This is a genomic window from Marinovum sp. J2-8 (assembly GCF_055808435.1).
Genome location: NZ_JBVVRZ010000001.1, coordinates 943376 through 1000770, shown reverse-complemented (window position 1 = coordinate 1000770; position 57395 = coordinate 943376). Strand labels below are relative to the sequence as shown.

The following is a 57395-nucleotide window of genomic DNA, read 5'->3' as shown; positions in this document are numbered from 1 at the left end:
ACGGTCACCGGTTTCATGGCACCACCGCTGAAGGCCGAATCCAGCTTCTTTGTCCTGACCAAATTGCCGATGGCGGTCTGCCCCTTCTGCGAGACCGAGGCCGAATGGCCAAACGATATTCTGGCGGTTTACACCAAACGGACCGTCAAGGTGATCCCGTTCAACGTCAAAATCGACACCGCCGGCACGCTGTCTCTGGGTGGTTTCAAAGACCCGGACACCGGATTTGTCAGCCGCGTGCGTCTGCTTGATGCGACCTATGGCTGATCCTCGCCGCCTGCCTCTTCGGGTCACCAACCTGCGCATCGCCAATCCGCGTGGCCGGGTTCTGGTGGATGTGCCGGATATTGCGGTTGCCCCGGGCGAGGCATTGGGCATTCGTGGCCCATCCGGCGCCGGGAAATCGACCCTTTTGTTTGCGCTTGCCGGGTTGATTAAATCCGCAAGCGGCCAGGTTGTCTGGGGCGATCAGGATCTTCTGAACCTGTCGGCCGAGGCCCGCACTGCCTTTCGCGCCGAAAACATGGGCCTGATCTTTCAGGACTTTTTGCTGTTCGAAGAATTGGGCGCCGCGGCCAATGCCGGGGTTGGATCGTTCTTTCGCCGCAAATCCACGCGCCCCGACCTGCGCCAGCGCGCCGACAGGATGCTGACCCATCTTGGCATTCGCGACGAGGCCCGCAACGTCACCAGCTTTTCCGGCGGTGAACGTCAACGCGTCGCCGTCGCCCGCGCCCTGGCGCATGACCCGGCCCTGCTGTTGGCGGATGAGCCTACGGCCAGCCTGGACCGCGCAGCTGCAGACAGGTTGGTCGGTGACCTGATCGATCTCACGCGCGCCGAGGGCAAGACGCTGATCACCGTCAGCCATGACATCGCCCTGCTGGACCGCATGGATCGGGTGATCCTGATCCAGGATGGCAAACTGGTGGAGACCGAAAATGTCTAGTCTCTGGGCTTCGCTGTCCGCCACATGGCAGGATAGTCTGATCGCGCTGGCGCTGGTCCTTCCGGGGCTGATCATCGGCGCCCTGACCATTCGCGGCTTTGCCCCCTGGGCGCTTGTGCGGGCGCTCCTGTGGCGCTTTCGCTGGCCGAACGTGATGTTCGTGCTGCTGATCGCCGCCTCGGTCGGCATGGGCATCGGATTGATCGCCCAGGAACGTGGCCTGCGCAAAGGCACCGCCGCCGCCGCCGATAAATTCGACATGATTGTCGCCGCCCCCGGCAGTGAAATGACCCTGATGCTGGCCTCTGTCTATCTCCAGCCGTCTGATGTGCCGCTGCTGAAGGGCCAGATCTACAACGAGATCGCCAACCATGACCGCGTGACAATTGCCGCGCCGCTGGCCTTCGGCGACAGCTTCGGCGGCGCGCCGATCATCGGCACGATTGCTGATTTCGCCCGGTATCTGAGCGACGACCAGATCGAAGGCCGCATGTGGCAAGACACCTTCGAGGCAATTGCCGGCGCCTATGTGCCATTGGACATCGGCGACAGCTTTGTCCCGTCACATGGCTTTGGTGACACCGCCGAGGACGATGCCCATGGCGACCAGATCACTGTCGTCGGCCGCATGGCCCCAACCGGTTCGCCCTGGGACCGCGCGATCATGGTGCCTGTCGAATCGGTCTGGGCCGTGCATGGTCTGGCCAATGGGCATGCGCCGGATGCCCCGGTTCAGCTCGGCCCCCCTTATGATGCGGCCTATTTCCCCGGCACACCGGCCATCGTGGTCAAGGCGGACGAGCTTTGGGCGACCTATTCCCTGCGCTCGGAATTCACCCGCGACGCAGAAACCATGGCCTTCTTTCCCGGTACCGTTCTTGCCGAACTTTATGCCGTGATGGGCGACGTGCGCCAGGCGATGTCGCTGATGACACTGGTGACCCAGGTGCTGGTGGCGACATCGGTTCTGGTGGGCATGTTCATCCTGACCCGGCTGTTCCGGCGACAAATGTCGCTGCTGCGCGCTCTGGGCGCACCGGGTCGTTTTGTGTTGTCGGTGGTCTGGTCCTATGCCGCGATGTTGCTGGTCAGCGGCGCGGTCCTCGGGCTTGGGGTCGGCTTGGGCGCGGCCCATGCCCTGTCGCGCATTGTCACCGCCCGCACCGATATTCTGGTAGTGCCGCAAATCGGCTGGACCGAGGTGCATTTGCTGCTCGGCTTCCTCTCCGTCACCCTCCTGTTGTCCCTGCTGCCTGCCCTTGCGGTCCTGCGCCGCCCGATTGTCGACGGGCTGCGCGCCTGACCTTCGAACTGATCCCTGAAAGGAACACACCCATGCGTTTGATCCCTGCTCTGCTGCTCTCCCTCGGGCTGGCGACCACTGCCATTGCCGACGACACCCATGACGACCACGATCACGACGAACAAGACACTCACCTCGCGGTGATGGACGGGGTCGAGGTACTGCACCCCTGGACCAACGCCGGCACCGGCCCAATGACCCTGATCTTTGCCGAAGTGGAAAACACCGGCGACACCGCCCTCACCCTGCTTGGCGCAGAAAGCGATGACGCGACCAGCGCCGAACTGGTCGGCTTCATGTTGAAGGATGGCAGCGAAAACTATCAGGTGATCCCGATGCTGGAAATCGCCCCGGGGCGGGAATTGGATCTCGCCCCTCGTGGCGTGGCCATTCGTTTGAATGGCCTGTCCACCCCGCGCACCGAAGGCGACGAAATTGAAATCCACCTTCTGACCGACCGCGGCGAACTGGCCTTGCGTGTCGCGGTCGAAGCCGAAGACGCGATGAAGCACAGCCATGCCGGACATGCCCATTAACCGCCGCAGTTAAATGCGACCGGCCTTCTTCTGTTCAAAAATATCCCGGGGGTCCGGGGGCTGGCCCCCGGTCCGTCGGCGCGCATCAGCGCGACGAACCCACAACAGACCACACCCCGGCGGGCAAAGCTACTGGATCAGCCGGGCATAAAGGATCAATTCAGGCCGGTACTCAAAATGCATCCCGTCATAGTGATGCCATTTGCCGCCCCAGATAAACCCGTACCGCTCCAGACTGCGCACCACGGTTTCCGGGATGCCATTGCGATACTCACCGGCCTGCCCCTCTGGCACACCACCCCACCGCCAATAGCCGCCATATTTGGTGTTCAGATCCAGCGCGATACCAAAGCTATGCGCACTCAGCCGCGTTGTGCCGGCAATAACCCGCCAATTGAAACTGCCCCCCACATTGCGCAGGCTGGCATGATCGGCCGCATCGCTTTGGCTGATCTCGGCCATCGCTGCGGCCAATTGACAGCCCACGCCATGCCGGTCCGTCATCAGATAGGTCGCCCGGCCCGGCCCCGGATAGCGCACTTTTTGCAGGCTGTCGCGCGCCGCACTTTCCTCAGAAAAATAGAGTGCGCGAAAGAAACCATCGTTGCGCACCCGCCCCGGATCGTTCCACGGCGCGGCCCTTGGGCCCAGATCAAAATCCAGCGGATAGCGATAGTGGAATTGCTCCACCACCGATCCATCGGTCAGCATCCCCTTCGGATCACCGCCCCGCACCCGCCCCAAGGGCAGCGTTTCGCCAGAGGCAAACACCACCTGTTGCGCCGCCAGATCCACCGTCAAACCGGGATAGGCCATCTCCAGCGCCACCTTCAAGGGCGAACCACCATCCGGAAGCGCCATCGCCAGAAAGTCACGCGCCCCACAATCCGCCGCAAGCGCGGGCTGGGCCAGAAACCCAAGCACCAACAACCCTTGCCGCAGACGTGTCAGCATCCCATGCGGCTTTCCATGGATTTCAGCTCATTCACCCGGTTCTTTTCCGAGGCGGTCAGCGTCGGATTCGACGTGTAGCAATTGGAATTGTCGAAGGTGTTTTTGCCCCGCGCGGTCTTGAAGCAATATCCCTTGCGATCAAAGATTGAATTGCGCTCATACCACAGCTCATCACAGCTGGGCCCGCTGCTGCGCACCGCGCCACTCAACCCGCCACTTTCGGGGCGTTGTCCGGCGCCGTTCTGCAAATACCGGCCATAGGCCCAGCCAGACACATTCTGCCATTGCACCGCGCACCACCGATATTTGTAGCCGGATTTGACCTCACAGTCAGAGACATAGACCCCCGTCGCATTATAGGGGATCTCGGCCACAACGCCGTATTCGTCGCCATATTTCGACTTGCCCGGTCCGGTCCGCAGGTTCAGCGTGTCGTTCGAGGCCACATCCACCAGCGAATAATACCCCAGATACTCGGTGCTGCGATGGCCGCCGCGTGATTGTTTCAGATACTTGCGGCCAAAGGCATAGCCCTGAATGCAGCCATAGGTCACGTTACACCACCCGTTAGAACCACAGGACTGCACCCGCACCCCATCCGCATTGTACGGCAATTCGCCAATGGCCTTGTTCTTGCTGCCGGGCCCAGACCGGACAAACAACGTGTCATCCACCGGGATATTGGTCACCGACCAACGCCCATCCAGTGCCGGACAGGAATACTGCGCGCTTGCAGGCGGCGGATTATGGACAGGCGGATTGTATACCGGCGGATCCGGCTCGACCTCGACCGCCGCGGCTTTTCATAGGCGGCCAGTTTTGCCTTGGCTTCATCCGCATAACGCCCTGCGGGAAAGACGATCAAATAGGTGCGATAGGCATCTTCGGTATCGGTCGCTTCTGCCTGTTCCCAATAGTCCCTGTCGGCCATGTCCAACAGCAATTTGCGGGCATCTGCGGCTTTGGGGTGATCGGGATAGCGGGCCAGAAAATCCTCCAGATCTTCTTTGCGACCACCGGAGACCGCGTTGATATAGGCCACCAATGGATCTTCGACCGCATGCGGGCGTGCCGGGGGATCGTCGCGCTCATCGCGGGGCGCATGGCCCGGGGTGTCGTCGCCATCCGGCAGGCCGACAAGATAGATTTCCTCATCCGGCAATTGCATCCGTTCAATTGGCACCTGCCTGCCGTCGGTCTGTTCCCGCACCTTGGCGCGCACCTTGCGGAACATCCGCCCCACCTCCAGTCCCGGCTCGTCCAGAACCTCAAGCAGGGCTTCGGTATAGGGGCTGTGCGTTCCCGCCCCGTCATCCGCGGTACTTCCGGCCTCGGCGGCGAAGCTGACCACCAGACCGCTTTCACCTTCCAGCGACACCGGGGCCAATCCGCGTTTCAGCGACCGTGTGCCATTGGTACGCTCCATCGACGAGGCAAAGGGATTGTCGCGGCAGGCATCCAGCAACACCATGCCCAGCTTGCCCGCCTGACGCACCGTGGTCAGCATCGCGGTCAATGGCAGGGCCTCAAAGGTGGCTGTCGCCTCGGATCGCATACGTGCATCAACCGGGATAAGGTAATTCGCACCGCTCATTTCGATCCCGTGACCGGCATAAAACACCACCGCCAGATCGGCCCGCAGCGCTTTTTCGGTAAACTCGCCCAGCGCGATACGGAAGTTCTGGCCGGTCAAATTCTCACGCAGCATGACGTCAAAGCCAATATTGCTCAACTTCTCTGCGACGGCGCGGGCATCGTTTTGAGGGTTGGCCAAGGGCGTTGTCTGTTCATAAGCGGAATTGCCAATCACCAGCGCAACGCGGCTTTCGGCCAATGCCGCACCGGTCAACACGGTCCAGAACAACAAGACAAAATTCATCAGACGCATGGTAATTCCCCTATCTGGCCAAAAGGCCAATTCGATCGGCCGTAAAGGATGCCACACACCAGGCAACATCACTGTGGCGGCCGCATCGTGCTTCGCGCTGGCCAATCCAGCTGCCCTGACTGGCAGCAGCAGACGTGCCCCGGTTTCGGGCCGATTTATACACCTGCAACAACAATTGGTCCTGACGGCCCAGGACATCACTGGAACAGATCGCCCGTTCAACCCGGGTCGAGGCCCGGGCGCAATTGAACCCCGGCCCAATGTTGCCCGACAACCGCCCACTGCGCAGCGCATTGATCCGGTCACCGGACACGGTCTGGACACATCCGGCAACGGCCCAGGCCACCCCAGTGCAAACCGCATCGCGTTGTTTCAACCAGCCGCGTTGGTTGCCGACATCGACCCAGCCGTTGCTGCGGGCGTTCTGAAAGGCAGACAAAAGGTCATTGTCCTGACGCGCCAGATCCGAATTGGAACAAATCGCATGCTCCACAGCCGTCGAGGCCCGGCGGCAATCAAAGCTAGGGCTGGCGCTGTTGCTGGGTGGCGGTGTCACCACGGGCGGTGGTGCGGCGACAGGGGGGATCACCGGCTCTGCCTCGGTCAGGGCGGCAATACGCGCCATCGCCTCGTCCACATATTGGCCATCGGAAAACACGATCAGATAGCGGCGGTAGGCCTGCACGCTGTCTTCGGCCCGGGCCTGCGCCCAGAACGCATCATCCTGCATCAGGGCAATCAGCTTGCGGGCGTCTTTGGCGCGGGGATGATCGGGATAGCGTGACACAAATTCATTCAGCGGCTCGATTTCACCGGTGGCAACCGCATCCAGATAGACCACCATCGGGTCACGTGTGACCGGCCCACGCGGAAGATCGGTGCGCGGCGGCGGTGTGGTGTCGGGTGGCGGGCTGGCGCCTTCGGGCACAAAGTAGATCGCCTTGTCCGGCAGTTGCATCCGTTCGACCGGCACCTGTTGGCCATTGGTCGCCTCGCGCACCTTGGCACGGATCTTGCGGAACATGCGACCGACCTCCAGCCCCGGTTCGTCGATCACCTCAAGCAGGGCGGTGGTATAGGGGCTGTTGCCGCCGTCGCCATCCTCAGCGGTGCGCCCTTCCTGGGCGGCAAAGCTGACGATCATCCCCTGCTCACCCTCGACATTCACCGGCGCCAGCCCGCGTTTCAACGACCGGGTGCCATTGTTGCGCTGGATGGTGGCGGCAAAGGGATTGTCGCGACAGGCATCCAGCATCACGATGCCCAGCACCCCCGCATGGGTCACCACCGACAGGATGTCATCCAGCGCCAGCGCCTCGAATTGCGCGGTCGCCTCGGACCGCATCATCGCATCCACCGGGATCAGGAAATTTCGCCCGCCCAGCTCGATCCCGTGACCGGCATAAAACACTAACGCCAGATCCGCCTGCAAGGCCGCCTCGGTAAACTGCCCCAGGGCCAGGCGCATGTCCTGCCCGCCAAGGTTTTCATGCGCCATGACATCAAAGCCCAGCGTTTCAAGTTTGGCGGTCAGCGCACGGGCATCATTGACCGGGTTTTCCAGCCGCGCGGCATTGGTGTAATCGGAATTGCCAATCACCAGCGCCACACGTGTTTCCGCCCAAAGCGGCATGGCGGCAAAAACCACCAGCGCCAGCGCCAGCTGAAACATATGGGTCAGATCACGCCGCATAAGCACGTTCCAATGCTGCCAGCGACCCACGGCCCAACACGCCATCCACCGCACCGGTGTAATAGCCCCGCGCCTTCAAGGCCTGCTGCAACTCGCGCGCCAGGGCCCGGTCAAAGGATTTGTAATTTTCGATCACAAACCGCGACCCATATTCCAGCGACAGCACCAGATAAGTGCCCCGGTCCTCTGCATCTGTGCCCAGATCCGCATAGGGGCCCCAGGCAAGCCGACCACAGGAATAGGCATGGCGCAACGTGCAGGCTTTTTTGCGCAAGGCGAGGCCCCGAACCGGATCGGCAGGCACGTCTTCCAATTCAAGCATCCCGGCGGCATGGCCGCAATAAAACCCGGTATCCCCCTCACAGGATTGCAGGGCCAGTTCAAAAGACCGCGGGAAATCCTGTGTCACGCCTTCGCCCCGGTAATACAGCCCGGCCAGCCGACCACAGCCCCAGGCATTGCCATCATCACAGCCCTTCTGAAAGAATTCCGCCGCAAGTTCATGATTTTCGGCCGTTCCCGCCCCTTCGGCGTGGAACCATCCGGCGCGGGCGCAGCTCCAGCCGTTTTCCAACGCGCAGCCACGGGTGAAATAGGTCAAAGCGCCCTCGAAATCCTCTTCCCCAAGGGTGCCGTATTCCAGCATTTCCCCAAGCCAGCCACAGGAGCGGCCATCGCTCAGGCCACAGCCCTTTTCGTACCATTCCGCAGCGGTTTCGAAATCCGGCGTGCCCAGAGACCCATCCTGATACAGATTTCCGACGTTGCTACAGGTCCAGGCCTCCTCTGGCCCGCAGGTCGCACTAAGCCGCGCCAGCGCCAGTTGCATGTCGGGTTCCGGGGCGCGCCCGGCCTTGTGCATCCAGCCCTCCATGCCACAGCCATTTTCATCGCCACCGGCACAGGCTCTGGCAAACAGGCGCAGCGCCTCGGCGTCGCTGGCACCGTCAATCCGCTTGTTCTTGTGGATATATCCCAGCGACCGACACGCCCAGGTTTCGTCCAGCTCGCAGGCCCGGCTGAGTTTGGCCACGGCGACCTGAAGGTCCGGGTTTTCCACCCGCCCGCGCGAATGCATCCAGCCGACATTGCCACAGGCATTGGTGTCCCCCAGATCACAGCCTTTGGTGAACAGGCGCAGCGCCTCGGCGTCTGATGCGCCGTCGATCCGTTTGTTGATATGGACATGTGCCAGCGACCGACAGGCAAACCCCTCGTCCGCGTCACAGGCCATGGTCAGATAGTCAATTGCCGTCGCAAGATCCGACTCTGGCGCGCGGTCGTTGGAATGCATCCAGCCAAGATTGCCACAGGACGTCATATAGCCGTTGTCGCAGCCCATGGTGAAATAGCGCAAGGCCTCGGCATCGCTGCTGTCGGGCAATTTGCCATCAAGATGCAATTTCCCCAAAGCGTTCGGCGCACTGCGCAGCCCCATCGCCAGCGCCTGATCATAATAGTCCATCGCCAGATCGTAGTTCGGCGGCGTGGCATCGACGTAAAGAGACGCCAGACTGAGGATCGCGCTCTGATACCCGGCCTCCATCGACTTTTGATAGAATTCTGCCGCCTCTGACACGCTGGCCTCCATGCCGCCGTAACCATGTTCGGCGATCACCCCCAGCCGTTCATAGGCAAAGGCCGGATCGGCACGGCCGCCAAGCTCCATGTATCGGCGAATGCGCGGATCATCGTCATCACCAACCCAGATCGCACGCCCGGCCAGAAAGTAGAAAAACCATTCTTCGGGGTAGTCCAGTATCGCCTGCTGACAGGCCGCCAGCGCGCGTTCGGGTTCAATGGCATCATAGGCAATAGAGCCCCCCGGCACGCGCGGGTGCCAGGCGTATCCGGCCAGACGGTCGCATTCCGTCAGCTCCTCGACCGAGGTGCGGAAAGAGGATTTAAGAATTCGTTGTCCGAAGTCCCTGCATTTTCGCCCTCGACCTCTGCGGTGGCGGGGCCGGTCGCATCCGATGTCTCTGCCTCGGCATCCTTTGCAATGGGCGGCACCAGATGGATTTCGCGCCCCGGCAAGTCGCTTTCGAAAATCGGGGTCTGCTCGCCATCGGTGCGGGCGCGCACGGAATCGCGCAGGCGGCGGAAAAAGAAACTGATTTCCACCCCTGGTTCATCCAGAAGCTCCAACAGCGATTCCGCATAGGGGCTGTGGTCGCCTTCGCCGTCCGCCGCCGTTTGGCCCGGCGCGGTGGCAAAACTGACAACCTGACCACGTCCGGGATCCGGCAAAGGCGCCAAACCGCGACTGAGCGACCGGGTCTTGTCCAGCCGTTCGATCGAAGACACCCAAGGATTGTCGCGACAGGCGTCCACCATGATGATCGACAATTGCCGCGCCAATGCAGCCTTTTCCACCAGCGTCTGCAACGAAATCGATTCAATGTCGGCCTCGGCCTCATGTTCCAACAGGGCATCGGTCGGGATCAGATAGTTTTCGCCCGACAATTCGATCCCATGCCCGGCAAAATAGACCAGTGAAATATCGGAATTGCTGGCCTCGCGGGCGAATTTGCCGATCAGGCGGCGAAACCCGCGATAATCCAGATCAATGCCCAACGTGACCTCGAACCCCACCTGTTTCAGCCGGTCGGCAATGGCGGTGGCGTCACGTTCGGGATTGTCCAGCCTGGGTGCGTTTTCGTAAGCGGAATTGCCGATCACCAGGGCAACCCGTGTTTCGGCCGCCGCAGTCAGCGCCAAAACCGACATCACCAATGTGATCAGAAAACGCAGCACCATGCCCTATCCATCCTCTGTATAAAGGCCAATGACCCCGGTTTGACAGCTGCCGCGCGCCAGAACCGACGGCAGCGTGTCATCATCGGGCACTGTCTTGGCATTGAAATTGTCCAGCATCCGGCGCAGATCCAGCGGCGGGCGGCTACAGAAAATTGCCACCAACTGATCCTCGCCGGTGGGTTCGGTCACCCGAAACCGCACCGGAAAGCCGCGCGGTCCGACCTGATCATCGCCCGAAGGTTTCAGCGGATGAAGATATTGCAATGCGCCATTGCTGGCCACGTTGAACAACGTCAGATACCGCAGCTCGCGACTGGGCGGAGTAAATGTGAAATTCACAAACGCCCCAACCGGATTAAGGCTGTGGTCCTGCCCGGCTTTGACCCCAACCGCCGCGCGCGACGCTTTTTTCGAGGCAAGTATATGGCGCAGCGCCTTTGTGCGGGCGACCATGCGGCTGGCATCACCGGTGATTGTGGTGATGCGGTCGCCGGTGTGGTTGAACACATCCCACCGCCCGCCGCCCAAATCCCGGAACGACAGTTCGGGGGATGCATTGACCACATAATAGCTGCCGTCTTTCAATCCCGGCGGAGGGGGGCCATCAAAGCTGACAGCCACCGCATCGCGTGGCGGATCCCCGGCCTTGGGCTGTTCCGACTTAGGCGCCTTTGCGGCGGGTTCTGCAAAGGACAGCAGCGCATGCGCATCCCCCCGTGGCAGAATGCGGGGCTGCTGGCTCTGTTTCATATGCGCAAACACCCGATCATCCAGATAATCGGCCATCTCGGCGCGGGTCATTGTGCCGTCGTTGTTGGTGTCCGCCGCGCCGGTGATCGCCTCGGCAAAGAACCACGACAGCGCGCCATGCTGTTTGCCGTCGATCCGGGTTTCCGTCACCAATCTTTCTTCGCTGGCGGTCGCAAGGATCTGGGTGACATGGGCCAGTTCATCACTGCCATCGTCGCCCTCTTCGGCGATGATTTCATCCTCCAGCGGATCAATACCGGTGTCCCACACCCCACCATTGCGCGTCAGCCCTATCGCCCCGGTGTCGACCTTGCGGGTCAGACCGGCGGAATGGCAACTGTCCATCACCCAAATCACGTTATAGGCGGCGGCCTCGGCCAGGATCTGGCGCAGCTGATCATCATTCAATCGCCCGACCCGCGGATTTTTCGGGTCGAATTCATAAAACATGATGGTTTCGTCTTTGTGGTCCGTCACCTCGTCAAAAGGTTCGGAATTTTCCACCTCTTGCCCGCCATGGCCGGAAAAGGTCACAATCAGCGTATCCCCCGGCGTCGCTTCGGCGATCATCGACCGCCAGCCCGCGAGAAAGGCCTCGACCGTGGCACGTTCGTCGATCAAAAGCCGCTCGTCCGGCAGGTTGATCCGCACCCGGCGCATCGCGCTGGCAATGCGTTGGGCATCGTTCACCGCCCCTTGCAGATCCGAAAGCTCGCCTGCGGGCGCGGGATGGGGGCTGAAAGCACGGTAATCATCCACCCCCACCACCATGGCATATTGCGCCGCGTGGACCGCCGGGGCGGCCCCCAGGGACAATGAAATGACACAGGCCGCAGCCCGCAATTTATTTGTGCAGGACAAGCTCCACTCGCCGGGCAATCGCCTGACGCTCCTCAATCGAATACAGGTAAGGGTCCGACAGTTTGGGCGGAACGCGTTCGCCTTTGCCGTCGATATGAATATAGGTATAGGCGTCATAGGTCGCGAGGTAATGGGTGAGGTAGTCGCGCACGGCCTGGGCCCGGCGATAAGACAGATCAAGGTTGTAGCTGTCCGACCCGCGCTCGTCCGTGTGACCGATCAGGGTGATTTCGCTGATCTTGTTGGCCTTCAAAAAGGCACCGACATAATCGGCCTCATAGGCGGCCTTGTCGTCCAGATGATCGGAGTTTGACCCGAATTTGATTGGCAGGAACACAGTTGTCACCGCCTTGGCCGCGCCGTCGGCCACGGCGTAATCCTCTTTCTTGCCACTGGCATAAGGATCTTCGTGCACCACCTTTTCTTTTACTGGTTCTTTTGCGGGTTCTTTCACTGGCGGCTTATCTTTGATCTCCGGCACGTCGACGTGATCTTCCTTGATCACCTCGGCATGATCTTCAAAGCCTTTTTCCTCTTTCGGGGGCGCTTCGTGCACCTCCTCGTGGTCGGTTGCGCCACCGCCGCCGACCTCATCGCCATAGGATTCGATGGCGATGCCGCGCACCGCGCTTTTCAGGACGCCGCTGGGCGATCCACCGCGGGTGATCGTGCTGTCCAGCGTGCCAGCCAGCATCATGTTTTCCTGTGCCAGCCGCGCCAAACGTTCGGCCACCGGCACCAGACGTTCATCCGGTGGCGTCAGCGCCGGATCGGTGATCGTATCCAGCGCCGCATTATAAAGCTGCGCGGCTTCGTCCCGGTTGCCTCTGGCTGCGGCAATGTCGGCACGCACCGCCTGCACCGACCAATGCAGCCCCGGCACACGTTCCAGAACCGCCTCGGCCGCAGCCAGATCGCCCTGCGCCACAAAGCGCCCCGCGCGGCTGGCCAGAACGCCTGACGCCTGTGCCGTTGCGCGGGTCACTGTTCGTTGGTTGCATATACCACCCGTCCGCAGGGTTGAAACCGCCGCCAGAATGTCATCGACACTGCCCGCCGCATAGGTATCACGCAGCGCTTTCAAACCGTCAGAACAGGTTGCGGCAAAGGCCGCCCCCGGCAGAACCGTCGTGGCCAGGAGAGCTGCAAAAAGTGTGGTGCGTAACATCGTTGACCCCTCCTTCACTCGAAGACTTCGAATGTGACGTGATTGGTGGCACTTTGACCGCCATCTTCCTGAACGCGTTCGGCCGCTTCGATGGCAATGCCACGGGTCAGCGGTTGGAAACGTGACTTGGCATAGTCCAACGCGCCCTCGGCGGTCATTTTCTGGTCGCCCAATCCGCCCATCCGGCAATAGGCCAACATGGTTTCGCCTTTGCCCGGTTCGTCAAAGCGAATGCGCAGACCCGACCCTTCGTAGGGGATTTTGCGCTTTTCACCGGCCTCAAGGAATTGTGGCCCCAAAAGCGCGCCGGGCAGTTCCTCGATGTTCTTGCTTTCTTCGACATAGAACATCTGCAACTCGCATTTGTGGCTGGCTTCGATGGTGAATTCCAGAAGGTCGTCGATGTAGTAATCGTTCTGGTCCACATGGATCGCCAGCGTCAGCTTGTCCTTCTTGGCCTCTTCGGCGGGCGGGGCATATTTCACCGGTTCGGTCACGGCCGGTTTGTAAACAACGTCTTCTTTTTCGACGACTTCCTCGACCGCTTTTTCGACCTCTTTTTCCAGATCGCCTTCGGCATATTCCTCTGGTTCGTGTTTGACCTCTGCATAGCTTTCCGCCGGGCGATAGGGGCGCAGGTCGGTCATCCGTTCCAGAATATCGGCATAATATTTCTCGACTTCCGAGCGCTGGATCTTGCCACCCGCATCAAGCCGCGACAACCAGTCCCCGACCACAACCGTCAAGGTCGGATCGCCCATCTGGCGGGCCCGGACGCGGAAAGTGTCTTCGTCAAGATAGAAGTCGCGGGCCAATTGCCGAACGTCGAGCGCATGGAAATGCATGTCGGCCAAATAAGTGACAATCTCGCCTCCACCGACCGAATTCGGCGCCCGCAGGCTGGCCATCTGACCGCCGGCGGTCATGCTGGTGGCGTTCAGCTCTGCCAATGCCGACAGGAACGAAGCCCGGTCCTGGGCATAATATTCGTCCAGCTCGTCATTTTCGACATAGAGCTCCAGCAGCACCTCCAGTTCATCACGCGAGAAACGCTGTGACGACATCAGGGCATCGCGGACCTCGTCCTTTTTGTTGATCATGCCATTGTCATGGCAATCAAAACAGGACCGCGCATTGACCACCTCGACACCTTTGCCGATTGGTTTGGTGCGGAACGACACGATAGAGGCCGGGCCGACTAAGAGCCGCTCACCAAGGTTGGTGGACAGGTAATAGCCCTGCAATCCATTTGGCAGGGAAAAGATCATTTCGCCGCCGTCATGTTCGAATGGTGCCGTGCCAGAGGGCGTGCGCGCCAGTTCTTTTGGGCCGTCGGGGTGAAGCTCCAGCGATTGCTCCCCGTGGCTGCCGGCAAAGTCATAGGACTTCCAGTAATAGCCATCCCGCGGCAGATCGAACCGCTCCAGCATCCGGTTGTGATCCGACACGCCGGACGATCCCGGCAACATGCCGCGCGAATGACCTGCAATTCATCAATCTCGCGGTCGGCATCAACGCCAATGCGGTCTTCGATGTCGCGAATATCGGCGGTCAGATCCAGCAGGATGTCGTAATAGGGCGATTGCGACGCAAACCGCGCCACCCAATCCGCCCGCATGATCGGCACAAAGGCCCCGGTGGCATCCGCCACGGTTTTCAGCAGCGGATCATAGGCGGGATCAACGCCATAGGGATAGACGCTGGCCAGATCTTCCCAGGCCTCTTCGTCAAAATCGGCGTTTTCGACCTCTTCCGTAAAGACACCGGTCGACAGCGACAGCCAGTCATCAAAGGTCCATTCATAGTCGCGCAGGTCAATGCGGACCACCGCACCTTCGGTGTTGGGCACCGGATGCACCGGCACCACACTGCGGCCGTTAGACATTGAATTGATCAGCTTATTGAAACCGGCGTGCATGTAATGCATCGGGTTTTTCAGTGCGCCCACCGCGCCGCAATCGACCTCGGCCAGCGGCATTTCCGCAAAGGTGAAATACCGCATATACTGCCGGTCGCGTTTTTCCACATCATTGATGTCGCGGGCGATGGCCAGCATGCGTTCCTCACGCGAGAAGCCGGCAAACAGCGGCGGCGGCAATTCTTCGTGCGGCACGGCGGCCACCGGCGGCACCGGTGCACTGTCCGCCCCGGGCGCTTCGGCAACGGGCGCCGGTGCGGGGGCTGCCGCTGGCATCTCTGGTTCGCCAAGCGCCACGATCCACTTGTGCAGCACCTCCAGCTCGTCCTTGCTCATCTTCTTGCCGGTGGGCATCCGTCCGGCGGCCACCGATTCGTAAATCGGCGACTTTTCGGGGTTGCCGGGGATCAGGATCCGGTCGTCAAACTTCATGTCGGCAATGTCGCCGGTCGGGAACACCCCGTTATAGGTCTTGCCCGGCGCATGGCAGGCGCGGCAATAATCTTCGATGATCTGATCAGCCGCCGCCACCAATTGCGGATCGACGCCTTTTTTCGCGACCGCAGCGGGCGGCGCGGTTTTCGGGGCGGCCGGGGCCTCGGCCGTTTCGGCGGGCGGCGGCATCACCGGCTCAAGCGGCTCGGTCGATTCACAATAGGCCTCGACGCGTTTCATCAGCCGTTCGGCACCGGTGTGATCCTCGATCACATCTTCGCCGCTCTCCTCTGCGACCTCTTCGACCACGGGATGATCGGGGATCGGGTCGACCTCGGCCACGCGCACCGGCGTATCCGTACCGCCAGAGGGCGTGTCGGTTGCATCGGCGGGGGTGTTGATCACGATGGGCGGCGTCACCTTGTTTCCACCCGGCAAGGTTTCCACATCCACATTGGTGCCAGACAGATAGGCATAGATCGCCGCGCGATCCGCGCTGGCCAGTTGCGCGGTCTGGCGCGCAATCCGGCGCATCGACGGCGATGTCATTGGATTGCCGTTCAGCTTCTTGGCCTCGGTCAGCGCGCCAATCACGAAATTTTCCATCGGAAATTTGGCAAGCCGGTCGGCGGTGATATCCGGCGCATATTCCCCAAGCAGGCCAAATTCGCCCTCATAGGCGCGGGTGTTGTCCAATTCGTATTTGAAGCCCAACCCGGTATCGCGCGGCGTGTGGCATTCGGCGCAATGGCCGACCGCTTCGACCAGATATTGCCCACGCGCCATTTGCGGATCGGACACAGCGGTCAGTGGCCCGCGTGACGACGAAAACTTGTCGAGGACAAATTCGCTCATGTAGGAAATATTATGCTCGCGGCTTTTGGCATCTGCGGTGGGCAGCTCTGCCATAAAGGCCTTCATGTCGAGCGCATCTTCCGGCTTCATTCGGCCATAAGACGGATAGGGAAACACCGCGCCGAAATATTTGTCGCCATCGGGTGACGTGCCGCGCAGGACCGCATTCAAAAAGGTGGCATTGCTCCAGTCACCAATTCCCGCAGCCTTGTGGTGGGTGATGTTCGGGGCATAAAGCTCGCCAAATCGGGTCGACATTTCCTGGCCACCCGCCAGAATTGTGTCATCACCGTCCACCGCGTGACAGGTGGCACAGCCTGCCGCGTAATACATCGTCCTGCCGTTTTCCAGATCCGGTTGGTAATCCGCATAGGCGCCCGCCTCGAACAACGCGCCTGTTTGCGCCCAGGATGCAGTGGCAAATACGCCAAGGACGAGGCCGAGTGTCATATGATGTCTCATGTCGATGTCCTTTTACCGAAATTCGAATTCTTCAAAATGAACCGAACGTGGGGATTTCCCCAACGTCTTCAGTCCCGAAACAAGCGCGCTGCGCATAGGCGCAGGGCCACAAAACCAAAACCCGGCCTGTGTCAGATCGAATGCGACCTTGTCCGCCAGAACCTGGGCGGTCAAACGTCCGTCGGATTTGCTGATATGCAGATCCAGCGTAAATCCGGGGCAGCGTTTTTCAGCGGCGCGGAATCGGTCGAGACCGACGACCTCTTCCGGTTTGTTGACACAATACACCAATTTGATGGTTCGGGTCTCGTCTGCTGTCAAACTGTCGGCAAAGGCAAGAAAGGGCGTGATGCCAATCCCCCCCGCAACCCAGAGCTGTTCCTTCTCGCCCTTGGCATAGTTGAAGCGGCCATAGCCACCTTCCACCGTCATCTTGTCGCCCACCTTCACCAGATCACGCAGACGGCGGGTATAATCCCCCAGCCCCCGGATCGAAAACTGCACCTCGCCCTTGGGGCCGGTGCCGGAAATGGTAAAGGGATGTGGTTCGCGCAGGCCCATACGTTTGATCGAAATCACCGCAAAGGCCCCGGGGCGCGGCCGCACGCCCCGCCCGCGCGGCTTGGCCTCGATGATCGTGGCGGCGGGATGATGTTCGACCTTGGTGATGTCATAGGGGCGGCGGCGATACGGCGCCAGAAGCTGGGTCCACAAGAAGCTGAGAATACCCAGAACCGCCATGAAGTTCAGGTATTGCGCCGCCATTGCATTCATGTCGAACGGCACTTTGACAAAGAACTGATGCCCGGTCAGCACGATGAACAACAGCCCCAGAATACGGTGCGTCCAGCGCCACAGGCCATAGGGGATCAGATCGCGGTTAAGGAACCGCACCCGCCGGGTGATCGCCGCCGGCAGCCGTTTGAAGAAACTGACCAGGATCAGGGCCAGCAGAATGGGAAAGACGATTTCGGCCACATCCACGGCGGTTTTCGTCAGGCCGGTGGCTACGATCTGGCCCTCCAGATCCATGCCGACACCTTCGTGAAACAGGATGAAAGCCACAATCGAAATGCCGGTCCATTTGTGCAGTTTGTAAATCCGGTCCAGCCCGCCAATCATCGGCTCCAGAAACCTGGGCCGTGTTGCCAAAAACAGGTTGATCGCCATCAAGGAATAGCCGCTGGCCCCGGCGCAAAGCGCGGCAACACTTTGCGCGCTGGCATTTCCCGCAGCAAAAACAACCAATCCGCTGGGAAAGAAAACGCCAAACAGAAAGACGAGGACATAAAACATATTGCGGGACAATCTCCGTGGCAGCCTGAAAATAACTTAGGCCAAGATCACGGAATGCCTGCCGTAAAGTCAATCTTTATGACGGCAAAAGTCGGGAATTGTCAGGAATACCATACCTTTGAAATCGGCTTTTGCTCTCCGGGGTCAGGAATCCCTGCCCCGTACAAGCGCCAGTCCGGCACTGGCGGCAAACAGCAACGCCGCACAACAGACGATGGTTGGCCCGGTCGGAGAATCGAGCGTCAGCGCCAATTGCATCCCGCCGATCACCGCACCGGCCCCGACCAAAGCGGCAATTGCCGCCATCCGTTCCGGTGTGTGCGACAATGGCCGCGCCGCCGCTGCAGGAATGATCAACATCGCGGCAATCAACAAAACCCCGACGACCTTGATTGCCACTGCAACCACCAGTGCCAGCGCCAGGGTCAGCACCATTTGTTCCCGTTTCGGATTGAACCCGGCGGCCCAGGCCAATTCATCGCTCAGCGTCGCGGTCAAAAGCGCCTGCCAGCGCCAGACCATCAACCCGATGACCGCCGCAGCCCCGCCCCAGATCACCAGAAGATCGTCACGCCCGACCGCCAGAATATCACCGAACAGATAGGACATCAGGTCAATGCGCACCCCGTCCAGCAGTGAAACCGCCACCAGACCAAAGGCCAGCGAGGAATGCGCCAGAACGCCCAGCATCGTGTCGACGGCAAATCCGCGCCCGGACAGCGCGGTGACGCAGCTGGCCATCACCAGCGCCACCACCAGCGCGCCAATCAACGGCGAGACAGAAAACGCCAGCGCCAGCGCCACCCCAAGGATCGAGGCATGTGCCGTTGCATCGCCGAAATAGGCCATGCGCCGCCAGACCACAAAACAGCCCAAAGGTGCAGCCGCAAGGGCAACGCCTATGCCGGCCAACACGGCCCGGACCAGAAAATCATCCAACAGGCTCATTCCGCGACCCCGTGTTTATGGTTGTGGTCCTGACCAATGCCATGGTCATGGATGCAATCGCTGCCATGTTGGTGGTCGTGATGGTGATCACTGTCATGGGCATGATCATGTTCATGACGATAAAGCGCCAAGGCGCCGCCGGTGCCGCTGCCAAACAGCGCGCGGTATTCCGGGGCCGAGGCCACGACCTCCGGGCGGCCTTCACAGCACACATGGCCGTTCAGACAAATCACCCGGTCAGATGCGCTCATCACCACATGCAATTCATGGCTGACCATCACCACAGCACAGCCAAGATCGCGCCGCACCTCTTCGATGCGGCGATAGAATTCGGCAGAGCCGCGTTGATCCAGGCCCTGCGTCGCTTCGTCCAGCAAGAGCAATTGCGGCTCGTGCAGGATGGCCCGCGCCAGCAGAACCCGTTGCAGCTGGCCACCGGACAGGCCGGACATCTGGCGCATCGCCAGGTCGGGAACGCCCGCGCGCAACAACGCCGCATCACGTTTTGCCCGAGACGCAGGGTTGGGCAAAGACAGGAACCGGTCGACGTTCAACGGCAACGTCGGATCAATATGCAGCTTTTGCGGCACATAGCCGATGCGCAGCCCCTTTTGCCGGTCAATCCGGCCGGAAGACGGGCGCACCGCGCCAATCATCGTCTTCAGCATGGTGGATTTGCCAGACCCATTGGGGCCAACAATTGTGACGATCTCGCCGGTCTCGATCGAAAAATTCACGTCACTCAGGGCAGGGTCCTGACCGTGGCGGACGCTCATACCCTGCATTTGCAGCAATGTCATTTCGGATCTTTTCCCCGGCTTTCAGGGCCCGGATTGGCGGGCTCCTGACAATTGGGACACAGGCCTTCGGCCTCGATCACCGCGCGTTCCACCCGGAACCCGGCCTCGCCCGCCAGATCCCCCAGCAGCGCCATGGCCGGGCGCGCCCGGGTTTCGGCAACAGCGTCACACTGGCGACAGATCAAGAAGGCCGGCGCATGGTCTGCGCCCGGATGCACACAGCCGACAAAGGCATTCAGCCGCTCGATCTTGTGGGCGAAACCGTGACGCACCAGAAACTCCAGCGCACGGTAAACCACCGGTGGCTGCGATCCGAACCCTTCGCGGCCCAGAACCTCAAGCAGATCATAGGCCCCCATCGCACGATGTTCATGCAGCAGGATTTCCAATGTCCGCCGCCGCACCGGGGTAAACTGCAACCCGCGCGTTTCACAATAATCCACAGCCGACGTGATCCCGCCGGATTTGCAGGTTTCGTGGTCATGCTGATGGAAACCAACTGGCTTCATTGCGTGGGCCTTTCCAAGAATTGGCGCTTGATAGGTTATACTATGACATGTATCAAGTCGCGAACGTTATAAGGTAACATGCTAATGAAAAAAACCGTCCTGCCAATCCTGACTTTCTTTGCCATGCCCGCAATGGCCGACGTGCCAAAGGTTGTGACCGACATTGCCCCGGTGCATGGGCTTGCCGCCCGCGTGATGCAGGGTGTGGGAACGCCGGATCTGATTGTGCCGCCCGGTGCCTCGCCGCATGATTTTGCGCTGCGCCCGTCGCAGGCCCGTGGGCTGGAACAGGCGGATCTGGTGCTTTGGATGGGCCCCGATCTTGCGCCTTGGATGGATCGCGTTCTGGATGTGCTGGCGGATGCAGAAGCGCTGGATCTGAACGCCCTGCCGGGGACGCAAATTCTGGAATTCCGCGACGACGAGGAATTCGGCGATCATGATCACGACCATGGTGAAGATCATGCAGAAGACGAGCATGACGAGCACGAACATGATGAAGACGAACACGAAGAACACGAAGAACACGAAGAAAATACCGGCCATGATGGCCATGATCACGGGCCAAATGACCCGCACAGCTGGCTTTCTCCGGCCAATGCCAAATACTGGGTCACCGTCATTGCGGAAAACCTTGTGGCGCGCGATCCCGAAAACGCCGACATCTATTCCGCCAATGCAACGGCAGCCGCAGCCGAGATTGACGCGGCCGTAGAATATGCCGAGGCCAAGCTCACCCCCCATCACGACGCACCTTTCCTGGTGTTTCATGATGCCTATCACTACTTTGAGGCCACGTTTGGCCTGCACACGGTTGGGACCGTGGCCGAAGGTGACGCCGCTGCACCGGGGCCGGGCCGCATTCGGGACCTGCAAAACCGGATCGCCACCGAAGGCGTGCTTTGCCTGTTTTCCGAACCACAGTTTAAAACCGGCCTGATCGAAACACTGGCCGAATCCACGGATGCAGAGATCGGCGTTCTGGACCCGCTGGGCAGCAAGCTGGATCTGGGCCCGGATTTCTATCCCACCCTGATCACCTCCATGGCGGACGTCATTTCCGAGTGTTTGGCCAAATAGACAAGGGTCCGATACCCGGCGCGAAAGACGCCTAAAAAACAAAATGCCTCTGCCCGGTATCCGAGCAGAGGCATTTTTGTTTCAGCACGCAGGAACCGATTGGGTTCAGCCGCGCAGCGCCTTGGCAAATTGATTGAAAATCAGATCATTGGCGCAGATCAAATTGCGATCCGCCAGCGGGTCACCGCCCGGTTGGACCGTGTCGACAAGCGCCCCGGCCTCGCGCGCGATCAACATACCCGCCGCCACGTCCCAGAGGTGGAACTCACGCTCCCAATAGCCATCATAGCGGCCCGCAGCGACATAAGCGAGGTCAAGCGCCGCCGCACCCCAGCGCCGCACACCGGCACAGACGGGCATCAGACGACCCAGATCCCGCAGGGTTTCCGGCAGGCCCCGACGGGTCCCAAACGGCACACCCGTGGCAAACAGCGCCTCGTTCATGCGCTTGCGGTCCGACACGCGGATGCGGGTGTCGTTCATCCAGGCACCCGAGCCTTTTTCTGCAAAAAACATCTCGTCCTTGGCGGCATCAAACACCACCGCCGCCACGATCTGGCCCTTGTGTTCCAACGCGATGGACACTGCCCAATGCGGCAGACCATGCAGAAAGTTCGACGTGCCATCCAACGGATCGACAATCCAGCGCCGGGTCGGGTCCTGCCCTGCTGTTTCGCCGCCTTCTTCGCCCAGAAACCCATAGGTCGGGCGCGCGGACATCAATTCTTCCTTGATGATCTGTTCCGCCGCAAGGTCGGCCTTGGTGACAAAATCACCCGCCGCTTTGGACGAAGATTGCAGGTTCTCGACCTCGCGGAAATCCTTGGTCAGCGACCGGCCCGCCTTGCGCGCGGTTTTCAGCATGATGTTGAGATTGGCGCTGCCTTGCATTATCGGGCTCCTTGGGCGGTCGTGGTCCGACGGAACGGACACGGAAATAACACGCCCCTGATACCTGGGCGTAAAAACACATCAGGCCGCGCATATACGCGGCCCGACGGGCATTGCCAAGGCCGTATCGGCCTACTTGTAGTACACACCTTTTTCACCAACCGGCGCATAGGCGCGTGGCGCATAGGTCTTTTTGATGTGCCGCTTCTTCTTGTGCGACGGCGCATTGTAATAGCTGGCATTGGTATTTGGCTTGCCACAGCAGATCTCGCCATTGGCCAGAACGGGCTGAAGCCCGGCAGGACAGTAATTGGCCACACCCGGATAAGGATAAACCAGGTTCTGGCCGGCGCGCGTGGTGCCATCGCCCATATACATGTCGCCCCAGGCCAGCGCCGGAGACGCGCCAAGACCGATAAAACCCGCGATCAGCAGTGCCGATTTGAAATTCATGATGTCCCCCGTATTTGATTGCAATCGTTATTTGATATTCTAGCCAAAGGCTACGCAGTTCGCGCGCCAAGTCAACGGAAGCCTGCACAAACGCCTGATTTTTCCGGGTTTTGCGGCTTTGGCGCTAGTGCGGCTTCGCCGGGGGAATATCCACGGGACTTTGGGAATCGCTGAATTCGTCTTCTTCCTGCATCGGCACGGCATAAGATCCATTCAACCACTTCGCCAAATCCAGATCCGCACAGCGCTTCGAACAAAACGGCCGATATTTCGGGTCCGCCGGGTTCTGACACATCGGGCAATTCATCTGATTTCCGCCAGCGGATTGCGCACACGGGCCCGTTGCAATTCGTAATGGCCAAGATTGGTCCACCCCACCAGCGTGGTTTCCACACTGTCGGTTTTCAATCCGCGTCGCAGTTCGGTTTCCACGACCCGCCGGTCCTTTTTCGCCATCGGCGCCATATCAATCACGATCTGGCCGCCCAAACCCCGCAGGCGCAATTGCCGCGGCAAATCGCGCATCGCCGCCAGATTGGCCTTGAGCCCTGCCGCAGGCGAGGTGTCGCCACCGGTATTCACATCCACCGCAACCAATGCACGGGTTGTTTCGACATACATATGTCCCGCCCCGCGCAGGGCCACCGAATCCCGGCCAGCGCGTCAATCTGGTCCAGCACGCCCAGCCGTTCGAATCCACCGGGCTCGGTCTCGACATCTGCCGGTTCGACCCATTCCCGCCAGGCCAAAACATGCGGCCCGTCCCCCTCGGTCAGCTTTTCCGGCTCTCCCGTGGCATCGGCCAACACGCTGCGCGCCAGATCCAGCACCGCCAGAATGTCCTCGGCAATATCCTCTGCATCCGCCTCGGCACAGGACGACCGCAGGATCAGCCCCATGTCCCGGTCCGGCATCGCCTCATGCGCCAGCTCCAGCAGGGCATCCCGGGTGTCCTCGTCGCGGATCTGACGCGAGATATTGAGCCCCGGCGCCCCCGGCGTGGCAATCGCATAGCGACTTTTGAACAAAAGTTTCTGCGTGACCGGCACCGCCTTGCCCGATTCGGCATGGCCGGTGACCTGCACCAAAAGCGGCTCGCCCGGCTTCAACCCCTTGACCTGACGCAGGAATACCGCGCCATCCGGGGTGGACAGAAACATGCCGCCCTGCCCTTTCATCGGGCGATCTGCCTTGGCACGATAGATCGCGCCGGGGCGCACCGCCGTGCCATCAATCAAAAGATCCTCAAGCCGCCCATCGACAATCAATGCCGCCGCTTCACGACCCTCATAGGAGTCCAGAACAATCATCCGGCCTTTCATGCCGCCACCTCACGATAAAGCGGATAGCCCGCAGCCAGCAAAAGTCCGGCGGTTTCCGCCAGAGGCAACCCCATAATGGCGGGATAAGATCCTGAAATCCATGGAATAAACGCACCGGCCATGCCCTGGATGCCGTAACCGCCCGCCTTGCCCTGCCAATCACCTGACTGCAAATACGCGTTCAGTTCCAGATCCGAGAGCCGTTTCATCCGCACCGCGCTGACCACGTCCTTTTGCCAGAACCCGGTCGCGGTACGCACCGCCACAGAGGTGATCACCTGATGGCGTCGCCCTGACAATTTGGTCAGAAACTCTGCGGCTTCGGCCATATCTGCCGGTTTGCCCATGATGCGGCGCCCAAGGGCCACGGTGGTGTCGGCACACAGCACAACTTCATCCACCGCCACATCCATGGCCTCTGCCTTCTCCCGTGCAATACGGGCGCAATAGGGCCGCGGCAGTTCGGCCTTCAACGGCGTTTCGTCAATATCCGGCGCGCGGATAACGTCCGGCGTCACACCCAAAAGCCCCAGAAGCTCGCGCCGTCTGGGGCTTCCCGATCCCAGGATGAATCTCACTGGGAAACCGATTATTTGAAACGATAATTGATCCGACCCTTGGTCAGATCATAAGGTGTCATTTCAACCTGCACCTTGTCGCCAGCCAGAACACGGATGCGGTTCTTGCGCATCTTGCCTGCCGTATGTGCGATGATCTCATGGCCGTTTTCCAGCTCGACCCGAAACGTCGCATTAGGCAGAAGTTCTTTCACGACACCGGGAAATTCGAGCATCTCTTCCTTGGCCATGGTCTCTCCTTGATTGTTAGCCCCGGTGCTAGGACCGGGCGCGCCCTAAATGGGCGCTTGCGGCCCGTTTTTCAAGGGGTATCTACGCGAAGATCGCGCAAAGTGGCGATGGGAACACTTGTTTCGGCATCGCAGCCTTGCTCAATCCAATGTGCACGATTGGCGACGACGCCAGTCTCGCGCACCTGAGCGACTGCATTAACCGCCACATCGGCATATGTCCAGCCGACTTCGTTCAACCTCCCCGCCGCCAGGACCCCGGTCGCCGGAAAACCGGTGTCCGGCGGACCGAATACGCCGCCCGCGCCGACATTGGTGTCCACAGCCTCGCTCCAGGGGAAGTCCCCCACCGTGCTGGCCATGGCCACAATGAATTGATTCTCCAACGCCCGCGCCATGGCCCCGATCCTGACCCGCCAATATCCGGCAAGCGCCTCGGTACAGGACGGCACCAACAAAACATCCGCCGCCATCAATCCCCGCCCCAAAAGCGGAAATTCACTGTCGTAACAGATCAAGATGCCGATCCGCCCCAAATCAGTGTCAAACAGCGACACAGGCGCGCCGCCAACCACACCCCAGGGGTCGCGCTCAAACCGGGTCATGATCTGTTTGTCCTGAAACCCGCTTTTGCCGGACGGGGCAAACAAACGCGCGCGGTTCACCGGTCGCACACCGCCTGCAATCGCCGGGTCAAACACCGGTGCCGACGCTGCACAGATATGAACCCCATGTTCCACTGCCAGCCGCGCGTGTACCACATCCGCATCTGCCACCCGCTCGGCAACCGCATGCAACGACCGCTCCAGATCGGCCGCGGCTTCTGTCCCGGCCAATGTGGCCAATTCCATCGCGCCATATTCGGGAAACAGCAAAAGATCCGCCCCCTGCCCTGCGGCCTCGGACACCCAGGCGGCAATCTTGTCCTCATATTGCGCCCAGGACTGCAAAAACGTCATCTGATAGGCTGCGCTGGCAATTTTCACGCGGGTCCGTCCTTCTTCTGTTCAAAAATATCCCGGGGGGTCCCCTTGGGGACGGGGGCAGCGCCCCCTCTTACATCTCGATATCCATCGTCACCGGATAATGATCCGACGCGGCCACCAACGCCGCGCAGAGCTCCGGCGTGCGCCAACAGGTTGGATCATTGAACGGATGCCAGATGCGCCAGTTCGGGCGTTTGGCAAAAAGATCCGGTGACACAAAAATATAGTCCAGCAACGCCTGAAGATACCGGTCTTCGTTGCTGATATAGAACCGCGCGGTTGTCGGCACTGCGCCAATCCGGCGTTGCAGCGCGATATTGGCATTGGGATCAAAAAGCCGCGGCCCTTCGCGATCTTCGCCACGGATGATCTCCACAGAGGAGCGGCCGAACAATTCCTCATATTCATCCAGCCCCGGCCCGTCGTTCAGATCCCCCATCACCATCAGACTGTCGCCCGCCTCCAGATGTTCAACCACCCTTTGACGCAACCAGATCGCCTGGGCCAATTGCTTGCGGCGGTTGGCAATGGAAATCCGCATCACTTGATCGCGGGTCTTGGCGCCGTGCGGCGCTTTGGATTTCAGATGCGCCCCGATCAGACGCAGGTTTTGGCCCGAACGTGTCTCAACCGCCAGTTCCAGCGGCGGTTTGGAAAATTTCACCCGGTCGCGCCGGGCGTCAAAGTCCAGATCAATCTCGAAGTCGGTATCGAACCGCGGTGTTTGCGCGGTCTCCTGCGGGTCGTGGCGCACGGTCAGCACATCCGGGTCATAAAGCAGGGCGATTTCCTGCTGTGTGGTGTTGGTGAACCCAATCACCGCCTTGCGACACCGCAGATCATAGGTTTGGGCAAAGGTCTCCAGCGCGCGCACCCCATCCCGGCCCCGGTGGCTGTCGGGGGCTTCGATCACCATCACCGCGTCGGCATCAAGGGCGGTGAACACAATGCCAAGCGCCTCGGACTGGTCACGGCGGCTCACGCCATGGCGGGCAGATCGGCTGTCATCAGCCAACAACTGACCCGCGTCATCAAACAGCGCGTCAAACCATTCGACATTATAGGTTGCAATGCGCATGGCGCCCCCGGCCCGATAAATCACCCGGACTATCGCCGCCCGAACGGTCCCTTGCAACCAAATCACCACGGGCATTCGGCCCATCAAGGCCCGGAAATATTCCTGCCCGGAATCCGCAAAATAGGAAAAATCTCCCATTTGGCATGAAAAATGTAGAATTTTCGGTCGTTTTACACTCCAATCAGACGAATTAACGCAAAACTGCCTGCGGTTGTTTTGCTAGGGTGAACAAATGTCCAGGATAGGGACAGCAAACAATAATGACCGTCAAAACAAAACAGTCAAAACAAAAGGGAAACTGACATGGCCTCAACAATCGTCGTCGGATATGACGGCAGCGAAAGCTCGCAACGGGCTGTCGACTTTGCGGTAAAAGCCGCAAGCGCACAGGGCAAGACCATCGTGATCGCCCATGTGCTGGAATGGTCGCCTTATTCCTTTCTGACACCAACAGAGCTGGAAGAGCGTCACAAACGCCGGAACGAAGAATTGCAACGCGCCGATACCGCGCTGCTTACCCCCCTGGTCGCCACGCTGAAAGACAGCGGCGTCGAGGTCAAAACCATCCTGAAGTACGGCCATATTGCCGAAACATTGATCAAGATAGCCCAGGCCGAAGAAGCCTCGCATCTTGTGATCGGACGCACCGGCCATTCCGAGCTTGAGACACGTCTCTTTGGCTCTGTTGCCGGATCTCTGGCCCAGGCCGCACCGGCCCCGGTCACAATCGTTCCATAACAATAACCAACGACAGGGATCACCATGACATCCATTTCAAAAACCGCCGGTCTGGCGGTTGCGGGCACGCTGGTTTCAGCGGCCCCCGCGCTTGCGCAATCCATCGACGAGAAGGTCAACCAGATCTTCGCCAATTCGACCGGTTGGTTCGTCAGCTTCATTTTCAGCCCCTTTCCGGGCACCTCCTTCCCCTGGATCGTGATGTGGCTGGTCATCGCCGCGACGGTCTTTTCGATCTATTTCGGCTTTGTGCAATTCCGCACGTTTGGCCATGCAATCAAGCTGGTCAAAGGGGATTATTCCGATCCCGATGACGCGGGCGAGGTCAGCCACTTTCAGGCGCTGGCCACCGCGCTTTCGGGCACTGTTGGTCTGGGCAATATCGCCGGTGTGGCGGTTGCGGTCGGCATCGGCGGACCGGGCGCCACATTCTGGATGATCCTTGCGGGTCTTCTTGGCATGGCGTCGAAATTCACCGAATGTACCCTTGGCGTGAAATACCGCAATGAATACGCCGATGGCACCGTGTCCGGTGGCCCGATGTATTACATGACCAAAGGCTTCTCTGAACGCGGCCTTCCGGGGGCAAGATCCTGGCGGTCATGTTCTCGATCTTCTGTATCCTTGGTGCCTTTGGTGGCGGCAACATGTTCCAGGCAAATCAGGCACATGCGCAGATCACAAACGTCGTGGGGGACTTCCCCGGCTGGATCACCGGCGTTGTTTTTGCCGGTATCGTCTTTGCCGTGATCGTTGGTGGTTTGAAATCTATCGCCAGCGTGACGGAAAAGATCGTGCCGATCATGGGTGTGCTTTATGTCGCCACCGCTGTCGTCATCTTGCTGATGAACGCCAACATGATTGGCTGGGCCTTTGGCCAGATCTTCGCAGGTGCCTTTACCGGTCTCGGCGTGGCCGGCGGTATGGTTGGTGCGCTGATCCAGGGCTTCAAACGCGCGGCGTTTTCGAACGAAGCGGGTGTTGGCTCGGCGGCGATCGCCCACTCGGCGGTGCGGACCAAAGAACCAATCACCGAGGGTTTTGTGTCCTTGCTGGAACCCTTCATCGACACCGTGGTCATTTGCACCATGACCGCGCTGGTGATCATCATCACCCAGCAGCTTGTGATCGACGAGGCAACCGGCCTTTACATGCTGAACGAAGCTGGCACAGCCATTGCAACGGTTGACGGCAACTCTGGTGTGGCGCTGACCTCTGCGGCGTTCTCGTCGTCGTTTGGTTGGTTCAAATACATCCTGGCGATTGCCGTGATCCTGTTCGCCTTCTCGACCATGATCAGCTGGTCCTACTACGGTTTGAAAGCCTGGACCTACCTGTTTGGCGAAGGCAAAACCACCGAACTGGTGTTCAAGATCATCTTCTGCCTGTTCGTGGTGATTGGTGCCGCAGCCAGCCTTGGCCCGGTCATCGACTTCTCGGATGCGGCGATCTTTGCCATGGCTGTGGTCAACATCTTTGCGCTCTACTTCCTGATGCCGATCGTCAAGGGCGAGATGAACAGCTATATGAACCGACTGAAATCCGGTCAGATCAAGAAATACAATTGATCTGAACCGACCCTAAGAAATTGAGGGGGCCGGGCGTGTCATGCGCCCGGCCCTTTTGTTTTTTGTAAGTGGTTTCTTCGCCAGTTTGATCCGGATCAAGGCAGGCCGCCATGCGCGCACCTAAGGCTGTTGTGCAAAGCAACCAAAGGAGTGTCCCAATGACACATACGCCGCATGAACTGGCCGAGGAATTCCCGGAACACGCCGACAAGCTGCACACGCTGAAAACCGAAAACGCACATTTCGCCCGGTTGGCCGATGAATATCACAACATCAACCGCGCCGTGCACCGGGCCGAAACCAATATCGAACCGGTCGAAGAACTGGCCGAGGTCGCATTGCGCAAACAGCGCGCGGCCCTGAAAGACGAGATTTATGCCCTGATGACCAAGGCCGGATAGCCGCCACACTGCGGCAAACCGGCACAGGCGGACAGAAGCACGGCACTACGGGCCTGACAGCCATTGAAACCGCGCGCGGCAACGACATATCCAACGGAAATCATAATCTTTTCCGGAGGTATCTATGCTGTTGCGCGCGCTTGACCGTTTTTTTGGCCATGAGGCATCGGGGGGCATCCTTTTGATGTTATCGGCGGTCGCCGCGTTGATCGTTGCGAATTCCGGGTTGGCCGGGGCCTATGATGCTTTCCTGAATGCAAAACTGTCGCTTACGGTGAACGGCGAAGGTCTGGAAAAACCTGCAATCCTTTGGATCAACGACGGGTTGATGGCCGTCTTCTTCTTTCTGATCGGCCTCGAACTCAAGCGCGAGATGCTGGAAGGCAAGCTGAAGAACCCGCGTGACGTAATCCTGCCCGGTGCGGCGGCGATTGGCGGCATGGCATTGCCCGCGCTGGTGTTTGTGGCGCTGAACTGGAATTCGCCGCTCACTTTGGGGGGCTGGGCCATTCCGGCGGCCACCGACATCGCCTTTGCGCTTGGTATTCTGGCGCTGGTCGGTAGCCGCGCACCTTCGTCGCTCAAGGTGTTCTTGCTGACATTGGCCATCCTTGATGACCTTGGGGCCATCATCATCATCGCCCTGTTTTATACTGCGGAATTGAAGGTTGATTACCTCTACCTTGCTTTGCTGCCGCTGGCGGGTCTGATCATGTTGAACCTGAAGGGCGCGCACCGCATTGCACCGGCGCTGCTGCTGGGCGCGATCATGTGGTATTTCGTGCTGAAATCCGGGGTTCACGCGACTCTGGCTGGGGTGATCACCGCCTTTTGTATCCCGCTCACGGACAAATGGGGCAAAAGCCCGCTGCATTCGCTGGAACATGGTCTGACGCCTTATGTGCTGTACATGATTGTGCCGATCTTTGCCTTCGCCAATGCCGGTGTCGTCCTGCAAGGGATGAGCTTTTCCGACTTGCTGGCGCCTTTGCCGCTTGGGGTTGCGCTGGGTCTGATCGTCGGCAAACAGGTGGGCGTCTTTGGCGTGACCTATGCGCTGGTGAAAACCGGTGTGGCGCGGATGCCGCATGGCGCAAACTGGCTGCATATCTACGGTCTAAGCTGTCTGGCCGGGGTCGGCTTCACCATGTCGCTGTTCATCGGCTCGCTCAGCTTTGCGGATCCCGCCCTGATGAACGATGTGCGTCTTGGGGTTCTGTCCGGTTCGCTGGTATCTGGTGTGATTGGCTATGTGGCGCTGATTCTGGCCGCCGCCAACACCCCGGAAGAAGCAGCCGAAGCCGCCTGATCATTCGATCCCGTAGGGCAGCACATCGCGGCTGTCCTGCTGGATCTGCAACCTTTGCTCCAACGGCGGTATGGCGCGTTGATGGCAATGGGTGCGTTCGCAGATCCGGCAGGAAATGCCGATCGGTTCAAACGCAATGTCCTGCGCCACATCAAGCCCGTCGGCATAGATCAACTGATCTGCGTGTTCGACCTCACACCCCAATGCCATGGCATACCGGCGCAGCGGCGCGCCATAACGCCCGCCGCTTTTGGAAATGTCCCGCGCAATCGAGATATAGCGCACGCCATCCGGGGTTTCCGCCAACTGGCGCAGAAACCGCCCCGGCGTTTCAAAGGCACGATGCACATTCCACAACGGACAGGCCCCACCGTAGCGGGCAAATTGCAGCCGCGTGGCGGAATGGCGTTTGGTGATCGTGCCGCCTGATCCACCCGCACAAAAAAGAACGGCACCCCCTTGGCCCCCGGACGCTGAAGCGTTGAGAGCCGGTGCGCCACCTGTTCGATGGATGCGCCAAAGCGCGTCGCCAAACGTTCCAGGTCGTGGCGTGTCTCCTGTGCTGCGGCCAGAAACGGGCGATACGGCATCATCGCCGCGCCCGCGAAATAATTGGCCAGTCCCAGCAGGGCGATGTCACGCGCGGTTTCGGATTGGAACCGCGCCAGATCCAATGTGGCATTCAGCAGCTTGCCCTGTTGCAGCATCGCCAATTGAAACAGAAGCTGGAAATTCCGGGTCTCGGGCGTCGCCCGATCCGAAAGCGTGACGATCCCCGCCTCCCGGTCAAAATGGCGCAGCCGATCGGTATCGGCAATCCGAACCCTGATCCCCTGCCCCTTCAACCAGGCCTCTGCCGCGCCGGGCACATTTGCCTGACCATAGCTTTCTGCGGATGAGCTGGCGAAATGCTCTGCGGCCCGATCCACCGCGTCAATGTAATTGTCGCAATAGTGGAAGAAATCCCGCACCTCTTCCCAGGGCGAGAGTTTCGGTCCGCCGCCCTCGTGCCCCAAAGCCGCATCAAGCGAGGCCAGCCGCTCGTGCGTTTGGCGATAGGCGCTGTGCAATTCCAGGAATGCGCGTGCCAAGGCCGCGCGTTAGAGGCCGTCAGGCGCAGATCCGCCAGGGGCGGCGCGCCTGCATCGTCACGGTTGAACACCGGATCGGCCAGCGCCTCTCGCATGTCGGACACCAACCGCTCGGCGTCGCCGGAATTCAGCTCGGTGACATCGAAGCCGAATTCCTGTGCCAGCGCCAGAACCACCGTTGTGCTGACCGGACGGTTGTTGTTTTCCATCTGGTTCAGATAGGGCAGAGATACGCCCAATTTGGCCGCGAAATCCTTTTGCGTCAGCCCCAGACGTGTCCGGGTTTCGCGCAGCTTTGCGCCGGCGTAAAGTTTCTGGATCGCCATGGGGTGCCTTTGCGGGTTTGCTTTTACCCAAGACTAGATTTGCAAACCCGATTGAGCAAGCCACCACGCGCCAAACACACCGCGCCCGCGCCGGTTACACCAGCCCCAGCCGCTTTTCGCGCCGGATGACATAGAGAATCGACGCCATGCCGCACAGACCGGTGATCAGCATGATCCAGAGCAGCGGCCAAGGTCCGGTGCCCGGCTTCAACAAGGCCCCGGCCAACGCCGAAAGCCCGGCCCCGCCGCCAATCATGATCGCCCCGCCCAGACCGCTTGCCGTGCCCGCAAGATGCGGACGCACCGAAAGCGTACCGGCGGTGGCATTGGGAATGGTCATCCCGTTGCCCAGCCCCACAAAGACCATGAACCCGAAAAAGCTGAGCGCGGAGCCAAGACCAAGGGAGAACACAATAAGCGACATGACCACACCAATTGTGTTGATCATGCAGCCCCAAAGCACCATCCGGTTCACGCCGATCCGCGCCGAATACCGCCCCGACATGAAATTACCGGCAAAGTAACCCACCGCCGGCACGCCAAACAACAGGCCCAGCATCGCCGGTTCAAGGTGGAACACCTCGGACCCGACAAACGGCGCCCCGCCGAGATAGGCAAAAAAGGCCCCCGACGACAGCGCCGACGCCAAAGCATACCCCCAGAACCGCGGCGAGCGGAACAATTCGGGGTAATCACCGAACTGCTGCCACAATGTCTGGCCGGAGCGCATCTTGGTCTCTCCCAGATCGCGCCACGCCAGCCAGAGCGTCGCCAGACCGGTTGCAAACAACAGCCAGAACGACGCCTTCCACCCCCAGAATTCATCCAGAATCCCACCGATCATCGGCCCGATCATCGGTACAACCGCCATGCCCATGGTGACATATCCGATCATCGACGCCGCCTGATCCTGTGGCACCATATCGCGCACCACCGCACGGCTGAGCACCATGGCCACAACCACAACCGCCTGCGCCATCCGGCAAATCAAAAACACCGTCACATTTGGCGCAAAGATACAGCCCAGCGTCGCCACCACGAAAATCGACAGCCCGCCAAGGATGATCGGCCGCCGTCCGACCTTGTCCGACAGCGGACCAACGATCAGTTGCAAACCAGCATTCACCGCAAGATAGATCGCAACCGAAAGCTGCATCAAACGGTATTCGGTATCGAAATAGGCCGTCATCCCCGGCAGCGACGGCAGGAAAATGTTCATGGCAAGCGCCGCCATGCCCGCAAGCATGATCAGGGTCGCGATATGGGGCGGGGTCGTGCGATCGAGGAAACGCACATCTGGTTTTTCAATCATGGCAATTTCCTACGCGGCACAATTTACCCTGTCCATGCAGAGCGCCGGGAATTTGAGCAAATTTTGCCTGCTATGGCGCGCACATTAGATGTGCATGGGCTCATTGGACCAAGGCACAGCGCCCGCCCGATACACTTTGCAAATATTCTGGCTTTCACATGACCTGATTTGCAAATATTCCATGTTCTTCTTGTAACGTCGCTGCGCCGCAGTATTGTGACCCCGACAGCACAAGGGGCCATCGCATGAAAGATATTCTTCAGGAACTCGAAGATCGCCGCGCCAATGCCCGTCAGGGCGGCGGACAAAAACGCATCGACGCACAGCACGCCAAAGGCAAACTGACCGCGCGCGAGCGGATTGAGCTTTTGCTGGATGAAGACAGTTTCGAAGAATACGACACCTTTGTTGCCCACCGCTGCACCGATTTCGACATGCAGAACAACCAGCCCGCAGGCGACGGCGTTGTCACCGGCTGGGGCACGGTCAATGGCCGCATGATCTATGTCTTTTCCCAGGACTTCACGGTGCTTGGCGGGTCGGTCTCCGCGACCCATGCGCAAAAAATCTGCAAGATCATGGACATGGCGGTGCAAAACGGCGCGCCGGTCATTGGTCTGAACGATTCCGGCGGCGCCCGCATTCAAGAAGGCGTTGATGCGCTGGCCGGCGATGCCGAGATCTTTCAACGCAACGTGCTGGCCTCTGGGGTCGTGCCCCAGATTAGCGTCATCATGGGCCCCTGCGCTGGCGGCGCTGTCTATTCCCCGGCGATGACCGATTTCATCTTCATGGTGCGCGACAGCTCTTACATGTTTGTCACCGGCCCCGATGTGGTGAAAACCGTCACCAACGAACAGGTGACGGCAGAGGAACTGGGCGGGGCATCGACCCACACCAAGAAATCGTCGGTCGCAGATGGCGCATTTGAAAACGATGTCGAGGCCCTGGCCGAGGTTCGCCGGCTGATCGACTTTCTGCCGCTCAACAATCGTGAAAAACCCCCGGTGCGGCCGTTCTTTGACGATGTGAACCGGCTCGATCACAGCCTGGATACGCTGGTGCCGGAAAACGCCAACACACCGTATGACATGAAGGAATTGATCCTGAAGGTCGCGGACGAAGGCGATTTTTACGAGATCCAGGAAGATTACGCCAAGAACATCATCACCGGCTTTATCCGACTTGAGGGCCAGACCGTGGGTGTCGTTGCCAACCAACCCATGGTTCTGGCCGGCTGTCTCGACATTGATTCGTCGCGCAAGGCCGCGCGATTCGTCCGATTCTGTGATGCCTTTGAAATTCCGATTCTGACGCTGGTGGATGTTCCGGGATTCCTGCCCGGCACGTCACAGGAATACGGCGGCGTCATCAAACACGGCGCGAAATTGCTGTTTGCCTATGGCGAGGCGACGGTGCCCAAGGTCACGCTGATCACCCGCAAGGCCTATGGCGGCGCCTATGACGTGATGTCGTCGAAACACCTGCGCGGCGATATGAACTATGCTTGGCCAACAGCAGAAATCGCGGTGATGGGCGCCAAAGGCGCGACAGAGATTCTGTATCGGTCGGAACTGGGCGACAAGGACAAGATCGCCAAGCGGACCGCAGACTACGAAGACCGTTTTGCCAATCCGTTTGTTGCCGCCGAACGCGGTTTCATCGACGAGGTCATCATGCCCCATTCGACCCGCAAGCGCATCAGTCGCGCCTTTGCCGGGTTGCGGAACAAGAAGCTGACCAACCCATGGAAAAAGCACGACAATATCCCGCTGTAATGCGGGGGCATTTTTCCGTCAAAAACGCAAAGAAGGAAGCACACAGGTGAGCAATGGTTGGCATATCACGCGGGACGCACAGTGTTTGACCCTGTCACGCCTGCCAACCGCGCGGTTTGACCTGTCTGCACAGGCCGCATTCCCGGCGTTGCGCATGTTGCCGCTGGCCCAGATGATCCGCCAGGACATGTGGCGCCTGCTGCAAAACCTGCGCGGTTTCGCCCCTGCGGTCCGGGTAGAGCGTAACGACAACGGGCTTTTGGTCACAGCGGGTGGTGCCGTCACCAGCCGCTTTCCCAAGGCCCGCACAGAGGCGCAATTGGACGGGTTGCTGCACGATTCCGCACTGCGGGATCGCTGGCAGAAATCGGCCCGGTTGACGCAGCGGAAAGATGTGTTATGACCTTGGCCCATGTCAAGAATTCTGCGGCGCGAGGGGGACCTGAACGCCGCGCAGCTCCACCGGGAGGAGACCGGAAACGGTGGTGGGGCTGCCACTTGACCCTTACGATACTGATGGCAACCACAGCGATGGCCCAGGGCGCAACCACCAGCCCCGTCGCGCTGAACGTGCCTTCGGGCCAGCCCGTCTATCTGCTGGAATTTCTGGATGAACCTGACGCCCCGAAACACATGTTCCGCGCCCGGTTCGTCGCCCCCGACCTCGATGTGGTGTCCAGTGATATAGAATCGGTTTTTGCCGATATGGAATTGCTGTGCAACACCGTCGCCCTGCCGGAAATCGGCGCCCGCGCCATCGCGCCCGACCGGATCATCGTCTCGATCAGCTCAGCGCCAATGGAATTGGGCACGATTGCCCCCGAGATAACCCAGTTTTTCGAGTCCTATTCGATTGCTGATGACACCTGCATCTGGGAGTTGTTTTGATGTCTCCACTATATCTTGGGCCTCGCGCCCAGGCCCGCACGGCGTTTGCGGCTTTCGCGCCACAGCGCTGTGAACAAGACGAAATACCGTATATTTCAATAGGCTTATCCGCTAAAGTTAAGGCGGGTTACACCCAAGTGGCCTTACCTTTGTATCGGGACGGGGCCGGGCATTGCGCCCGGAATCGTGCCGTTGTGACTGACAGGAGAAACCAATGTCCAAGAGCATCAAGCTCATCGCAGCATTTGGCCTTTTTGCCGCCGTCGCTGCATGCGCACAGCAACAGCAAGAAGAATATGTCGTTGTTGACCCTGAGCCGATTTCGATCGAGCCAGTGTACACCGGCAAGTACAAATAAACCGACCCCGGGGCAGGCCTTTGGGCCTGCTCCGAATTCGCCCGTCCCCAACGGCCGCCCGATGTTGCGGGGGTGCGTGGCATGATCAAACATCGCGGATTTCCCGGTCGGCTTCCGGGCACAGATTTCCAATTCATCGTTCGCCGCCCCAACCCCAAGGGCGCAACACCCATTATCCGGCGCGAGCGGTTTCGCGACCGGCGTGCACCGGATCGGCGCGCCGACCAATGGTTCATGGCCGCACTTTGGGAACATTTTGGCGACGAACCCTTTGAACGCGGCAACCTTGATGCCGGGCGGCTGAGCTGGCTTTTTGGCCGCGAGGTCCTGCCCCATGATGACCCGTTTGATGCCCAAAGCTATGAGGCGCTGCTGATCATCGACGAAGCGGCGGCGCGGCGCGCCTTTCCCGAAGCGTTTGAAAACGGTGGGCCGCGGTGATGAGCGCGAACCTGCCTGTCCTGCCGCCAAACGCGCGGGCCATTGCCGATATAACGCGCAATCGCCCGGCCCGCTTGGCAGGCGCGACGCGGCATCGCAATGTCACGGATATACGAGTGCGGCAGGTGGTTCAGTTCATGCCTGCAATTCACCGTTACCCTTTGACCTGCGGGCGGGTCTGCGTTTCCCCTTCGCGACCGCCCGCGTCTTTTTCCCGCGCCCCGCGTTCGACCGATGTTGCCGGTGTGTCGCCGCGTCACGATGCCGGACACCTGCGCGAGTGTCGCCAATTGGCCTCACCCTGCAATTGTTCGAAACGGCATAGGGTTACCCCACGTCAATCCTGCGCTATGCTTCGATTTGTCAAGCCTCGGTCAAAAGAGGCACAGAGCGAGAGCAGCCAAACAGAATCGTTTGATCATGGTTTTGGTGGCCACACCGGTCGCCGTCCCGGGACATGGCAAGGCAGAGATGCCGTCGCGTTCGGGGCATTCGATGGTGGCACCGCTGACACGGTAGCTCCGTATTCTCTCACACACCTGAAACGGTTCCCGGTGCGCCCAGCGCGCTGGGGCCGCTTTGTCGTGCCTATCAAGACCCGGAAGGACAGCATATGTTCAACAAGATCCTGATCGCCAATCGGGGCGAAATCGCCTGTCGTGTCATCAAATCCGCCCGCAAGATGGGCATCAAGACAGTGGCGATCTATTCCGACGCCGACAAACATGCGCTGCACGTCAAGATGGCAGATGAGGCGATCCACATCGGCCCGCCGCCCGCCAATCAGTCGTATATCGTGATCGACAAGGTGATGGAGGCGATCAAGGCCTCGGGCGCCGAAGCGGTCCATCCCGGCTATGGTTTCCTGTCGGAAAACCCGAAGTTTGCCGAGGCGCTGGAGGCCGCCGGTGTCGCATTCATTGGCCCGCCGGTGGGTGCAATTAAATCGATGGGTGACAAGATCACCTCAAAGAAAATCGCCCAAGAGGCGAATGTCAGCACCGTTCCCGGTTACATGGGTCTGATCGAAGACGCCGAAGACGCGGTCAAGATTTCCAATCAGGTCGGCTATCCGGTGATGATCAAGGCATCGGCCGGCGGCGGTGGCAAGGGCATGCGCATCGCCTGGAACGACGACGAGGCGCGCGAAGGCTTTCAATCCTCCAAGAACGAAGCCGCCAACAGCTTTGGCGACGATCGGATCTTTATCGAAAAATTCGTGACGCAACCGCGCCACATTGAAATTCAGGTGCTGGCCGATGGCCATGGCAATGCGGTCTATCTGGGCGAACGGGAATGTTCGATCCAGCGCCGCAACCAGAAAGTCATCGAAGAGGCGCCCTCGCCATTCCTGGACGAAACCACCCGCAAGGCGATGGGCGAGCAATCGGTCGCTCTGGCCAAGGCGGTGGGCTATGCCAGCGCGGGCACGGTGGAATTCATCGTCGATGGCGACAAGAATTTCTATTTCCTGGAAATGAACACCCGCTTGCAGGTGGAACATCCGGTGACCGAGCTGATCACCGGCGTTGATCTGGTGGAACAGATGATCCGGGTTGCGGCGGGCGAGCCGCTGTCGATCACGCAGGATGACGTGACGCTGACCGGCTGGGCGGTGGAAAGCCGCCTTTATGCCGAAGACCCCTATCGCAATTTCCTGCCGTCGATTGGCCGTTTGACCCGCTATCGCCCGCCGATCGAGGTCGCGGCCTGCCCGCTTCTGGCCAATGACAAATGGCAGGGGGATGCGCCCGAAGGTCCGGTTGCGGTGCGCAATGACACCGGCGTCTTTGAGGGCGGCGAAATCAGCATGTATTACGACCCGATGATCGCCAAGCTCTGTACCTGGGCCCCGACACGGGCCGAAGCGATTGAAGCGATGCGCGTCGCGCTGGACAGTTTCGAGGTTGAGGGCATTGGCCACAACATCCCCTTCCTGTCGGCGGTGATGGATCATGAAAAATTCGCCTCGGGCAATATGACAACCGCTTTCATCGCCGAGGAATATCCCGATGGCTTTGCCGGGGTGGAACTGGACGACGCGGCCCTGCGCCGGATTGCGGCAACCTGTGCTGCGATGAACCGGGTGGCGGAAATCCGGCGCACGCGGGTGTCGGGCAGGTTGGACAATCACGAACGCCGCGTCGACAACAAGGCCTGTGTCACCTTGCAGGGCACCACGTATAACGTGGTGATCGACCCCGACCAGAACGGCGCTTCGGTGGCGTTTGAGGACGGCCCCAGCCTGCGGATCGAGGGCCATTGGACGCCCGGCGATACGCTGGCCGAAATGACGGTCGACGGCGCGCCGCTGGTGCTGAAGGTCGACAAGATCACCCATGGTTTCCGCATCCGCAGCCGCGGTGGCGATATGAAGGTGCATGTCCGTTCGCGCCGTCAGGCCGAATTGGCCGCGCTGATGCCGGAAAAGCTGCCGCCAGACACATCCAAACTGCTGCTCTGCCCGATGCCGGGTCTGGTGGTGAAGCTGGATGTCGAGGTCGGACAGGAGGTGCAGGAAGGTCAGGCGCTCTGCACGATCGAAGCGATGAAGATGGAAAACATCCTGCGCGCCGAAAAAACCGCTGTGGTGTCCAAGATCAATGCCGGCGCCGGCGACAGCCTGGCGGTGGACGAAGTGATCATGGAGTTCGAATGATCCCGACATGGTGGCGCTGGGCTGGATAGCAACCTTTCTGGCGGTGTGGCTGGGCCTGAGCTTCGCCACCACCGGCGTTGTCCTGGCCGACCGCATGGCGGGGCTGGCGGCGGTCTTTCTGGCGCTGGTGGCGCTTTTGGCCGCCTATCGCCTGCGCAGGGAACGCGATCTTCTGCGGCTGTTGCGGCGCGGGTTGGTGGTGTTGCTGCCGGTGGTGCTGGCCATCCTGCTGCCGATGATCTGGGTGGTTTCGGAAACGGCGCTCGACGTGCGGCTGCGCCAGGCGATCCTGGCCGGCCTGATCATCGTGGCGGGGTGGATGACCACCTATGTGCTGCAAGAGGAACGCCGGGGCGGTGATCGGGCCGACCGGCGGCGCGATACGCTGACGGCGCTGCAAAGCGAGACCTATAATATCCTGAGCAAGATCGACAATCAGGCGATCCATGTCAATGCCAAGATCGTCCAACAGAAAATGGCCACCTCGGGCCTTGGGCCGAATGCCTATCTGCCGTTTTCGACCTCGGAAAGCCCGCCGATCGTGTTCAACGCGGTGTCGGACTCAATTTCGCTTTTGTCGCCGGCCACCATCCGCCCGGTCCTGCGATTTTACACGGAATACGAAGACCTGCGGTCCTTGATCGAGGATATGCGGGGCGAGGATTTTCGCAATCTGGCGCCAAGCCGCGCATTGCGATTCACCAGGAGCTGACCCGGCGGCGCATTGTTACCCTGCGCTGGGGCATGGCGGCACAAATCGCCATAAACGTGGCGCTTGGGCTACCGGAAGAGAAGGCACGCGCCTTCAAGAGATCGGGATTGAATAAAAGCATACAGCCGGAGGGCGACGAATGATTCGCCCAACGGAAAGGAAACGTTCAGAAATCGCCGCTGATCGGCGCTTCGGGGTCGCGTTTCGGCAGTTTGGGTTCATAAATCTTGCTCATGGCCCTTACTCCTTGTTGCATATGGATGCGGTCCACGGCTGTGGTCCTGCTTTATATATAGGGCAAAACCCTTGCCATTTCAATAAGCCCCGCCCCTACCGGCGATCGCGGATCTCTTGTTGGCGCAGGGGCATCTTGTCGATGGATCGGGTGACTTCGCGCACCGACCAGGGGAAAGGTTTGCGCAGATATACGCTGCCGTCCTTGCCGATCAACACCAGCATGAAACCACGCGGACGCAGTTTTTCGCGCAACGGGCTGAGCACAGTTGGATCAATATCGGTCAGCACAACGACATCGCGAATAGCCAGATCTTCCAGCCGTTCATTCAGCAGATCCATCTGTTGGGTGAACCGCGGATCGTTTGGCCCGTCGGCAAACACCACCAAGGGCCGTTTGAGCCAGAGGTATTCGTCCAACTCATGCAAACCGGCAGGTTGGATTACGCTGTCTTCCACCGCAACGCCCTCTTCGGTCCCTTGCGGGTCCTCTTCGGGGCCTTCGTCAACGGGGGCTGCGGTGACATCATCGGCCCGCTGGGCCACGGCCATTTCCTCCTGCGCAAAGGCAGGTGACAGGCCAAAGGCCAAAACAACGATCAGAACGCGGTACATCTGGGCCATGGGTCCTCCTTGTACCCAGCATATAGGTGCTGGTCAGGCAATTGCGACCGAGAATGGCGTGAACACCCGCCAAAGCAACCCAATTCGCAGGCGCGCGGCATGCGCCCCGCATCACACCCTGCCCCGAATATGAAAGGACACCCCATGACCCGTACCAAGGATGACTGGAAAGCGCTGGCCGAAAAGGAACTGCGCGGCCGCCCGCTGGAGGACCTGACCTGGAACACGCTTGAGGGCATTCCGGTCAGCCCGCTCTATACCGCCGAAGACACCGCAGACCTGCCGCATATGAACAGCCTGCCGGGGTTTGCACCCTTCACGCGCGGGCCAAAGGCCACGATGTATGCCGGTCGCCCCTGGACCATCCGGCAATATGCCGGCTTCTCGACAGCGGAAGAATCCAACGCCTTTTACCGCCGCAACCTGGCCGCCGGGCAACAGGGGGTTTCGGTGGCCTTCGATCTGGCCACCCACCGGGGATATGACAGCGACCATCCGCGTGTCGTGGGCGATGTCGGCAAGGCCGGCGTGGCCATCGATTCGGTTGAGGACATGAAGATCCTGTTCGACGGCATCCCGCTGGACAAGGTGTCGGTGTCGATGACAATGAACGGCGCGGTGATTCCGATCCTGGCCAGTTTCATTGTCGCGGGTGAGGAACAGGGCCACGACAAGGCACTGCTGGCGGGCACCATTCAGAACGACATTCTGAAGGAATTCATGGTCCGCAACACCTATATCTATCCGCCCGAACCGTCGATGCGCATCATCTCGGACATTATCGAATACACCTCTGAGGGCATGCCGAAATTCAACTCGATCTCGATCTCCGGCTATCACATGCAAGAGGCCGGGGCGAACCTGGTGCAAGAGTTGGCCTATACGCTGGCCGATGGCCGCGAATATGTGCGTGCCGCGATTGATGCGGGCATGGACGTCGACAAATTCGCAGGCCGGTTGTCGTTCTTCTTTGCCATCGGCATGAACTTCTTCATGGAGGCCGCGAAACTGCGCGCCGCGCGCCTGCTTTGGCACCGCATCATGACTGAATTCGGCGCCAAGAATGACCGCTCGAAAATGCTGCGCACCCACTGCCAGACCTCCGGTGTGTCACTGCAAGAGCAAGATCCCTACAACAACGTCATCCGCACAGCGTATGAGGCGATGTCGGCGGTGCTGGGCGGCACGCAGTCGCTGCACACCAACGCGCTGGACGAGGCGATTGCCCTGCCCACCGATTTCTCGGCCCGGATCGCGCGCAACACGCAGTTGGTCCTGCAAGAGGAAACCGGGGTCACCAATGTGGTCGATCCGCTGGCCGGGTCCTATTACGTCGAAAAGCTGACCCATGATCTAGCCGAAAAGGCCTGGGCCTTGATCGAAGAGGTCGAAGAAATGGGCGGCATGACCAAGGCCGTGGCCAGTGGCATGCCCAAGCTGCGGATCGAGGAAAGCGCCGCGACCCGTCAGGCGATGATCGACAAAGGCGACGAGGTGATCGTCGGCGTCAACAAATACCGCAAGGACAAGGAAGACCCGATCGACATTCTCGATGTCGACAACGTGGCGGTGCGCGACAGCCAGATTGCCCGACTGGACCGCATTCGCGGATCGCGCGATCAGGCCGCCTGTGATGCCGCATTACAAGAGCTTGGCCGCCGCGCCAAGGAAGGCGGCAACCTTCTGGAGGCCGCGGTCGAGGCCGCACGCGCCCGTGCCAGCGTAGGAGAAATCAGCATGGCGATGGAAAAGGAATTCGGACGGCATCGCGCCGAGGTCAAAACCCTCGCGGGGGTCTATGGCGCGGCTTATGAAGGCGACGAAGGCTTTGCCGCGATCCAGAAATCGGTCGAGGATTTCGCCGAGGAAGAAGGCCGCCGCCCCCGCATGCTGGTGGTGAAAATGGGCCAGGACGGGCACGACCGCGGGGCCAAGGTGATTGCCACCGCATTTGCCGATATTGGCTTTGACGTCGACGTTGGCCCGCTGTTCCAGACCCCGGACGAAGCGGCCCAGGATGCCATCGACAACGATGTGCATGTGGTCGGTATTTCGTCGCAAGCGGCAGGTCACAAGACATTGGCGCCGCAATTGATCGAGGCGCTGAAGGCCAATGACGCGGGCGACATCATCGTGATCTGCGGTGGCGTGATCCCGCAACAGGATTACGATTTCCTGAAATCGGCGGGGGTCAAGGCGATCTTTGGCCCCGGCACCAATATCCCCACCGCAGCCCAGGATATCCTGCGTCTGATCCGAGAGGCGCGCAGCTAAGGGAAAACCTCTGCCGGAGCGCTGACCGCAAGGTCAGGAGCCTCCGGCGGGCGTATTTTTGCAGAGAAGAAGATCAAGGCCGGATCAATATCCGCGAAGAAAGCCCGCAGGGGCTTGAAGAGCGGTGCCTCAGCGCCTTGCCCGCCGCCATCCGGCTTTGCGGGCGGCGGCCTCGGTACAGAACCAATGCTCTCCTTTTTTGGGGGAAATCCGTGTGTTGGCGTAAAATGCCTGCCCCGGCATGTGATAGATTCGCGTGCCATCTGATGCGATATTGCCTTTGATCTGGCATCCTTTTGGGGCGATCTGGGGCTCTGGGCGGGCCGCGGCACGATGGGTATCGGGGCGGACCACAACCGAGGTCCAGAGCCCCCGCCCCGCCGCCAGGGCGCGGCGTTCGTCAGAGGCGTACAGCGTGGAATATTTCTTGTAGGCAAAGGCCAATCCGGCCCGGACCAGCGCGCGCCCGACATCCTGGCCATCCAGGGTGCATATTGCGACCTGGCGACCATAGCGATCCACGGATTGGGGCACACAGTGCAATGTCTTGCCATCCAACCAGACAGCCACCTGTCGGGTCACTTCTCGCCCGCAAGGCCAATCGCCATCAACCGGGTGGCGACAGGTTTGATCCTTTTCCACCGCATCAATCCCGAACAGCCGAATACGACGGTCGGCGACATCCAAAGTGTCGCCATCAATCACCCGCGCGGCCCCGGAAACCTCTGCCGGGGCTGCCGCAACAGCGGTGGTCAGCCCGGCGCAGGCGCAGATCAGGGCAGCGGCGGCAGCTGGAACGAGTCGGGAACAAATTCTTAACATTTCGTTAATGTGTGACCGGCACCCCGGTCACACAAGCCGATTTGTTAAGAAAGGTTAATCAAACCTTGCTGGATTGTATCTACGACGCAACAACACCCAGCACCCCCCCAGCAGCGCCCAGATGGCGCGATCCTCCGTTCGCGGCGGGATTAATAGGGCATCGGGTGGGCGCGATGCAGCGTATCAATCGCTGTCAGAAGCTCTTCGCTCAACTCAAGGTCAATTGCCCCCAACAGGTGGTCCAATTGCGCGAGGGTTGTGGCCCCAAAGATCGACGACGCCACAAAGGGGCGCTGTGCGCTCCAGGCCAGGGCCATATGCACCGGATCCAGATCATAGTCCCGCGCCAGGGCAACATAGGCATCTGCCGCCGCCAACGACAGTGGCCCCACCCGTCCGCCCATCTCGGCATTGATCGACATGCGCGATCCTTCGGGCACGGCGCCACCGCTGTATTTGCCGGTCAGATACCCACAGGCCAGCGGCGAATAGGGCAACAGGCCGACATTTTCATTCCAGCACATTTCCGCCAAATCGGTGTCCGCCAACCGGCACATCAAGGAATATTCGTTCTGCAGAGAGGCCACGCGCGGCCCGCCAACCCGTTTGGCGGCTTCGATCCATTGCGTTGTGCCCCAGGCCGTTTCGTTCGACAGACCAAAAGCGCGGATGCGGCCGCGTTCCATCTCTTTTTGCAGCGCCCCAAGACAGTCTTCCATGTCGTCCATGATCGCCGCGCGATCCTGTGACGTGGGATCGAATGTCCAGTTCTTGCGGAACATAAACGAACCGCGGTTGGGCCAGTGAAACTGATAAAGGTCAATGTAGTCGGTTTTCAGCCGCGCCAACGCTTCGTCAATTTCACCAGAAATTGTCTTTGACGTAATTGGCGCCCCGTTGCGGACATGAGGCTGGCCTTCGCCGGAATGTTTGGTGGCCAAAATCATGTCACTGCGCCGCCCGGTGCGGGCAATCCAGTCCCCGATGATTTCCTCGGTCCGGCCCACGGTTTCGGCGCGGACCGGGTTGACCGGGTACATTTCGGCGGTGTCGACAAACGTGATCCCTGCGTCCAGCGCCCGATCAATCTGGGCATGGGCCACGTCGGGGGACGTCTGGGTGCCGAATGTCATTGTGCCGAGGCAATATTCCGACACGGTCATTCCCGTCTGGCCGAGTGGGTTCATCTTCATGGCATCCGCCTCCGTTTTTTCAATTTTGCGGACCCTAACGTGCGCTGGCAAAAGATAAACCCCGGAAATTTCCCCAGGCTTGCGCGCCGTCACGCTTGAGAACATTTAGCGAACATATATTATGCGGTCATGAGTTGCCATCACGCCCTTCTGACGCGCGCGCCGCACAAAAGCCGCCCGGCCCTTACGGTCATGGGGGACATATCGCTGGCGCAGATGCGGGTACATGAAATCTGTGGGTTGGCCCGGCGCACCCTGGCGGTCTGGATCGCCGATGCGGTGCAACGCTCCGGTCCCGGCCCGGTGATCTGGGTTTCCCCCCCATGGGAGCGTGATGATCTCTTTGCCACCGGTCTGGCACAGATCTGCGCACCGGAGCGGTTTTTGTTTGTCCGCCCGAAACGTGCCGAGGACATCCTGTGGACGCTGGAGGAAGTGCTGCGGTCGGGGGCGGTGCCGCTGGTGGTGGGTGATCTGCCGGGCTTTCCCAGCCTGACTCAGGTGCGGCGCATGCATCTGGCGGCCGAAGCCGGGGCAGAGGCATTGGGCGGCAAGCCGCTGGGGCTTCTGCTGACACCGGGACGATCGGGCGCAACATCCGAAAGCGCAGCGGGGGGCGCATCTGGCGGGGCACCCGGGGTGGAAACCCGCTGGTCGCTGACCCCGGCCCATACCCCCGAAACGCCCGGCTGGCGGTTGACCCGGCTGCGGGCCCGCACCGCGCCGGTCCGCAGTTGGCGGGTACAACAAGGTGCAGACGGGCCAGAGCTGCTCTCTGTTTCCGCCCCCGACAGGCTCCCCCCTGACAAGATCCCCCCTGACACGCAGGCCCCTGACACATGCGCGGGCTCTGCGCCGAGTTCTGTGTCGGCACCCGCGTCGGCCTTTGCGCCGACCGCAGCAAATGGCAGGTCAAACCGCCACTGAACCACCGTTGGCAGGCGGCCCTGTCCCGCTCACCCCACCGGGATCAACGTCTCAAGACGCACCCGACCGGTGATAGCGCTAAAAACACCGCCAAAGATGGCGACATGTGCCCGATCAAACATTTTGATCAAAACCCACGAAAATACACCCGACCTGCGCCGCAAACCGCCTGAATGCCGCGCTAATGCCGCATTTTCCACAAATTCGACTGATCAAACAAAAATCAACAAAAGGAGACGACGATGGCACAGCGCGCCCATGCCCCACAAGATGACGTAACCTGGCTGCACCCGGTCGCAACCGGCAGCACGCATCAACAAACGGCAACACCGGCGGGCTGGATCGGCGGACGTCCCACCCTGCCCGATGACCTCGACTGGCCGATGGCCGGCGGCATCCCGGCCGGCTTCCTCGCCCAGATTAACCTGTCCCGACTGCCCAAAGAAACATGGCGCGGATATGGCCCGCAAAGCGGCTGGTTGCGGGTATTTCTGACCCACGACGGCGCGCCGATCCTGATCCACAGCCCGGCGTTCGGCGACACCGCCACCCCGCCGCTGGACACCACATTGCGTTGGCAAAGCGCCGCGCAAGCTCCGCGCTGGGACTTGCAGATTGGCCCCATGCCACAGCCGCCGGTCACAATCGCCGCCCCGACGGGGTTCGACCTGGCCCATCCCGGCTGTCAGCCAATTGATCTGGCGACGGTGCGGTCGCTGATCGCGGCACTGCACCGGGTTCTGGACGAAAGCGACGCCTTTCTGACCAAGTTGCAGGCCGACCAGAAAACCCCAGCGCCAGCACCCGAACCCGAGCAGCCCGGCGCAAATGGCATCTGGGGCAATATCCTGCGCGCCAAACCCAAGGTCGTGACCACCGGCCAGCGCCGGATTGCCAACCCCGCCATCCTGCTCAGCGGTGCGGCCGATGTCGACACCGCCCGCGCGATCCTCGTCCGGCTGGAGCGCAAACTGGAACATGCGGGTGACCACCTCCCGCCTGAGGCTCTGGCCCTGATCTGTGCGGCGCTTGAACATGTGAAATTGCCGCTGTTCCAGACCGAAGCAGCCCCGGACCTCGCGCAGGAAGGTGTACCCGACACCCCGATCCGTATCTACCAGCGCAACGTGCCCGCCACCAAATCGGCATGGGCGCCACGCGGCACACCGCGCAGCCGCTGGGCCGAAGACTGGCAGCAGGAACTGGCGAACCTTGCCCGTGCTGCCGTCGCACAGGCCCCCGATATGATGCCACCGGCCGCCCGCGCGTTCTGGTCCGCGGATGTGGCGCAATTGGCCCATGGCGCAACCTGTTCAGCCGGGGCGCTTCATGCCACGACACAGGGCGAATTGGCGACATTGCTGCGCCTGCCGTCGAACCTGTTGACCGGTTGGGATTGGGGGGCAGAGGCATTGGATTTCTGCCTGCCGCTCGCCGCACTGGCCCAGGGTGATTTCACCAAGGGCCAGGTGCTGTGGCAGGATGACGTTGATCCGGCATAAGCTGCGCCGCGCATTGGCGATCACAGCAAGGCGCGCGGTCACCCCTTGACCGGCGCCCCACCCGCGAAAGCATTGCCATTGACATAGTCACAGGGCGCCTCCTGCATCTCAAGATGCAGGCCATCCCCGTGATAGGGATGGGCCCGTGCAAGGGCTTCGTCCACCTCGATCCCCAGTCCCGGCGCGGTCGGCGGCGTGACAAACCCCGCCTCGACACCAAGGCTGCCCCGGATCAGATCGCGGTGGAAATCGGTTTCGATGGTCTCGATCATCAACAAATTCGGGATGGTGGCCGCCAGATGGATATTGGCGGCCCATTCCACCGGCCCGGCATACAGATGCGGTGCGATCTGTGCATTGAAATGCTCGGCCATGGCCGCGATTTTGCGGGTTTCCCAAATCCCCCCCGATCGCCCCAATGCCGGTTGCAGAATGCTTGCGCCGCCCGATTGCAACACAGCCCCGAATTCCACCCGCGTTGTCAGCCGTTCCCCGGTGGCAATTGGAATGCGCAGCGCCTCGGCCAGCTTGCAAAACTCATGCAGATTGTCGGGCGGGATCGGCTCTTCGTACCACAGCGGTTGATAGGCTTCGATCGCCTGCCCCAACCGGATCGCGCCCGCGGTGGTGAATTGACCATGGGTGCCGAACAACAAATCGGCCCGGTCCCCGACCGCATCGCGCACCATCTCGCAGAACGCCATCGACATGGAAATATCGCTGAGCGCCGGCATATGGCCGCCGCGCATGGTATAGGGTCCGGCGGGGTCGAATTTCACCGCCGTATAGCCGCGCGCCACCAGATCCGCCGCGCTTTCGGCGGCCATTTCGGGCGAGGTCCAGAAATCTGGCAGCGGATGATGCGGCAAGGGATAGAGATAGGAATAGGCCCGCAGCCGTTCATTCATCATCCCCCCCAAAAGCGCCCAGACAGGCCGATCCCGCGCCTTGCCGACGATATCCCAACACGCGATCTCCAACCCGGAAAACGCCCCCATGACGGTCAGATCCGGGCGCTGGGTAAACCCGCTGGAAAAGGCGCGGCGAAACATCCGCTCGACGTTTTCCGGGCTGTCGCCGGCCATATGCCGGTCAAACACGTCATGGATCACCGCTGTCATCGCCACCGGCCCGACCGAGGTCGCATAACATTCGCCCCAGCCTGTGATGCCGGTATCTGTGGTCAGCTTGACCAATATCCAATACCGTCCGCCCCAGCCCGGCGCCGGGGGGGCGGTGACGATGACTTCAAGATCGGCCAGTTTCATGCCAAACCCTCCTGATGGCGAAGAATGCCCGCAAGAGCATGAGGAGCCGCGTTCCGGCCCAGGTCAACAGCGCCGCGCGTCATGATCCAAACAGGATCACATTGCGCCGCGCCGCGCCAGTCCGGGTATCGGCAATCGCGTCGTTGATCTGGTCCAGACGATACCGCCCGGAAATCAGCTCATCCAGTTGCAACCGCCCCTGTGCGTAAAGATCGGCCATCCAGGGAATATCGCGCGCAATCACCACATCCCCCATTTTCGACCCCACCATCGCGGTGCCCATATAGGCGCTGACCGAGGGTTCATATTGCGCCATGGCCCCGGTATGCGGCATGCCGATCATCACCATCCGCCCGCCCCAGCCAAGGTATCGCGGCGCGTCGTCATAGGCTGAAGTAAGCCCGACGGTCACGGCCACCACATCCGCACCGCGCCCGCCAAGGGCGGCTTTTGCGTCTTTCCAGGGATGCGCGCCGGTTGCCAGCACCCCATGTGTGGCGCCAAAATCCCGCGCCATGTCCAGCTTTTGCGCGCTCATATCCACCGCCACGATCCGGCGTGCACCGGCAATCCGCGCGCCCTGAATGGCGTTCAGCCCGACACCGCCGGTGCCGATCACCACGACGTCCTCGCCTGCGCGCAACGCCCCGGCATTGACCACCGCGCCAACGCCGGTGATCACGCCACAGGCCAAGAGCGCCGCGCTCTCGGCGGGCATTGTGGCGGGCAGCTTCACCACCTGAGCCTGATCCACCACAACCTGCTCGGCGAATGCACCGCAATTCATGGCGGCGGCAACCGGCGTGCCGTCGGCGTCAAACAGTTTCGGCTCTGCCTCTGCCTGGCTGTCACAGATCGTCTGCCGTCCCGCGCCGCAATTGGCGCAGGTGCCACAGGGTTTGATCAGCGTGACAACCACAAAATCCCCCAGATCCACGCTGGTCACACCTGCGCCCAGCGCCGTGACCCGGCCCGCCGCTTCATGCCCGTAGACAGCCGGAAGCGCCCCGCCCCAGCCGCCCTCGGCAAAGGTGATGTCGGAATGACAAATCGCCACCGCATCCAGCGTCACCGTGATTTCGCCTGCGCCGGGCGCGCGCAACATCAGATCCTCGATCTGCATCGCCGCGCCAAAGGTCCGCTGCACGGCTGCTTTGATCTTTTGCATGTCACCCTCCGGTTTTCAGCCAGACAAGCAAATGCGCCCCCGTGTTACCAGCACCGAATTGCCACGCCGGGGCAAAGCGACGTTTGGTCAAGCAGATCAGGCGGAACAGAGCCGGTCAATCAAATCGGCCAATTGCCTTGGCGCTGAAATAAACGGCGAGTGCCCGGTATCAAGCGCATGCACATGCTGCGCGGGCCAGTCCGCCACCATCGCGGCCTGATGCTGCGGCGGAATCGTCTGGTCCCTGGTACAGCGGATATAATGGCGCGGCATGTGATGTGAGTTTTCACTCAGCTTCAGCACCTCGGCCTGTGGCGCGATTGGTTGCGGACAGAGTTGCGCCGCCGCGCGTCGAGCCAGATCCGGCGGGCAATCGCTGTAAAACAACGGCACCGCCGCAGGCAGGGCGACATAGCTCAGCCCGTCGTCCGATTTGGCAAAGGTACGCTGGGCCGGTTGCGACGGCGCATCCCGCCGCAGGTCCAGCATCGACCGCCCTTGCTCTGGCACATACGCGCAAAGATAGATCAGCTTTGCGATCTTTTCCGGGGCGCGTTCCGCGGCGGCGGTGATCGGGTAACCTGCTGCGGAATGGCCGACCACCACGGTATGCGCGCCCAGCGCCGCCAGGATTGCATCGGTATACTGCGCCAAGGTGATCGCGGAATGTGGCGTCGGATCGGCCCCCGCCCCCGGCAGGTCAATCGCCCGCGCATCATGCCCCAAGGCCGCCAGCTCCGGCAGGACCGCATCCCAGGCCCAGGCCCCGTGGCAGGAGCCATGAATCAACAGGATGTCAGACATGGCCGATATCCCGCAGGAATGCGTTGACCAATTCGCCAAAGGCCTCTGGCTGTTCGATACAGGCTAAATGCCCCGCCCGGCGCAGCAATTCAAACCGCGCACCGGGGATCAACGCAATGGTTTCGCGCACCAGATCCGGCGGCGTGGCGCGATCTTCGCTGGCGGCGATGCCCAGACAGGGCAAGCGCAGGCTGGCGGTCGGGGTATAGAAATCGGTGCCGGAAATCGCGGCACAACATGCGGCATAGCCCTCGGCCGGTTGCCGCGCGACCATATTGCGCCACTGGCCAATGTCGGGCGTGGCGCGAAATCCGGCGGTGAACCAACGCTCCATCGTGGCATCCAGAAGCGCGGCGATGCCGTCGCCCTGAACCGTCGCAATCCGCTCCTGCCATTGCGCCGCGGTGCCGACCTTGGCCGCAGTACAGGCCAGAACCAGCCCGCGCACCAAATCCAGCCGCTTGACCGCCAACCCCTGCGCCACCATGCCGCCCAGCGACAAGCCGACAAAAACAGCATCGCGCAGACCGAGATGATCCATCAGCCCCTCGGCATCGCGCACCAATGTGCCCATGCCATAGGGCCCCGGCGGACACTCCGACAAGCCATGCCCGCGCATGTCATAGCGCAAGATCCGCAGCCCCGGCGGCAATTGCGCCACCACATCATCCCAGATCCGCAAATCACAGCCCAGCGAATTGCCAAAGACCAGCGCCGCGCCGTCGGGGTCCCCGTCTTCACGGTAATGCAACCCGCATCCGTTTATCTCTGCAAAGGCCATGCTGTGCCCCCTCTTTGCGCGTCAGTCGTTCAGACGCATATGCGCGATGATCTGGCCGTGATCCGAGGCCAGTTTGTTATATGGCGCCTCTGGGTGGCTGCCATCGGTCAGATGATCATTCAACACGCTGAAATATTCCATCTGGCCGACCCGCCCGGCAAAATCCGGGTGGAAATGCCGCGACAGATAGATCTGGTCGATGGATTCGAAATTGCCGCCAAAGGCTGCGGTATAGACCATGTCGCGCAGGGATTTGCGCACAAAGAGTTTCTCTGCCGAATGCAGCCGCAGGCGGTCAACCGCTTCGGTGATTTGCAGGTTTTCCTCGCGGGTATAGCGGTCGTTCGGGGTCTTGGCATCGTGGCGCAGCATCCAGGAATAATTCTTGAACGGCACTTCGCCTGCGATGATTTCCGAGCTGACCGCATGTTCACCGTCGTTGAAGTCGCCCAGGACCATCACCGGATTGCCCTGCTCCAGCTCGCCCACGATCAAGCGTCGCAGCACCCATGCCTCGGCCATGCGGCGAAGCGCCGCCCGCAGACTGCCCAGCGCACGGCCCAGCGGATCGTAATGTGACAGGTCCTGCTCGGGCGCAAATTCCGCCCCCGCCGGTGTCAGATATTCCCCAAGCTTGGATTTCAGGTGGCAGTTGATGACCGTGATCACCTGCTCCCCCACTGGCACCCGCGCCAGAAGGACGGGACGCGACAGGCGATGCAGGGTAAATTGGCCACTGTCTTCGGCTTCCAAACCCCGCAGGGGCTGAAACGGAATGGTCAGCGGTTCCTCCAGATCCTGTATCATCTCGGGATCCCCAACAAAGCCAAACCGCGACAGGATCGCCAAACCGGGACGCCGCTTTCCGGGCTGATGCTGGTCGGCAAAATTCGGCGCAAAGGCCAGCGCGGCATTGTCATACGACCGGTAGGCCAATTTGCGGAAAATCGCCTTTTTGTGGTAGCGTTTGGAGCGGTCGGGAATGGCGGCTGCATTCAACGTCTCGCCACGCTGATCGGCCTCGTTGATCACATCGCTCAGCGCATCTTCTTCGAAGATTTCCTGAAACCCGATGATATCCGCATCCATGGTCAGGATCTGATCGGCCAGCCAATCCTTTTTCCAGGCGTATTCCTCGGGGGTGTAGGTCTGGAATTTATAATATTCCTTGTCTGGTCCGATCAGGTTTTTGACATTGAAAGAGGCAATGGTGAAATCTGTCATGGCGACGCTCCTGCGGCTGTTGCAGTCAGGGAAACATTGCGGCCCGCCCCATGCAAGGACGATCCCGCATCGGCGGGGAATTCCCAGCCGGGCAAAATCGCATCGGGCGATGCGGTTTCAGGCGATGCTGTCCAGGGCGCGCTGAAACACCGCGGGATCGACGTTGCCGCCGGAAATCGTGCAGATCACCGTATCAGCCTCGATCTCGGCCCCGTGGAACAGCGCAGCCGCCAGCGCCACCGCCCCGCCCGGTTCCGCCACCACCTTGAGCCGGACAAAGGCCTGCGCCATGGCCCGCAACGCGGCCTCGTCGCTGACCGCGATCCCCGGGCCGCAAAGGCGCTGCATGATCGGAAAGGTCAACGTGCCGGGTGTCGGGGTCAGGACCGCATCACACAGGCCGCCCGCCTCAACCGCATTGCGTTCCAGCTGGCCGGATATCAGCGACCGGGCGACATCGTCGAACCCCATCGGTTCCACCGGACGCACCCGAAGACCGGGCGCATGGGCCTCGGCTGCCAAGGCAATCCCGGATGTCAGCCCGCCGCCGCCACAACAGACCAACACCTCTGCCCTGTCGATCCCCAGTTCCGCCGCCTGTTGCGCAATTTCCAGACCACAGGTGCCCTGCCCGGCGATGACCTCGGGCGCATCATAGGGGCGGATCAGGGTCAGGCCACGCTCTTCGGCCAACCGCTGGCCAATCGGTTCGCGATCTTCGACCCCACGCTCATACAGCACCACCTCGGCCCCCAGCCCACGGGTATTGGCAACTTTGACCTTGGGGGCGTCCGACGGCATGATAATGACCGCAGGCACCCCGAAATGCCGCGCCGCCAGCGCCACGCCCTGGGCATGATTGCCGGATGAAAAGGCGATGACGCCACGCGCCCGCACCGCCGGGTCCAGCGCCGACAAGGCGGACATGCCGCCGCGAAACTTGAAACTGCCGGTATGTTGCAGACATTCCGGTTTGATCAGCACCCGCCGCCCGGCGATCTCGTCCAGAAAGGGCGAGGACAGCAAAGGTGTGCGGCGCACCACGCCAGAGATACGCGCATAGGCGGCTTCAATCATTGCAATGTTCATCGCATGTCATCCAACCAATTGCCCAATGCATTCAGCGCCTCAGGCTCATCCAGAAACGGCACATGGCCACGATCGGGCACCACGGCGATATGGGCATCGGGGCGGCGCTTTTGCATCTCGGCAAGGGTTTCGGCGCTGAGAAGATCAGAGTTCGCCCCCCGGATCACCGCCAATGGTTTGCCGGCAAAGGCATCATAAAGCGGCCAGAGATCCGGCATCGGCTGGGCACCGGCGGCAATCACCGCGTCACGCAGACCGGGATCATAGGTGATGCGCAGCCCATCGGGGGTCTGATCATAAAAGGTTTCGACCTCTTGCCGCCAGCGGCTGGCCGGGACATTGGCAAACCCGGTCATCACACCTTTTTCACGCGCGGCTGCGGCCTCTTCATAGGTTTTCCACGGCGGCTGCTTGCCCAGATACCCCATGATCACGTCAAGCCCATCACTGGCCAGTTCTGGCCCGATATCGTTCAGCGCCACCCCGATCAAACGCTCTGGCACGGTCACGGCCAATGCCATCGCCACCAGTCCCCCCCGCGACGTGCCAAGGATCGCCACCCGGTCCAACCCGAGATGATCCAACAGCTCCACGACATCCAGCGCCTCGCGCGGGATATTATAGCTGAGCGGATCAGCGGCGAATTCCGATTTCCCCCGGCCGCGATAATCCAGCCGGATCACCCGACAGCCGGTCAGATGCGGCAGGACATAGGAAAAATCGCGGCTGTCGCGGGTCAATCCCGACAGGCACAACACCGGCAGGCCAGTGCCCTCATCCGCGAAATACAATTTCAGCCCATCCGAAGTGGTGAAATATGCCATTCAGATCCCCAAGATCCCGGCAATCCCGGTCAGATCCGACAGGACATGCTGGGGACGCCCCGGCAGGTTGTCCACAGGCTCATTTGCGCGATTGACCCAAGCGGTATGAAAACCATAGCCCGCCGCCCCCGCCGCGTCCCAGCCATTGGAAGACACAAAAAGCACCTGCTCCGGGCGACAGCCAAACCGGGTGCCAACCATGTCATAGACCTGTTTCGCCGGCTTGAAGATGCCGACGCTTTCCACCGAAAGCACATCGTCCAGCAATTCCTGAAGGCCCGCGCTTTCGACCGCGCCGGCCAACATATCCGGCGACCCATTGGACAGGATCGCGGTCGACATCCCGGCCGCTTTCAGCGTCGCCAGCATCGGTGGCACTTCGGCATAGGCCTGCAGCTCCCAATAGAGGGCCAGCAGCCGTTCCCGCAACGCCACATCACGTTCCAGCCCATGACGCGCCATCGCCCAATCCAGCCCGTCCTGCGTGACTTGCCAGAAATCGCAATGATCGTCGGTGATGGCCCGCAACCAGCTGTATTGCAGCTGTTTCGCCCGCCAATCCGCAGACAAGGCAGGCCATTTGCCCGCCCAATGATCCTGGCCGGGTTCCGCCGCCGCCAGCCGCGCCGCCGATGACACATCCAGCAAGGTGCCGTAAGCGTCAAAAATACAGGTCGTGATTGTCATCACAATGTCCCCCTTTTGGGCGAGACTGGCACGGGAAAGACCAAGGGAAAACCCCGATTCCATGTTACGTTGACGCAGCCAAACTCAAAGGAGCGCAAAATGCCGAAAGTACACGGCGAAATCCACTGGAACGAACTCATGACCCGCGACATCGCAGGGGCCAAAGCCTATTATTCCAGCACCTGCGGCTGGACCTGGGAAACCGTGCCGATGGGCGAAGCCGAATATCATGTCGCCAAACGCGGCGAGGACATGGTGGCCGGCATGATGGACATGGCGGACATTCCCAATATGGATGAGATCCCCGCCCATTGGTTCATGTATATCGCCGTTGATGACGTCGATGCCGCCGCCAAGCAGACAGCCGCGATGGGCGGCACTGTCATGCGTGATTTGTTCGAGGTCGAAGGCGTGGGCCGTTTCGCCATCATCAAGGATCCCACCGGCGCGGCGCTGGGGTTGATGACGCCAAGCAATCCGTAAACACCGCCGCAACATCTTGTTTTCAAGGGATGGTTCCGCGTGGTGCCGGGCCTTGGGACATGACGCGACAGGACAAAATCGGCATTGGCATCCGCATCGGCGCACGCGGTTTGCCAATCCCGGTGCATATCGCTATTATAGCGGTTCATCATCCGGAGAACCCGCCAGAGCGGCGGCCTCCCACTTTCATTCCCCCCACATCTCGGAGATTGCATGACCCAGGTCAAATCGGGCGACACCGTTGCCATTCATTATACCGGAACACTGGCCGACGGCGCCACCTTTGACAGCTCGCAGGGGCGTGACCCGCTGGAATTCACCGTCGGATCGGGCCAGATCATTCCCGGTCTCGACAAAGCCATTCCCGGCATGGAAGTGGGCGACAAGAAGGTCGTGAACATTCCCGCTGACGAAGCTTACGGCCAGCCTGACCCAAGCGCCCGTCAGGACGTACCGCGCAGCGAAATCCCGGCGGATATTCCGCTTGATCCCGGCACGCAGCTTCAGGTTCAGACCCCAACCGGGCAGGTCATGCCGGTTGTTGTGGTCGAGGTCACCGAAGAGGTGGTCACGCTGGACGCCAATCACCCGCTGGCGGGCAAAGATCTGACGTTCGACATCGAATTGGTCAAGATCGACGCCGCCTGAGCGGAGGTCAAACTGAACAGACGTCAGACTGAGCCGAAGTCAAATCATGATATGAAACGCCCGCCGCATCCCGCGGCGGGCGTTTTTTCATGGCCTATCAGCTGCGAACGCTGGCGAACTCGGTTTGCCACGTCTCGCGTTCTTCATCCGTGATCTTGCGGAAGGTCACGTCAGGCACGGTAAACCCATGTCCGACCGGCAGCGCCGTCAGGGCGGCATCCAGCTCAGCTGGCCAGCTATCATCTTCGGTCTGCATCGCAGCCATCAACTGGGCGCTGGCGTCGGGGATGAAGGGGCTGGAAATCACCGCGTAAAACCGGATCAGGTTCAGCGCCATACGGATCTGCGCCGCCGCCTGTTCAGGATCGGTCTTGAAGGTCGACCATGGCGCCGCGTCTTGCAGGTATTCGTTGCCCGCAACCCAGATCGCCCGCAACTCTTGCGCCGCTTTGCGCACCTCGATGGCCTCCATATGGCCCTCATACGCGCGCAGGCGGGTTGTCAGATCGGCGATCAACGCCTCTTCGCGCGGACCATTTGCGCCCCCGGCGGGCACTTC

Annotated in this window: 52 protein-coding genes and 4 pseudogenes (2 of these 56 running past the window's edge); 21 read left to right on the top strand and 35 right to left on the bottom strand. The window is 60.7% G+C overall.

The window, feature by feature from the left end; translation table 11 throughout:
• The 4 genes in view from AC0L4F_RS05020 to AC0L4F_RS05005 are tightly spaced (at most 32 nt apart) and all read left to right on the top strand, a layout consistent with a single transcriptional unit that may run on beyond the window.
• A protein-coding gene (locus AC0L4F_RS05020) for a hypothetical protein (RefSeq protein ID WP_244685985.1) crosses the window boundary here: on the top strand, positions 1-267 show its 3' portion. The gene continues 147 nt to the left of window position 1, outside the view; only the last 267 of its 414 coding nucleotides appear in the window; its start codon lies off the left edge, out of view; it ends in the stop codon at positions 265-267.
• Positions 260-949 carry an ABC transporter ATP-binding protein gene (locus AC0L4F_RS05015; protein WP_244685983.1) on the top strand — a complete coding sequence of 230 codons (690 nt, stop codon included), beginning with the start codon at positions 260-262 and terminating at the stop codon, positions 947-949. Before AC0L4F_RS05020 ends, AC0L4F_RS05015 begins: the two co-directional genes overlap by 8 nt.
• Positions 942-2252 carry an FtsX-like permease family protein gene (locus AC0L4F_RS05010; RefSeq protein WP_244685981.1) on the top strand — a complete coding sequence of 437 codons (1311 nt, stop codon included), beginning with the start codon at positions 942-944 and terminating at the stop codon, positions 2250-2252. The genes AC0L4F_RS05015 and AC0L4F_RS05010 overlap by 8 nt, the downstream gene beginning before the upstream one ends.
• 32 nt (positions 2253-2284) lie before the next feature.
• A complete protein-coding gene (locus tag AC0L4F_RS05005; protein ID WP_244685979.1) occupies positions 2285-2788 on the top strand; it encodes a copper chaperone PCu(A)C in 504 nt (167 codons plus the stop codon).
• 129 nt (positions 2789-2917) lie between these two features.
• Here AC0L4F_RS05005 and AC0L4F_RS05000 read toward each other — a convergent pair whose 3' ends face one another.
• From AC0L4F_RS05000 to AC0L4F_RS04940, 13 genes are all read right to left on the bottom strand, one after another.
• A complete protein-coding gene (locus AC0L4F_RS05000) occupies positions 2918-3742 on the bottom strand; it encodes a M15 family metallopeptidase (RefSeq protein ID WP_244685976.1) in 825 nt (274 codons plus the stop codon).
• The gene (locus tag AC0L4F_RS04995) at positions 3736-4431 is read right to left on the bottom strand and encodes a YARHG domain-containing protein (RefSeq protein WP_244685974.1); all 696 of its coding nucleotides are present in this window, start codon (positions 4429-4431) and stop codon (positions 3736-3738) included. The genes AC0L4F_RS05000 and AC0L4F_RS04995 overlap by 7 nt, the downstream gene beginning before the upstream one ends.
• Complete coding sequence (locus tag AC0L4F_RS04990) at positions 4428-5630, bottom strand: caspase family protein (RefSeq protein ID WP_244685972.1); 1203 nt, start codon at positions 5628-5630, stop codon at positions 4428-4430. Before AC0L4F_RS04990 ends, AC0L4F_RS04995 begins: the two co-directional genes overlap by 4 nt.
• Before the next feature lie 10 nt (positions 5631-5640).
• A complete protein-coding gene (locus AC0L4F_RS04985; RefSeq protein WP_244685969.1) occupies positions 5641-7323 on the bottom strand; it encodes a caspase family protein in 1683 nt (560 codons plus the stop codon).
• Positions 7313-9154, bottom strand: a complete 1842-nt coding sequence (locus AC0L4F_RS04980; RefSeq protein WP_244685967.1) for an SEL1-like repeat protein — start codon at positions 9152-9154, stop codon at positions 7313-7315. The genes AC0L4F_RS04985 and AC0L4F_RS04980 overlap by 11 nt, the downstream gene beginning before the upstream one ends.
• A 41-nt stretch (positions 9155-9195) precedes the next feature.
• Positions 9196-10083: a caspase family protein gene (locus AC0L4F_RS04975; RefSeq protein WP_244685965.1), complete on the bottom strand. Its 888-nt coding sequence runs from the start codon at positions 10081-10083 to the stop codon at positions 9196-9198.
• 3 nt (positions 10084-10086) lie between these two features.
• A complete protein-coding gene (locus AC0L4F_RS04970) occupies positions 10087-11694 on the bottom strand; it encodes a caspase family protein (protein WP_244685962.1) in 1608 nt (535 codons plus the stop codon).
• Positions 11678-12862, bottom strand: coding sequence for an OmpA family protein (locus AC0L4F_RS04965; RefSeq protein WP_244685960.1), 1185 nt, complete (start codon positions 12860-12862; stop codon positions 11678-11680). The genes AC0L4F_RS04970 and AC0L4F_RS04965 overlap by 17 nt, the downstream gene beginning before the upstream one ends.
• Before the next feature lie 1264 nt (positions 12863-14126).
• Positions 14127-16520: a c-type cytochrome gene (locus AC0L4F_RS04960; RefSeq protein WP_244685957.1), complete on the bottom strand. Its 2394-nt coding sequence runs from the start codon at positions 16518-16520 to the stop codon at positions 14127-14129.
• A 24-nt stretch (positions 16521-16544) separates the two neighbouring features.
• Complete coding sequence (locus AC0L4F_RS04955; RefSeq protein WP_244685955.1) at positions 16545-17828, bottom strand: ferredoxin reductase family protein; 1284 nt, start codon at positions 17826-17828, stop codon at positions 16545-16547.
• 144 nt (positions 17829-17972) lie between these two features.
• Positions 17973-18776 carry an iron chelate uptake ABC transporter family permease subunit gene (locus tag AC0L4F_RS04950; protein WP_244685953.1) on the bottom strand — a complete coding sequence of 268 codons (804 nt, stop codon included), beginning with the start codon at positions 18774-18776 and terminating at the stop codon, positions 17973-17975.
• A complete protein-coding gene (locus AC0L4F_RS04945; protein WP_244685951.1) occupies positions 18773-19576 on the bottom strand; it encodes a metal ABC transporter ATP-binding protein in 804 nt (267 codons plus the stop codon). Before AC0L4F_RS04945 ends, AC0L4F_RS04950 begins: the two co-directional genes overlap by 4 nt.
• Positions 19573-20085, bottom strand: a complete 513-nt coding sequence (locus AC0L4F_RS04940) for a Fur family transcriptional regulator (protein WP_244685948.1) — start codon at positions 20083-20085, stop codon at positions 19573-19575. The genes AC0L4F_RS04945 and AC0L4F_RS04940 overlap by 4 nt, the downstream gene beginning before the upstream one ends.
• A gap of 84 nt (positions 20086-20169) precedes the next feature.
• On the opposite strand from AC0L4F_RS04940, the gene AC0L4F_RS04935 reads away from it, so the two are divergent.
• Positions 20170-21165, top strand: a complete 996-nt coding sequence (locus AC0L4F_RS04935; RefSeq protein ID WP_244685946.1) for a zinc ABC transporter substrate-binding protein — start codon at positions 20170-20172, stop codon at positions 21163-21165.
• A 105-nt stretch (positions 21166-21270) separates the two neighbouring features.
• Here the strand turns inward: AC0L4F_RS04935 and AC0L4F_RS04930 are convergent, their stop codons facing one another.
• The 8 genes and pseudogenes from AC0L4F_RS04930 to AC0L4F_RS04895 all read right to left on the bottom strand — a co-directional run bounded on the left by AC0L4F_RS04930 (position 21271) and on the right by AC0L4F_RS04895 (position 26703).
• Complete coding sequence (locus tag AC0L4F_RS04930; protein WP_244685943.1) at positions 21271-22056, bottom strand: inositol monophosphatase family protein; 786 nt, start codon at positions 22054-22056, stop codon at positions 21271-21273.
• Positions 22057-22188: 132 nt separating this feature from the next.
• Positions 22189-22509 (bottom strand): hypothetical protein, encoded by a 321-nt coding sequence (locus AC0L4F_RS04925; RefSeq protein ID WP_244685941.1) that lies wholly within the window; start codon positions 22507-22509, stop codon positions 22189-22191.
• Positions 22510-22633: 124 nt separating this feature from the next.
• Positions 22634-22804: a DNA gyrase inhibitor YacG gene (locus AC0L4F_RS04920; RefSeq protein WP_473446072.1), complete on the bottom strand. Its 171-nt coding sequence runs from the start codon at positions 22802-22804 to the stop codon at positions 22634-22636.
• 8 nt (positions 22805-22812) lie between these two features.
• A pseudogene (locus tag AC0L4F_RS04915) lies at positions 22813-23831 on the bottom strand (ribonuclease E/G).
• Positions 23828-24409, bottom strand: a complete 582-nt coding sequence (locus AC0L4F_RS04910; RefSeq protein WP_244685937.1) for a Maf family protein — start codon at positions 24407-24409, stop codon at positions 23828-23830. The pseudogene AC0L4F_RS04915 and the gene AC0L4F_RS04910 overlap by 4 nt, the downstream one beginning before the upstream one ends.
• A gap of 11 nt (positions 24410-24420) precedes the next feature.
• Positions 24421-24639 carry a translation initiation factor IF-1 gene (gene infA, locus AC0L4F_RS04905; protein WP_011455993.1) on the bottom strand — a complete coding sequence of 73 codons (219 nt, stop codon included), beginning with the start codon at positions 24637-24639 and terminating at the stop codon, positions 24421-24423.
• A gap of 71 nt (positions 24640-24710) precedes the next feature.
• Positions 24711-25625: a carbon-nitrogen hydrolase family protein gene (locus tag AC0L4F_RS04900; protein ID WP_244685935.1), complete on the bottom strand. Its 915-nt coding sequence runs from the start codon at positions 25623-25625 to the stop codon at positions 24711-24713.
• Positions 25626-25695: 70 nt separating this feature from the next.
• A complete protein-coding gene (locus tag AC0L4F_RS04895; RefSeq protein WP_244685933.1) occupies positions 25696-26703 on the bottom strand; it encodes an endonuclease/exonuclease/phosphatase family protein in 1008 nt (335 codons plus the stop codon).
• Positions 26704-27006: 303 nt separating this feature from the next.
• Here AC0L4F_RS04895 and AC0L4F_RS04890 point away from each other — a divergent pair, with 303 nt between their 5' ends.
• From AC0L4F_RS04890 to nhaA, 4 genes and pseudogenes are all read left to right on the top strand, one after another.
• The gene (locus AC0L4F_RS04890; RefSeq protein ID WP_244685931.1) at positions 27007-27441 is read left to right on the top strand and encodes a universal stress protein; all 435 of its coding nucleotides are present in this window, start codon (positions 27007-27009) and stop codon (positions 27439-27441) included.
• Positions 27442-27465: 24 nt separating this feature from the next.
• Positions 27466-29009, top strand: a pseudogene (locus tag AC0L4F_RS04885) (alanine/glycine:cation symporter family protein).
• 158 nt (positions 29010-29167) lie between these two features.
• Positions 29168-29410, top strand: coding sequence for an HP1242/YdcH family protein (locus AC0L4F_RS04880; RefSeq protein WP_244685929.1), 243 nt, complete (start codon positions 29168-29170; stop codon positions 29408-29410).
• A gap of 124 nt (positions 29411-29534) precedes the next feature.
• Positions 29535-30719, top strand: a complete 1185-nt coding sequence (gene nhaA, locus AC0L4F_RS04875) for a Na+/H+ antiporter NhaA (protein WP_244685926.1) — start codon at positions 29535-29537, stop codon at positions 30717-30719.
• Here nhaA and AC0L4F_RS04870 read toward each other — a convergent pair.
• A pseudogene (locus tag AC0L4F_RS04870) lies at positions 30720-32136 on the bottom strand (helix-turn-helix domain-containing protein).
• A 94-nt stretch (positions 32137-32230) separates the two neighbouring features.
• The gene (locus AC0L4F_RS04865) at positions 32231-33448 is read right to left on the bottom strand and encodes a multidrug effflux MFS transporter (RefSeq protein ID WP_244685924.1); all 1218 of its coding nucleotides are present in this window, start codon (positions 33446-33448) and stop codon (positions 32231-32233) included.
• Positions 33449-33693: 245 nt separating this feature from the next.
• Here AC0L4F_RS04865 and AC0L4F_RS04860 point away from each other — a divergent pair, with 245 nt between their 5' ends.
• The 7 genes from AC0L4F_RS04860 to AC0L4F_RS04830 all read left to right on the top strand — a co-directional run bounded on the left by AC0L4F_RS04860 (position 33694) and on the right by AC0L4F_RS04830 (position 40284).
• Positions 33694-35226 (top strand): acyl-CoA carboxylase subunit beta, encoded by a 1533-nt coding sequence (locus AC0L4F_RS04860; protein ID WP_244685922.1) that lies wholly within the window; start codon positions 33694-33696, stop codon positions 35224-35226.
• A 46-nt stretch (positions 35227-35272) separates the two neighbouring features.
• Positions 35273-35629 carry a hypothetical protein gene (locus tag AC0L4F_RS04855; protein WP_244685919.1) on the top strand — a complete coding sequence of 119 codons (357 nt, stop codon included), beginning with the start codon at positions 35273-35275 and terminating at the stop codon, positions 35627-35629.
• A 95-nt stretch (positions 35630-35724) separates the two neighbouring features.
• Positions 35725-36114 carry a DUF6497 family protein gene (locus AC0L4F_RS04850; protein ID WP_244685917.1) on the top strand — a complete coding sequence of 130 codons (390 nt, stop codon included), beginning with the start codon at positions 35725-35727 and terminating at the stop codon, positions 36112-36114.
• Positions 36115-36328: 214 nt separating this feature from the next.
• Positions 36329-36472: a hypothetical protein gene (locus AC0L4F_RS04845; protein WP_244685915.1), complete on the top strand. Its 144-nt coding sequence runs from the start codon at positions 36329-36331 to the stop codon at positions 36470-36472.
• An 81-nt stretch (positions 36473-36553) separates the two neighbouring features.
• Positions 36554-36913, top strand: a complete 360-nt coding sequence (locus AC0L4F_RS04840) for a hypothetical protein (protein ID WP_244685913.1) — start codon at positions 36554-36556, stop codon at positions 36911-36913.
• Between the two features lie 613 nt (positions 36914-37526).
• Positions 37527-39572: an acetyl-CoA carboxylase biotin carboxylase subunit gene (locus AC0L4F_RS04835; RefSeq protein WP_244685910.1), complete on the top strand. Its 2046-nt coding sequence runs from the start codon at positions 37527-37529 to the stop codon at positions 39570-39572.
• Between the two features lie 7 nt (positions 39573-39579).
• A complete protein-coding gene (locus tag AC0L4F_RS04830; protein WP_244685907.1) occupies positions 39580-40284 on the top strand; it encodes a hypothetical protein in 705 nt (234 codons plus the stop codon).
• 330 nt (positions 40285-40614) lie between these two features.
• Here AC0L4F_RS04830 and AC0L4F_RS04825 read toward each other — a convergent pair whose 3' ends face one another.
• On the bottom strand, positions 40615-41142 hold the full coding sequence (locus AC0L4F_RS04825) for a DUF4174 domain-containing protein (protein WP_244685905.1): 528 nt from the start codon (positions 41140-41142) through the stop codon (positions 40615-40617).
• Between the two features lie 144 nt (positions 41143-41286).
• Here AC0L4F_RS04825 and scpA point away from each other — a divergent pair, with 144 nt between their 5' ends.
• Positions 41287-43416 (top strand): methylmalonyl-CoA mutase, encoded by a 2130-nt coding sequence (scpA, locus tag AC0L4F_RS04820; protein ID WP_244685903.1) that lies wholly within the window; start codon positions 41287-41289, stop codon positions 43414-43416.
• Between the two features lie 129 nt (positions 43417-43545).
• Here scpA and AC0L4F_RS04815 read toward each other — a convergent pair whose 3' ends face one another.
• Positions 43546-44238: a thermonuclease family protein gene (locus AC0L4F_RS04815; RefSeq protein ID WP_244685900.1), complete on the bottom strand. Its 693-nt coding sequence runs from the start codon at positions 44236-44238 to the stop codon at positions 43546-43548.
• Between the two features lie 149 nt (positions 44239-44387).
• Entirely contained in the window at positions 44388-45431 is a 1044-nt protein-coding gene (locus tag AC0L4F_RS04810; RefSeq protein ID WP_244685898.1) for an aldo/keto reductase, read from the bottom strand.
• 192 nt (positions 45432-45623) lie between these two features.
• On the opposite strand from AC0L4F_RS04810, the gene AC0L4F_RS04805 reads away from it, so the two are divergent.
• Both AC0L4F_RS04805 and AC0L4F_RS04800 read left to right on the top strand, forming a co-directional pair.
• Entirely contained in the window at positions 45624-46358 is a 735-nt protein-coding gene (locus AC0L4F_RS04805) for an ImuA family protein (protein ID WP_244685896.1), read from the top strand.
• A gap of 242 nt (positions 46359-46600) precedes the next feature.
• Positions 46601-47860, top strand: coding sequence for a DUF1963 domain-containing protein (locus tag AC0L4F_RS04800; RefSeq protein WP_244685894.1), 1260 nt, complete (start codon positions 46601-46603; stop codon positions 47858-47860).
• A 38-nt stretch (positions 47861-47898) separates the two neighbouring features.
• On the opposite strand, the gene AC0L4F_RS04795 is transcribed toward AC0L4F_RS04800, so the two are convergent.
• The 8 genes from AC0L4F_RS04795 to AC0L4F_RS04760 all read right to left on the bottom strand — a co-directional run bounded on the left by AC0L4F_RS04795 (position 47899) and on the right by AC0L4F_RS04760 (position 55705).
• Positions 47899-49128: a mandelate racemase/muconate lactonizing enzyme family protein gene (locus tag AC0L4F_RS04795; RefSeq protein WP_244685891.1), complete on the bottom strand. Its 1230-nt coding sequence runs from the start codon at positions 49126-49128 to the stop codon at positions 47899-47901.
• A gap of 79 nt (positions 49129-49207) precedes the next feature.
• Positions 49208-50296 carry a zinc-binding dehydrogenase gene (locus AC0L4F_RS04790; RefSeq protein ID WP_244685889.1) on the bottom strand — a complete coding sequence of 363 codons (1089 nt, stop codon included), beginning with the start codon at positions 50294-50296 and terminating at the stop codon, positions 49208-49210.
• A gap of 96 nt (positions 50297-50392) precedes the next feature.
• Positions 50393-51100: an alpha/beta fold hydrolase gene (locus tag AC0L4F_RS04785; RefSeq protein WP_244685886.1), complete on the bottom strand. Its 708-nt coding sequence runs from the start codon at positions 51098-51100 to the stop codon at positions 50393-50395.
• On the bottom strand, positions 51093-51881 hold the full coding sequence (gene pcaD / locus AC0L4F_RS04780; protein ID WP_244685884.1) for a 3-oxoadipate enol-lactonase: 789 nt from the start codon (positions 51879-51881) through the stop codon (positions 51093-51095). Before pcaD ends, AC0L4F_RS04785 begins: the two co-directional genes overlap by 8 nt.
• Positions 51882-51902: 21 nt before the next feature.
• Entirely contained in the window at positions 51903-53105 is a 1203-nt protein-coding gene (locus AC0L4F_RS04775; RefSeq protein ID WP_244685882.1) for an endonuclease/exonuclease/phosphatase family protein, read from the bottom strand.
• Positions 53106-53222: 117 nt separating this feature from the next.
• Positions 53223-54194 carry a threonine ammonia-lyase gene (locus AC0L4F_RS04770; protein WP_244685879.1) on the bottom strand — a complete coding sequence of 324 codons (972 nt, stop codon included), beginning with the start codon at positions 54192-54194 and terminating at the stop codon, positions 53223-53225.
• Positions 54191-55018: an alpha/beta fold hydrolase gene (locus AC0L4F_RS04765; protein ID WP_244685877.1), complete on the bottom strand. Its 828-nt coding sequence runs from the start codon at positions 55016-55018 to the stop codon at positions 54191-54193. Before AC0L4F_RS04765 ends, AC0L4F_RS04770 begins: the two co-directional genes overlap by 4 nt.
• Positions 55019-55705 carry a haloacid dehalogenase type II gene (locus AC0L4F_RS04760; RefSeq protein WP_244685875.1) on the bottom strand — a complete coding sequence of 229 codons (687 nt, stop codon included), beginning with the start codon at positions 55703-55705 and terminating at the stop codon, positions 55019-55021.
• Between the two features lie 99 nt (positions 55706-55804).
• On the opposite strand from AC0L4F_RS04760, the gene AC0L4F_RS04755 reads away from it, so the two are divergent.
• Both AC0L4F_RS04755 and AC0L4F_RS04750 read left to right on the top strand, forming a co-directional pair.
• Positions 55805-56188 (top strand): VOC family protein, encoded by a 384-nt coding sequence (locus tag AC0L4F_RS04755; RefSeq protein ID WP_244685873.1) that lies wholly within the window; start codon positions 55805-55807, stop codon positions 56186-56188.
• 213 nt (positions 56189-56401) lie between these two features.
• The gene (locus tag AC0L4F_RS04750; RefSeq protein ID WP_244685871.1) at positions 56402-56836 is read left to right on the top strand and encodes an FKBP-type peptidyl-prolyl cis-trans isomerase; all 435 of its coding nucleotides are present in this window, start codon (positions 56402-56404) and stop codon (positions 56834-56836) included.
• Between the two features lie 97 nt (positions 56837-56933).
• Here AC0L4F_RS04750 and metG read toward each other — a convergent pair.
• Positions 56934-57395, bottom strand: a pseudogene (metG, locus tag AC0L4F_RS04745) (methionine--tRNA ligase); it runs 1256 nt beyond the window's last position.

What these genes read in the sequence shown, in the direction of transcription:
- AC0L4F_RS05015 (WP_244685983.1), top strand. Translation starts at nt 260, where the DNA reads ATGGCTGATCCTCGCCGCCTGCCTCTTCGGGTCACCAACCTGCGCATC.
- AC0L4F_RS05010 (WP_244685981.1), top strand. Translation starts at nt 942, where the DNA reads ATGTCTAGTCTCTGGGCTTCGCTGTCCGCCACATGGCAGGATAGTCTG.
- AC0L4F_RS05005 (WP_244685979.1), top strand. Translation starts at nt 2,285, where the DNA reads ATGCGTTTGATCCCTGCTCTGCTGCTCTCCCTCGGGCTGGCGACCACT.
- AC0L4F_RS05000 (WP_244685976.1), bottom strand. Translation starts at nt 3,742, where the DNA reads ATGCTGACACGTCTGCGGCAAGGGTTGTTGGTGCTTGGGTTTCTGGCC.
- AC0L4F_RS04990 (WP_244685972.1), bottom strand. Translation starts at nt 5,630, where the DNA reads ATGCGTCTGATGAATTTTGTCTTGTTGTTCTGGACCGTGTTGACCGGT.
- AC0L4F_RS04985 (WP_244685969.1), bottom strand. Translation starts at nt 7,323, where the DNA reads ATGCGGCGTGATCTGACCCATATGTTTCAGCTGGCGCTGGCGCTGGTG.
- AC0L4F_RS04975 (WP_244685965.1), bottom strand. Translation starts at nt 10,083, where the DNA reads ATGGTGCTGCGTTTTCTGATCACATTGGTGATGTCGGTTTTGGCGCTG.
- AC0L4F_RS04965 (WP_244685960.1), bottom strand. Translation starts at nt 12,862, where the DNA reads ATGTTACGCACCACACTTTTTGCAGCTCTCCTGGCCACGACGGTTCTG.
- AC0L4F_RS04960 (WP_244685957.1), bottom strand. Translation starts at nt 16,520, where the DNA reads ATGACACTCGGCCTCGTCCTTGGCGTATTTGCCACTGCATCCTGGGCG.
- AC0L4F_RS04955 (WP_244685955.1), bottom strand. Translation starts at nt 17,828, where the DNA reads ATGTTTTATGTCCTCGTCTTTCTGTTTGGCGTTTTCTTTCCCAGCGGA.
- AC0L4F_RS04950 (WP_244685953.1), bottom strand. Translation starts at nt 18,776, where the DNA reads ATGAGCCTGTTGGATGATTTTCTGGTCCGGGCCGTGTTGGCCGGCATA.
- AC0L4F_RS04945 (WP_244685951.1), bottom strand. Translation starts at nt 19,576, where the DNA reads ATGACATTGCTGCAAATGCAGGGTATGAGCGTCCGCCACGGTCAGGAC.
- AC0L4F_RS04940 (WP_244685948.1), bottom strand. Translation starts at nt 20,085, where the DNA reads ATGAAGCCAGTTGGTTTCCATCAGCATGACCACGAAACCTGCAAATCC.
- AC0L4F_RS04935 (WP_244685946.1), top strand. Translation starts at nt 20,170, where the DNA reads ATGAAAAAAACCGTCCTGCCAATCCTGACTTTCTTTGCCATGCCCGCA.
- AC0L4F_RS04930 (WP_244685943.1), bottom strand. Translation starts at nt 22,056, where the DNA reads ATGCAAGGCAGCGCCAATCTCAACATCATGCTGAAAACCGCGCGCAAG.
- AC0L4F_RS04925 (WP_244685941.1), bottom strand. Translation starts at nt 22,509, where the DNA reads ATGAATTTCAAATCGGCACTGCTGATCGCGGGTTTTATCGGTCTTGGC.
- AC0L4F_RS04920 (WP_473446072.1), bottom strand. Translation starts at nt 22,804, where the DNA reads ATGTGTCAGAACCCGGCGGACCCGAAATATCGGCCGTTTTGTTCGAAG.
- infA (WP_011455993.1), bottom strand. Translation starts at nt 24,639, where the DNA reads ATGGCCAAGGAAGAGATGCTCGAATTTCCCGGTGTCGTGAAAGAACTT.
- AC0L4F_RS04895 (WP_244685933.1), bottom strand. Translation starts at nt 26,703, where the DNA reads ATGCGCATTGCAACCTATAATGTCGAATGGTTTGACGCGCTGTTTGAT.
- AC0L4F_RS04890 (WP_244685931.1), top strand. Translation starts at nt 27,007, where the DNA reads ATGGCCTCAACAATCGTCGTCGGATATGACGGCAGCGAAAGCTCGCAA.
- AC0L4F_RS04880 (WP_244685929.1), top strand. Translation starts at nt 29,168, where the DNA reads ATGACACATACGCCGCATGAACTGGCCGAGGAATTCCCGGAACACGCC.
- nhaA (WP_244685926.1), top strand. Translation starts at nt 29,535, where the DNA reads ATGCTGTTGCGCGCGCTTGACCGTTTTTTTGGCCATGAGGCATCGGGG.
- AC0L4F_RS04865 (WP_244685924.1), bottom strand. Translation starts at nt 33,448, where the DNA reads ATGATTGAAAAACCAGATGTGCGTTTCCTCGATCGCACGACCCCGCCC.
- AC0L4F_RS04860 (WP_244685922.1), top strand. Translation starts at nt 33,694, where the DNA reads ATGAAAGATATTCTTCAGGAACTCGAAGATCGCCGCGCCAATGCCCGT.
- AC0L4F_RS04845 (WP_244685915.1), top strand. Translation starts at nt 36,329, where the DNA reads ATGTCCAAGAGCATCAAGCTCATCGCAGCATTTGGCCTTTTTGCCGCC.
- AC0L4F_RS04840 (WP_244685913.1), top strand. Translation starts at nt 36,554, where the DNA reads ATGATCAAACATCGCGGATTTCCCGGTCGGCTTCCGGGCACAGATTTC.
- AC0L4F_RS04835 (WP_244685910.1), top strand. Translation starts at nt 37,527, where the DNA reads ATGTTCAACAAGATCCTGATCGCCAATCGGGGCGAAATCGCCTGTCGT.
- AC0L4F_RS04830 (WP_244685907.1), top strand. Translation starts at nt 39,580, where the DNA reads ATGGTGGCGCTGGGCTGGATAGCAACCTTTCTGGCGGTGTGGCTGGGC.
- AC0L4F_RS04825 (WP_244685905.1), bottom strand. Translation starts at nt 41,142, where the DNA reads ATGGCCCAGATGTACCGCGTTCTGATCGTTGTTTTGGCCTTTGGCCTG.
- scpA (WP_244685903.1), top strand. Translation starts at nt 41,287, where the DNA reads ATGACCCGTACCAAGGATGACTGGAAAGCGCTGGCCGAAAAGGAACTG.
- AC0L4F_RS04815 (WP_244685900.1), bottom strand. Translation starts at nt 44,238, where the DNA reads ATGTTAAGAATTTGTTCCCGACTCGTTCCAGCTGCCGCCGCTGCCCTG.
- AC0L4F_RS04810 (WP_244685898.1), bottom strand. Translation starts at nt 45,431, where the DNA reads ATGAAGATGAACCCACTCGGCCAGACGGGAATGACCGTGTCGGAATAT.
- AC0L4F_RS04805 (WP_244685896.1), top strand. Translation starts at nt 45,624, where the DNA reads ATGGGGGACATATCGCTGGCGCAGATGCGGGTACATGAAATCTGTGGG.
- AC0L4F_RS04800 (WP_244685894.1), top strand. Translation starts at nt 46,601, where the DNA reads ATGGCACAGCGCGCCCATGCCCCACAAGATGACGTAACCTGGCTGCAC.
- AC0L4F_RS04795 (WP_244685891.1), bottom strand. Translation starts at nt 49,128, where the DNA reads ATGAAACTGGCCGATCTTGAAGTCATCGTCACCGCCCCCCCGGCGCCG.
- AC0L4F_RS04790 (WP_244685889.1), bottom strand. Translation starts at nt 50,296, where the DNA reads ATGCAAAAGATCAAAGCAGCCGTGCAGCGGACCTTTGGCGCGGCGATG.
- AC0L4F_RS04785 (WP_244685886.1), bottom strand. Translation starts at nt 51,100, where the DNA reads ATGTCTGACATCCTGTTGATTCATGGCTCCTGCCACGGGGCCTGGGCC.
- pcaD (WP_244685884.1), bottom strand. Translation starts at nt 51,881, where the DNA reads ATGGCCTTTGCAGAGATAAACGGATGCGGGTTGCATTACCGTGAAGAC.
- AC0L4F_RS04775 (WP_244685882.1), bottom strand. Translation starts at nt 53,105, where the DNA reads ATGACAGATTTCACCATTGCCTCTTTCAATGTCAAAAACCTGATCGGA.
- AC0L4F_RS04770 (WP_244685879.1), bottom strand. Translation starts at nt 54,194, where the DNA reads ATGAACATTGCAATGATTGAAGCCGCCTATGCGCGTATCTCTGGCGTG.
- AC0L4F_RS04765 (WP_244685877.1), bottom strand. Translation starts at nt 55,018, where the DNA reads ATGGCATATTTCACCACTTCGGATGGGCTGAAATTGTATTTCGCGGAT.
- AC0L4F_RS04760 (WP_244685875.1), bottom strand. Translation starts at nt 55,705, where the DNA reads ATGACAATCACGACCTGTATTTTTGACGCTTACGGCACCTTGCTGGAT.
- AC0L4F_RS04755 (WP_244685873.1), top strand. Translation starts at nt 55,805, where the DNA reads ATGCCGAAAGTACACGGCGAAATCCACTGGAACGAACTCATGACCCGC.
- AC0L4F_RS04750 (WP_244685871.1), top strand. Translation starts at nt 56,402, where the DNA reads ATGACCCAGGTCAAATCGGGCGACACCGTTGCCATTCATTATACCGGA.